This window comes from Geobacillus sp. C56-T2, assembly GCF_007829715.1.
GTDB classification, from domain to species: Bacteria; Bacillota; Bacilli; order Bacillales; family Anoxybacillaceae; genus Geobacillus; species Geobacillus icigianus.
The window spans coordinates 2,421,600-2,477,979 of the sequence record NZ_VJWB01000001.1 but is presented as its reverse complement, the minus strand read 5'-3'; the positions used below and the strand labels follow the sequence as shown (position 1 = coordinate 2,477,979).

General features: G+C 53.7%; 61 protein-coding genes, 1 pseudogene and 1 CRISPR repeat array (2 of these 63 only partly in view). Of the genes and pseudogenes, 54 read left to right on the top strand and 8 right to left on the bottom strand.

Annotation, left to right across the window (positions count from 1 at the left end; translation table 11 throughout):
- Both GC56T2_RS12395 and ytvI read left to right on the top strand, forming a co-directional pair.
- Positions 1–155, top strand: a pseudogene (locus GC56T2_RS12395) (cation:dicarboxylate symporter family transporter) (its annotated part extends 211 nt beyond the left edge of the window); the annotation flags it as partial.
- A gap of 163 nt (positions 156–318) precedes the next feature.
- Complete coding sequence (gene ytvI / locus GC56T2_RS12390; RefSeq protein ID WP_144975576.1) at positions 319–1,344, top strand: sporulation integral membrane protein YtvI; 1,026 nt, start codon at positions 319–321, stop codon at positions 1,342–1,344.
- Between the two features lie 348 nt (positions 1,345–1,692).
- On the opposite strand, the gene motB is transcribed toward ytvI, so the two are convergent.
- The 3 genes from motB to pssA all read right to left on the bottom strand — a co-directional run bounded on the left by motB (position 1,693) and on the right by pssA (position 3,978).
- A complete protein-coding gene (motB, locus tag GC56T2_RS12385; RefSeq protein WP_144975574.1) occupies positions 1,693–2,475 on the bottom strand; it encodes a flagellar motor protein MotB in 783 nt (260 codons plus the stop codon).
- The gene (gene motA / locus GC56T2_RS12380) at positions 2,468–3,268 is read right to left on the bottom strand and encodes a flagellar motor stator protein MotA (protein WP_144975572.1); all 801 of its coding nucleotides are present in this window, start codon (positions 3,266–3,268) and stop codon (positions 2,468–2,470) included. The genes motB and motA overlap by 8 nt, the downstream gene beginning before the upstream one ends.
- Before the next feature lie 170 nt (positions 3,269–3,438).
- Positions 3,439–3,978, bottom strand: coding sequence for a CDP-diacylglycerol--serine O-phosphatidyltransferase (gene pssA / locus GC56T2_RS12375; protein ID WP_144975570.1), 540 nt, complete (start codon positions 3,976–3,978; stop codon positions 3,439–3,441).
- Between the two features lie 124 nt (positions 3,979–4,102).
- On the opposite strand from pssA, the gene GC56T2_RS12370 reads away from it, so the two are divergent.
- Positions 4,103–4,942, top strand: coding sequence for a phosphatidylserine decarboxylase (locus GC56T2_RS12370; RefSeq protein ID WP_144975568.1), 840 nt, complete (start codon positions 4,103–4,105; stop codon positions 4,940–4,942).
- Positions 4,943–5,384: 442 nt separating this feature from the next.
- On the top strand, positions 5,385–5,603 hold the full coding sequence (locus tag GC56T2_RS12365) for a hypothetical protein (protein WP_144975566.1): 219 nt from the start codon (positions 5,385–5,387) through the stop codon (positions 5,601–5,603).
- 86 nt (positions 5,604–5,689) lie between these two features.
- On the opposite strand, the gene sda is transcribed toward GC56T2_RS12365, so the two are convergent.
- Positions 5,690–5,830 (bottom strand): sporulation histidine kinase inhibitor Sda, encoded by a 141-nt coding sequence (gene sda, locus GC56T2_RS12360; RefSeq protein WP_008879941.1) that lies wholly within the window; start codon positions 5,828–5,830, stop codon positions 5,690–5,692.
- A gap of 338 nt (positions 5,831–6,168) precedes the next feature.
- Here sda and GC56T2_RS12355 point away from each other — a divergent pair, with 338 nt between their 5' ends.
- The 18 genes from GC56T2_RS12355 to GC56T2_RS18170 all read left to right on the top strand — a co-directional run bounded on the left by GC56T2_RS12355 (position 6,169) and on the right by GC56T2_RS18170 (position 22,240).
- Entirely contained in the window at positions 6,169–6,684 is a 516-nt protein-coding gene (locus GC56T2_RS12355) for a YqeG family HAD IIIA-type phosphatase (protein WP_144975564.1), read from the top strand.
- A gap of 2 nt (positions 6,685–6,686) precedes the next feature.
- Positions 6,687–7,796 (top strand): ribosome biogenesis GTPase YqeH, encoded by a 1,110-nt coding sequence (gene yqeH / locus GC56T2_RS12350; RefSeq protein WP_144975562.1) that lies wholly within the window; start codon positions 6,687–6,689, stop codon positions 7,794–7,796.
- Between the two features lie 22 nt (positions 7,797–7,818).
- Positions 7,819–8,649, top strand: coding sequence for a shikimate dehydrogenase (aroE, locus tag GC56T2_RS12345; protein WP_144975560.1), 831 nt, complete (start codon positions 7,819–7,821; stop codon positions 8,647–8,649).
- 3 nt (positions 8,650–8,652) lie between these two features.
- Positions 8,653–8,946 carry a ribosome assembly RNA-binding protein YhbY gene (gene yhbY / locus GC56T2_RS12340; protein ID WP_033844199.1) on the top strand — a complete coding sequence of 98 codons (294 nt, stop codon included), beginning with the start codon at positions 8,653–8,655 and terminating at the stop codon, positions 8,944–8,946.
- A gap of 184 nt (positions 8,947–9,130) precedes the next feature.
- Entirely contained in the window at positions 9,131–9,781 is a 651-nt protein-coding gene (locus GC56T2_RS12335; protein ID WP_144975558.1) for a nicotinate-nucleotide adenylyltransferase, read from the top strand.
- On the top strand, positions 9,690–10,259 hold the full coding sequence (gene yqeK / locus GC56T2_RS12330) for a bis(5'-nucleosyl)-tetraphosphatase (symmetrical) YqeK (RefSeq protein ID WP_144975556.1): 570 nt from the start codon (positions 9,690–9,692) through the stop codon (positions 10,257–10,259). The genes GC56T2_RS12335 and yqeK overlap by 92 nt, the downstream gene beginning before the upstream one ends.
- A 5-nt stretch (positions 10,260–10,264) precedes the next feature.
- Entirely contained in the window at positions 10,265–10,621 is a 357-nt protein-coding gene (rsfS, locus tag GC56T2_RS12325) for a ribosome silencing factor (RefSeq protein WP_144975554.1), read from the top strand.
- Positions 10,618–11,361, top strand: coding sequence for a class I SAM-dependent DNA methyltransferase (locus GC56T2_RS12320; RefSeq protein WP_144975552.1), 744 nt, complete (start codon positions 10,618–10,620; stop codon positions 11,359–11,361). The genes rsfS and GC56T2_RS12320 overlap by 4 nt, the downstream gene beginning before the upstream one ends.
- A gap of 1,074 nt (positions 11,362–12,435) precedes the next feature.
- A complete protein-coding gene (locus GC56T2_RS17840; protein ID WP_186440030.1) occupies positions 12,436–12,600 on the top strand; it encodes a hypothetical protein in 165 nt (54 codons plus the stop codon).
- Positions 12,601–12,698: 98 nt separating this feature from the next.
- Positions 12,699–14,135, top strand: coding sequence for a DDE-type integrase/transposase/recombinase (locus GC56T2_RS12315; protein WP_144974183.1), 1,437 nt, complete (start codon positions 12,699–12,701; stop codon positions 14,133–14,135).
- 276 nt (positions 14,136–14,411) lie between these two features.
- Complete coding sequence (gene cas3, locus GC56T2_RS12310; RefSeq protein ID WP_144975550.1) at positions 14,412–16,481, top strand: CRISPR-associated helicase Cas3'; 2,070 nt, start codon at positions 14,412–14,414, stop codon at positions 16,479–16,481.
- Between the two features lie 44 nt (positions 16,482–16,525).
- Positions 16,526–17,218 carry a type I-C CRISPR-associated protein Cas5c gene (cas5c, locus tag GC56T2_RS12305; RefSeq protein ID WP_255516083.1) on the top strand — a complete coding sequence of 231 codons (693 nt, stop codon included), beginning with the start codon at positions 16,526–16,528 and terminating at the stop codon, positions 17,216–17,218.
- Positions 17,199–18,956 (top strand): type I-C CRISPR-associated protein Cas8c/Csd1, encoded by a 1,758-nt coding sequence (gene cas8c / locus GC56T2_RS12300; RefSeq protein ID WP_172706117.1) that lies wholly within the window; start codon positions 17,199–17,201, stop codon positions 18,954–18,956. The genes cas5c and cas8c overlap by 20 nt, the downstream gene beginning before the upstream one ends.
- Positions 18,956–20,068 (top strand): type I-C CRISPR-associated protein Cas7/Csd2, encoded by a 1,113-nt coding sequence (gene cas7c / locus GC56T2_RS12295; protein WP_222427771.1) that lies wholly within the window; start codon positions 18,956–18,958, stop codon positions 20,066–20,068. The genes cas8c and cas7c overlap by 1 nt, the downstream gene beginning before the upstream one ends.
- 24 nt (positions 20,069–20,092) lie before the next feature.
- Positions 20,093–20,707, top strand: coding sequence for a CRISPR-associated protein Cas4 (gene cas4, locus GC56T2_RS12290; protein ID WP_144975542.1), 615 nt, complete (start codon positions 20,093–20,095; stop codon positions 20,705–20,707).
- The gene (gene cas1c / locus GC56T2_RS12285; protein ID WP_222427770.1) at positions 20,700–21,725 is read left to right on the top strand and encodes a type I-C CRISPR-associated endonuclease Cas1c; all 1,026 of its coding nucleotides are present in this window, start codon (positions 20,700–20,702) and stop codon (positions 21,723–21,725) included. The genes cas4 and cas1c overlap by 8 nt, the downstream gene beginning before the upstream one ends.
- 11 nt (positions 21,726–21,736) lie before the next feature.
- A complete protein-coding gene (gene cas2 / locus GC56T2_RS12280; protein WP_144975540.1) occupies positions 21,737–22,027 on the top strand; it encodes a CRISPR-associated endonuclease Cas2 in 291 nt (96 codons plus the stop codon).
- Between the two features lie 84 nt (positions 22,028–22,111).
- Positions 22,112–22,240 (top strand): hypothetical protein, encoded by a 129-nt coding sequence (locus GC56T2_RS18170; RefSeq protein WP_255516082.1) that lies wholly within the window; start codon positions 22,112–22,114, stop codon positions 22,238–22,240.
- Between the two features lie 9 nt (positions 22,241–22,249).
- Positions 22,250–23,212: direct repeats of the CRISPR family, unit length 37 nt; unit sequence GTTGCACCCAGCCAAAAGGCTGGGTGAGGATTGAAAC.
- A gap of 234 nt (positions 23,213–23,446) precedes the next feature.
- Here GC56T2_RS18170 and comER read toward each other — a convergent pair.
- Entirely contained in the window at positions 23,447–24,268 is an 822-nt protein-coding gene (gene comER, locus GC56T2_RS12275; protein ID WP_144975539.1) for a late competence protein ComER, read from the bottom strand.
- A 113-nt stretch (positions 24,269–24,381) separates the two neighbouring features.
- Here comER and GC56T2_RS12270 point away from each other — a divergent pair, with 113 nt between their 5' ends.
- The 3 genes from GC56T2_RS12270 to GC56T2_RS12260 all read left to right on the top strand — a co-directional run bounded on the left by GC56T2_RS12270 (position 24,382) and on the right by GC56T2_RS12260 (position 27,914).
- A complete protein-coding gene (locus tag GC56T2_RS12270; protein ID WP_172706120.1) occupies positions 24,382–24,999 on the top strand; it encodes a helix-hairpin-helix domain-containing protein in 618 nt (205 codons plus the stop codon).
- Between the two features lie 198 nt (positions 25,000–25,197).
- Positions 25,198–25,668: a ComE operon protein 2 gene (locus GC56T2_RS12265; RefSeq protein WP_033018905.1), complete on the top strand. Its 471-nt coding sequence runs from the start codon at positions 25,198–25,200 to the stop codon at positions 25,666–25,668.
- Entirely contained in the window at positions 25,665–27,914 is a 2,250-nt protein-coding gene (locus GC56T2_RS12260) for a DNA internalization-related competence protein ComEC/Rec2 (protein ID WP_144975537.1), read from the top strand. Before GC56T2_RS12265 ends, GC56T2_RS12260 begins: the two co-directional genes overlap by 4 nt.
- A gap of 81 nt (positions 27,915–27,995) precedes the next feature.
- Here GC56T2_RS12260 and GC56T2_RS12255 read toward each other — a convergent pair whose 3' ends face one another.
- Positions 27,996–28,130, bottom strand: a complete 135-nt coding sequence (locus GC56T2_RS12255; RefSeq protein WP_011231993.1) for a YqzM family protein — start codon at positions 28,128–28,130, stop codon at positions 27,996–27,998.
- A gap of 286 nt (positions 28,131–28,416) precedes the next feature.
- Here GC56T2_RS12255 and holA point away from each other — a divergent pair, with 286 nt between their 5' ends.
- Positions 28,417–29,457: a DNA polymerase III subunit delta gene (holA, locus tag GC56T2_RS12250; protein ID WP_144975535.1), complete on the top strand. Its 1,041-nt coding sequence runs from the start codon at positions 28,417–28,419 to the stop codon at positions 29,455–29,457.
- A 51-nt stretch (positions 29,458–29,508) separates the two neighbouring features.
- Here holA and rpsT read toward each other — a convergent pair whose 3' ends face one another.
- Positions 29,509–29,778: a 30S ribosomal protein S20 gene (rpsT, locus tag GC56T2_RS12245; RefSeq protein WP_011231991.1), complete on the bottom strand. Its 270-nt coding sequence runs from the start codon at positions 29,776–29,778 to the stop codon at positions 29,509–29,511.
- Positions 29,779–29,956: 178 nt separating this feature from the next.
- On the opposite strand from rpsT, the gene gpr reads away from it, so the two are divergent.
- The 14 genes from gpr to deoC all read left to right on the top strand — a co-directional run bounded on the left by gpr (position 29,957) and on the right by deoC (position 45,322).
- On the top strand, positions 29,957–31,075 hold the full coding sequence (gpr, locus tag GC56T2_RS12240) for a GPR endopeptidase (RefSeq protein WP_144975533.1): 1,119 nt from the start codon (positions 29,957–29,959) through the stop codon (positions 31,073–31,075).
- Between the two features lie 73 nt (positions 31,076–31,148).
- Positions 31,149–32,348 (top strand): stage II sporulation protein P, encoded by a 1,200-nt coding sequence (spoIIP, locus tag GC56T2_RS12235; RefSeq protein ID WP_144975531.1) that lies wholly within the window; start codon positions 31,149–31,151, stop codon positions 32,346–32,348.
- Positions 32,349–32,360: 12 nt separating this feature from the next.
- The gene (locus GC56T2_RS12230; RefSeq protein WP_144975529.1) at positions 32,361–32,699 is read left to right on the top strand and encodes a DUF3679 domain-containing protein; all 339 of its coding nucleotides are present in this window, start codon (positions 32,361–32,363) and stop codon (positions 32,697–32,699) included.
- A 255-nt stretch (positions 32,700–32,954) separates the two neighbouring features.
- Positions 32,955–34,784: a translation elongation factor 4 gene (gene lepA, locus GC56T2_RS12225; RefSeq protein WP_144975527.1), complete on the top strand. Its 1,830-nt coding sequence runs from the start codon at positions 32,955–32,957 to the stop codon at positions 34,782–34,784.
- Between the two features lie 67 nt (positions 34,785–34,851).
- Positions 34,852–35,991 (top strand): radical SAM family heme chaperone HemW, encoded by a 1,140-nt coding sequence (hemW, locus tag GC56T2_RS12220; protein ID WP_144975525.1) that lies wholly within the window; start codon positions 34,852–34,854, stop codon positions 35,989–35,991.
- An 83-nt stretch (positions 35,992–36,074) separates the two neighbouring features.
- Entirely contained in the window at positions 36,075–37,109 is a 1,035-nt protein-coding gene (hrcA, locus tag GC56T2_RS12215; RefSeq protein WP_144975523.1) for a heat-inducible transcriptional repressor HrcA, read from the top strand.
- A 205-nt stretch (positions 37,110–37,314) separates the two neighbouring features.
- Entirely contained in the window at positions 37,315–37,968 is a 654-nt protein-coding gene (gene grpE / locus GC56T2_RS12210) for a nucleotide exchange factor GrpE (RefSeq protein WP_144975521.1), read from the top strand.
- Between the two features lie 23 nt (positions 37,969–37,991).
- Positions 37,992–39,797, top strand: a complete 1,806-nt coding sequence (gene dnaK / locus GC56T2_RS12205; RefSeq protein ID WP_144975519.1) for a molecular chaperone DnaK — start codon at positions 37,992–37,994, stop codon at positions 39,795–39,797.
- Positions 39,798–39,929: 132 nt separating this feature from the next.
- Positions 39,930–41,075, top strand: coding sequence for a molecular chaperone DnaJ (gene dnaJ, locus GC56T2_RS12200; protein WP_144975517.1), 1,146 nt, complete (start codon positions 39,930–39,932; stop codon positions 41,073–41,075).
- Positions 41,076–41,080: 5 nt separating this feature from the next.
- Positions 41,081–42,019: a 50S ribosomal protein L11 methyltransferase gene (prmA, locus tag GC56T2_RS12195; protein WP_144975515.1), complete on the top strand. Its 939-nt coding sequence runs from the start codon at positions 41,081–41,083 to the stop codon at positions 42,017–42,019.
- 81 nt (positions 42,020–42,100) lie between these two features.
- Positions 42,101–42,853 carry a 16S rRNA (uracil(1498)-N(3))-methyltransferase gene (locus GC56T2_RS12190; RefSeq protein WP_033018920.1) on the top strand — a complete coding sequence of 251 codons (753 nt, stop codon included), beginning with the start codon at positions 42,101–42,103 and terminating at the stop codon, positions 42,851–42,853.
- A 75-nt stretch (positions 42,854–42,928) separates the two neighbouring features.
- Positions 42,929–44,278 carry a tRNA (N(6)-L-threonylcarbamoyladenosine(37)-C(2))-methylthiotransferase MtaB gene (mtaB, locus tag GC56T2_RS12185; RefSeq protein ID WP_144975513.1) on the top strand — a complete coding sequence of 450 codons (1,350 nt, stop codon included), beginning with the start codon at positions 42,929–42,931 and terminating at the stop codon, positions 44,276–44,278.
- Between the two features lie 123 nt (positions 44,279–44,401).
- A complete protein-coding gene (locus tag GC56T2_RS17835; RefSeq protein WP_186440029.1) occupies positions 44,402–44,569 on the top strand; it encodes a hypothetical protein in 168 nt (55 codons plus the stop codon).
- Positions 44,570–44,650: 81 nt separating this feature from the next.
- Entirely contained in the window at positions 44,651–45,322 is a 672-nt protein-coding gene (gene deoC, locus GC56T2_RS12180) for a deoxyribose-phosphate aldolase (protein WP_144975511.1), read from the top strand.
- 63 nt (positions 45,323–45,385) lie between these two features.
- On the opposite strand, the gene GC56T2_RS12175 is transcribed toward deoC, so the two are convergent.
- Positions 45,386–46,321 (bottom strand): Na/Pi symporter, encoded by a 936-nt coding sequence (locus GC56T2_RS12175; RefSeq protein ID WP_144975509.1) that lies wholly within the window; start codon positions 46,319–46,321, stop codon positions 45,386–45,388.
- Positions 46,322–46,489: 168 nt separating this feature from the next.
- Here GC56T2_RS12175 and rpsU point away from each other — a divergent pair, with 168 nt between their 5' ends.
- The 14 genes from rpsU to GC56T2_RS12105 form a co-directional block, all read left to right on the top strand.
- A complete protein-coding gene (gene rpsU / locus GC56T2_RS12170) occupies positions 46,490–46,663 on the top strand; it encodes a 30S ribosomal protein S21 (RefSeq protein ID WP_008879912.1) in 174 nt (57 codons plus the stop codon).
- Positions 46,664–46,692: 29 nt separating this feature from the next.
- Positions 46,693–47,139 carry a GatB/YqeY domain-containing protein gene (locus tag GC56T2_RS12165; protein WP_144975507.1) on the top strand — a complete coding sequence of 149 codons (447 nt, stop codon included), beginning with the start codon at positions 46,693–46,695 and terminating at the stop codon, positions 47,137–47,139.
- A 104-nt stretch (positions 47,140–47,243) separates the two neighbouring features.
- Positions 47,244–47,528: a sporulation protein YqfC gene (gene yqfC, locus GC56T2_RS12160; RefSeq protein ID WP_144975505.1), complete on the top strand. Its 285-nt coding sequence runs from the start codon at positions 47,244–47,246 to the stop codon at positions 47,526–47,528.
- A 15-nt stretch (positions 47,529–47,543) separates the two neighbouring features.
- Positions 47,544–48,731, top strand: a complete 1,188-nt coding sequence (gene yqfD, locus GC56T2_RS12155) for a sporulation protein YqfD (RefSeq protein WP_144975503.1) — start codon at positions 47,544–47,546, stop codon at positions 48,729–48,731.
- Positions 48,732–48,733: 2 nt separating this feature from the next.
- The gene (locus GC56T2_RS12150) at positions 48,734–49,696 is read left to right on the top strand and encodes a PhoH family protein (protein WP_144975501.1); all 963 of its coding nucleotides are present in this window, start codon (positions 48,734–48,736) and stop codon (positions 49,694–49,696) included.
- A 52-nt stretch (positions 49,697–49,748) separates the two neighbouring features.
- Positions 49,749–51,851 (top strand): HD family phosphohydrolase, encoded by a 2,103-nt coding sequence (locus GC56T2_RS12145; protein ID WP_144975499.1) that lies wholly within the window; start codon positions 49,749–49,751, stop codon positions 51,849–51,851.
- The gene (gene ybeY / locus GC56T2_RS12140; RefSeq protein ID WP_033018932.1) at positions 51,848–52,318 is read left to right on the top strand and encodes an rRNA maturation RNase YbeY; all 471 of its coding nucleotides are present in this window, start codon (positions 51,848–51,850) and stop codon (positions 52,316–52,318) included. Before GC56T2_RS12145 ends, ybeY begins: the two co-directional genes overlap by 4 nt.
- Positions 52,319–52,320: 2 nt before the next feature.
- On the top strand, positions 52,321–52,674 hold the full coding sequence (locus GC56T2_RS12135) for a diacylglycerol kinase family protein (RefSeq protein WP_144975496.1): 354 nt from the start codon (positions 52,321–52,323) through the stop codon (positions 52,672–52,674).
- Positions 52,675–52,799: 125 nt separating this feature from the next.
- Entirely contained in the window at positions 52,800–53,198 is a 399-nt protein-coding gene (locus tag GC56T2_RS12130) for a cytidine deaminase (protein WP_144975494.1), read from the top strand.
- Positions 53,191–54,099 carry a GTPase Era gene (era, locus tag GC56T2_RS12125; RefSeq protein WP_033018938.1) on the top strand — a complete coding sequence of 303 codons (909 nt, stop codon included), beginning with the start codon at positions 53,191–53,193 and terminating at the stop codon, positions 54,097–54,099. The genes GC56T2_RS12130 and era overlap by 8 nt, the downstream gene beginning before the upstream one ends.
- A gap of 100 nt (positions 54,100–54,199) precedes the next feature.
- Positions 54,200–54,343, top strand: a complete 144-nt coding sequence (locus GC56T2_RS12120; RefSeq protein ID WP_144975492.1) for a YqzL family protein — start codon at positions 54,200–54,202, stop codon at positions 54,341–54,343.
- A 31-nt stretch (positions 54,344–54,374) separates the two neighbouring features.
- The gene (gene recO, locus GC56T2_RS12115) at positions 54,375–55,163 is read left to right on the top strand and encodes a DNA repair protein RecO (protein WP_033844186.1); all 789 of its coding nucleotides are present in this window, start codon (positions 54,375–54,377) and stop codon (positions 55,161–55,163) included.
- 70 nt (positions 55,164–55,233) lie between these two features.
- Positions 55,234–55,860, top strand: a complete 627-nt coding sequence (gene ccpN, locus GC56T2_RS12110; protein ID WP_255516148.1) for a transcriptional regulator CcpN — start codon at positions 55,234–55,236, stop codon at positions 55,858–55,860.
- An 18-nt stretch (positions 55,861–55,878) separates the two neighbouring features.
- Positions 55,879–56,380, top strand: the 5' portion of a protein-coding gene (locus GC56T2_RS12105) for a pyruvate, water dikinase regulatory protein (RefSeq protein ID WP_144975490.1). It continues 299 nt past the right edge of the window; 502 of the gene's 801 nt are visible here — the first part of the coding sequence; it begins with the start codon at positions 55,879–55,881; its stop codon lies beyond the right edge, outside the window.

Genomic DNA, 56,380 nt, shown 5'->3' with positions numbered 1-56,380 from the left:
TCGCTGGCATCGACCGCATTTTGGACATGGCGCGCACGGCCGTCAATGTCGTAGGCAACTCGCTGGCGGCAGTGGTCATGTCGAAATGGGAAGGGCAGTATGACGAAGAGAAAGGGAAACGATACATGGCGGAGCTACAGAAGCAAAGCGCTTAACCGAAAAGCGGCTAACGAGGCAGCCGCTTTTTCTTTTTGATCGCTAAGGAATGTGTAGTGCAATAAAAAACACACTAGATAGTTGCTCGTCTGTATGCGGTCGGCTATAGTTATACATGAGCCCATCGCGTGGCTCAAATTTGATAAAAAATGAGGGAAGAACGTGAAACGTTGGCTTTTGATCGTGCTGCTGCTCGCTGTGGGGGTATGGCTTGTGCCATACAGCGTACCGCTTCTGTTGGCGCTCGCTACCGCGCTGTTGCTCGAGCCGTCCATCCGCCGCTTGCAACAAACGTATCGGCTGAAGCGCGTTCATGCCGTTACGGCCATTTTTTCGCTGTTTATCGTCATCGTCGGTGTTTTGCTTTATGTTCTCATTGTTATTTTTGTCGAGCAGGTGATGGCGCTCTCGCAAAAGCTGCCTGCCTTCCTCAGCGAAGCGACGAAAGTGTTGGATCGTCTTATTCAAACATGGCAGTCGTATTCGAGCTCGATTCCGCCCGAAATCATCGAATCATTGGAGCGCGGCGTCAATACGGGACAACAAATGTTGCTGTCGTTTGCGAGCAGTTTGACGCAGTCGCTCGTTCATTATATTGCCGCAGTACCCGCGTTTTTGATTCATTTTTTGGTGTATATCGTCGCCTTGTTTCTCATTTGCCTCGATTTGCCGCGGCTGAAGCAAGGGGTGCGCCGCCATTTATCCGAGCGCACGGAACAGCGGCTGGGGATGATCGTCACCCAGCTCAGCAAAGCGGCAGTCGGCTTTATCAAAGCGCAGTTTCTGCTCAGTGTCATCACGTTTTTCATCGCCTTGGCTGGGCTGGTGGTGCTAGGGATTGATTACGCCGCCCTCATGGCGCTCGTCATTGTGATTGTCGATATTTTGCCGATTTTGGGAACCGGGTCAGTATTGGTGCCGTGGGGGATCATCAGCATAGCGAACGGGGATAAAGCGCTCGGCATCGGTCTGATCGTGTTGTTTGTCGTCATTACGTTGGTGCGACGGATCATCGAGCCAAAAGTGTTTTCGACCAATTTGGGCATTTCCCCGCTTGCGGCGTTAGTCAGTGTTTATCTCGGCTTTCAGCTGCTCGGCTTCATCGGGCTATTCGTTGGGCCGGTCGTTGTCATTTTGGTCGAGGCGCTTGCCAAAGCCGGTGTCATTCGATGGACGATCAAACTTTAATGAACGAAAAACGGGGCTGGCAACGGAGCGGGACGGGAACGGCCGCCAAAAAACCGAGGGTGTCCCACTTCTTGGAGGACACCCTCGTTCCTGTGTCAAGCGCTGAAAAGGGATGATTTGCGCCTGCGATCTCGGTTTGCACCATAACGGGCGGTTTGGAGCTGGCCCCGAGGCTGGCGAAAAGGACGATGTCATGAAACGGCCGCCTCTTGCGTGTCGGGAAAAGCAGCATTGGTAAAGGTCGTGAACTACTCCCACTTAGCTTTGCTTGAAGTGGGAGACTTCTTTCGGAATGATGTTAAATGGCAAAAGCGAGATGATGGTCTCGCCGACTACCGGCCTTGCCGGTCAGCGAGCGGATGCCGATGACGGAGAAGTGTCAGAGCGCGGCAAAATCAAAATTTCCACGCGCCGGTTTTTCATCCGCCCGGCGGCCGTCGCGTTGGAAGCGATCGGTTTGTATTCGCCGTACCCTTTCGCGCTGAAGCGGCGCGGGTCCAACTGCTTGTTTTCGAGCAGCACTTTCATGAAGTTCACGGCGCGCATCACGCTCAACTCCCAATTGGAAGCGAATTGGGCGTTATGGATCGGCACGTTGTCCGTGTGACCGCTGATAATGATGTCGCGCGGCGGGTTCATGACGAGCAGCTTGGAGATTTCTGCCGCCAAACGCCGGTCTTCGATGCGCACATCGGCGCTGCCGGAGTCAAACAAAATGTCATCTAAGATCGTAATGGCGAGCCCTTCATCGTTCAGTGACGTCTGCAGCTTTCCGCCGAGTTCGTTTTGGCGAATGTAGGCATCGATTTTTGCTTTGATTTCCGCCAGTTCTTCTTTTTCCTGTTCGCTGACTGGACGCGAAGGGGGGGATGATCGCTCTTGCCCTTTTTCATCTTGGGCGGGCGGTGTGATCGGCTGCACAGGGCTCTGAAAGTCGAGCACACCGGTTCCGCCGGCGAAGGCGGTGTTGAACGAGCGAGCGATTTCCTGAAATTTTTTCTGATCGATTTGGCTGCTGGCGAACAAAACGATGAACAAAGCAAGCAGCAACGTCAACAAATCCGCGTACGGAATGAGCCATGATTCATTGATATGTTCCTCATGGCCGCCCTTTTTTTTCTTGTTAGCCATTGGCGGCTTCCCCTTCTTTTTGTGGTTCGATCGATTGCTGCCGCTCGCTCTCCGGCAAATACGAGGCGAGCTTTTGCTCGATCGTCCGCGGGGCTTGTCCTTCCAAAATGGACAGCACGCCCTCAATCATGATGTAGCGCACCTTCGCCTCTTCTTTCGATTTTCGCCGCAGCTTATTGGCAAACGGATGCCAAAGAACATAACCGGTAAAAATCCCGAGCATTGTCGCCACGAACGCCGCGCTGATGGCCTGGCCGAGTTCGGCGATGTTTTCCATGTTGCCGAGCGCAGCGATCAAGCCAACAACGGCACCAAGCACTCCGAGCGTCGGCGCATACGTGCCCGCTTGGGTGAAAATGGCGGCGTTCGCTTCGTGGCGCTCTTCCATCGCCGCAACTTCTTCCGTCATGACGTCGCGGATGAATTCTTGCGTTTGGCCGTCAATCGCCATGCTGAGCCCGTTGCGCAAAAACGGGTCATCAACATCATCCAATTTGGCCTCAAGCGCCAGCAGCCCTTCGCGGCGGGCGATGTTGGCCCACTCGACAAAAAGCGGGATCAATTGCTCTACCGTCGGCGCAGACGATTCGGTAAAAATAATTTTCAATAGCTTCGGCACTTTTTTAATTTCGCGCGTTGGGAAGGCGATGATAACGGCAGCGGCCGTTCCGACAAGAATGATGAGAATGGCGGCCGGATTGATTAACACAGCCGGCGACACGCCCTTAAAATACATCCCTAACCCAATGCTGATGATCCCAAGAATGAGACCGATGACCGATGTTTTGTCCAACTGGATCCCCCCGTTTTTTCTCCAACGATCTATGCCATGGGCGTTTGATGAAGAAACCATATTTATCATATACTGAATAGAGAAGGTTGAAAAGGGAAAATGGTGTGACTTTGGACATAAAAAAAGCCGCCCAGTCGATAGGCCATCGGCAAGGGGCAGCCATGACGCGATCATATTTTTTTCAACTTAAACGTTCCAACCATTAAGAACGATAAAATGAGCGCCAAAAACATGAATGACTGCGGCGGAACGTACGGGATGGCCAAATAGCCGAGCGTCATCAGCACGCCGGCGGCTGTGATCGGCAGCCCGGAGAAATAGCCGTTGTTTTCCGTGATGTTAAAGCGGGCGAGCCGGAAGGCCCCGCAGGCGACATACAAAATCGTGAACACCGCCCCTGGCGCGCCGAATTCATGGAACAATCCTTGATACATCAACAAGGCCGGCGCTACGCCGAACGAAATGATGTCGCTCATCGAGTCGAGCTGCTTGCCGAGCTCGGATTCGATGTTCAGCCGGCGGGCGACCGCGCCGTCAAAACGGTCGACAAAGGCGGCCAAAAAAATGAGAAGCACGCTCATATGCAGCTGTCCTTTGAGCGTGGCGAGCACGGAAAAGCCGCCAAGCGATAAGTTCGTCAACGTCAAAATATTGGCCACGTTGGCTTTCAACTTTTTCAGCGTATAATCCAAATAATCCGATAAGAACAATTCTCCCCACTCCTTTTCCAGCCAAAAGCGCCAAAAGAAAATTCTACTACCATTATACTCGTTTTGACGGTAATATGGAAGGTAGTAACGACCTAGCAATGCTGCGTAACTGGAGGGAATCTGTTTGCGAAAATGGCTGTATCGTTTGTTCATTGAATTGACCAATCATTGGCTTTCTTCCAAGCTGCTTGCTTCGTTTGCCAAATCGCGCCTAAGCGCGCTGTTGATTCCATCCTATGCAAAAGTTTATCATATTAACCAAGAAGAGATGGAAAAAAGCTTAAAAAATTATAAGACGCTGCAGCAGCTGTTCATCCGCCGGCTGAAGGCGGGAACGAGGCCCATCGACGCCGATGAGCGGGCCGTGGTCAGCCCCGTGGACGCCGTGATTGAAGCGATGGGAATCATCGAAGAACCGTGTGAAATGACCGTGAAAGGAAAACGGTATTCCATCGCGGAAATGCTCGGCGGTGAAGAAGCGGCGCAGCCGTACGTGAACGGGTTCTTTTTTATTCTGTATTTGAGCCCGAGCCATTATCACCGCATTCACAGCCCAATATCTGGCGTGATCGAAAAACAGTGGACGCTTGGCCGCAAGTCGTATCCGGTCAACCGGCTTGGCTTAAAATATGGAAGGCGGCCGCTCGAAAAAAATTACCGTCTTATTACGGAAGTCAAGGCTGATGGCAAGCGCTTGGCGATCGTGAAAATCGGCGCCATGTTTGTCAACAGCATCGAATTGACACATGAGGGCGACCAATTGATCAAAGGCGAAGAAATGGCTTATTTTTCGTTTGGGTCAACGGTCGTTTTGCTGTTTGAGCGCGGCAGCTTTACTCCTGATCCGGGCGTTGCGGCGCCGATGCCGATCAAAGTCGGTGAACGGCTCGGCTACTGGTGCCAACAGCGGGATGGAAAGGGAAACGAAGACGGGCGCGGCCGCCGGAACCTGTCTACCCTTTAGAAACGTTCCAAGGACAGGTGATACACTGATTGGAATTGCGAAAAAGTATGGAAGTTTATCCTTTAGAAACGTTCTAGGGACAGTCCGGTTCCCGGATTTAGAGGTGAAAATGACCGCTTGACGACGGGATTTCCACGGTAAGTTCCGTGGGCGGCGGTCTCCTCTTTACCCGGGGATGAGCATCTGGCGTCAGTTTGGCATTTTTCACGGCAAGTTCTGTGGGCAGCGTGATCGGCCCTCCACCCAGGGATGAACATCCGCGCCAAGTCGGCATGTTTACGGAAGAGGAGGAAAAACAGAGGCTTTCTCGAAAGCATGGGCGGGCGTGTAAAAAGAAGCATCAATAGTCGCAAGGCTTCTCTACATGCGAAATAAGGCCGGAAAGCAGCACGCGTTCGATCGACGTCCCTCTAGGGAGCTGGTAATTTAAGGGGGCAAGCTATTGATCAAGCACGTTTCTCAAATAGAAAAGCCCTGTCGCATCACGATCGCCTTTCAAACGCTCTCCCATTGCTCAAGAGAAACAACTGCTTTTCACCAGCCATCTAGAAGGCTGGTGATTGAAGGAGGCAAGCTGCTTACCAAGCTTGTTTCTCAAATGGGAAAGCCTGTCTCATCAGTATTGTTCAGGAGAAACAACCGTTTTTCACCAGCCATCTAGAGGGAGCGGTGATGGAGTGTAAAATGCTACTGATCCGACCTCACCGGCCTTCTAGGGAAAAACAAAAAAAGCCCGAAGGCCTTCAGTTAGGATGACAACTTGATTTTATGAGTCAACGACCGGCGCTGAATTTCCTTTTCGATGAGCTCGATGAATTCGGGGCTTAAATTGAGTTCTTTCGCCTTGAAGTACGACTCGATGAGCAATTCATCGGACAGATGCTTCATCGGGAAGCCTCCTTTTTTGATGGAATATAACGAGCCATCCATACATATAATGGTAGGTTACTTTCACTGTACCACGATTTGCAAAAGAGAACAACCGTTCTGTTATCCACAGACATCCGTGGATAACGTGTGGAAAAGGTGTTTATAACCTAGCTAGGGCCTTGTCACTAGCATGTGTATAATGTGGGCAACAGTTATCCACAATCGGCGGGAGCGCAAAATTTGTCGAAAATTTTTTCCGCTTTGTCAGTTCAACCGATGACTGGCAAACTTTGTTTTGAAACGGAAGGGAAAATCGGCTATGATGGGAAAAGCAGAGCGAAAGGCAGGTGGACGATATGCTTCATTACTTTTTGCCTAGCCAGTTTGTCAAGCGGGTGATCGACATTGCTCCTGATGAGCTGAAGGAAAAAGGGGTGAAAGGGATCATCACCGACTTGGACAATACGCTCGTTGAATGGGATCGGCCGAGCGCCACCCCGGAGCTGGCCGCTTGGTTTGATGCCATAAAGCAAGCGGGCATTAAGGTCGTCATCGTATCCAATAATAATAAACGACGTGTCCAGTCGTTTGCCGAGCCGCTCGGCATTCCGTTCATTTTCGAAGCGCGCAAACCGTTGACGCGCGCGTTTTTGCGGGCGCTGCACATGATGGGGCTGAACAAGGAGGAGGTCGTCGTCATCGGCGATCAGCTGTTGACCGATGTGCTCGGTGGCAATCGCCTTGGCTTGAACACGATTTTAGTCGTCCCAGTTTCGGAAACGGACGGTTGGTGGACGCGGTTCAATCGAAAAATGGAACGGAGAATTTTAAACGCCATGCGGAAAAAAGGGATGATTTACTGGGAGGAATGATCGTGGAGCCACAACTGCGTTGCATCGGCTGCGGGGCCGCCATTCAGGTGGAAGATCCAAAAAAAGCGGGCTACGCCCCGAAAAGCGTGCTTGAAAAAGAGGCGGAAGAAATCGTTTGCCAACGTTGCTTTCGTCTGAAACATTATAATGAGGTGCAAGACGTGCCGCTTGATGACAGCGACTTTGTTAACATGCTGCACCGCATCGGGGAATCGAAGGCGCTTGTCGTGTACATCGTCGATATTTTTGATTTCAACGGCAGCTGGATTCCGGGATTGCCGCGGTTTGCCGCTGACAATCCGATTTTGCTTGTCGGCAATAAGGCGGATTTATTGCCGCGTTCGGTTAACTATTTGAAACTGGTGCAATGGATGCGGCGGATGGCGGAAGAGCTCGGGCTGCGCCCGGTCGATGTCTGTCTCGTCAGCGCGGCGAAAGGGATCGGCATGGGGAAGGTAATGGAGGCGATGGAGCGCTTTCGCAAGGGCGGCGATGTCTATGTGGTCGGCTGCACGAATGTCGGCAAATCGACGTTCATCAACTGGGTGATCGAAGAAGCGACGGGCAAAGGAAATGTCATTACAACATCGTATTTCCCGGGAACGACGCTGGATATGATTGAGATTCCGCTTGAAGGCGGCTCATCGCTGTATGATACGCCCGGGATCATCAACCATCATCAGATGGCGCATTTCGTGGATGCGCGCGATTTGAAAATCATCACACCAAAGCGGGAAATCCATCCGCGCGTGTATCAGCTCAATGAAGGGCAGACGCTCTTTTTCGGCGGTTTGGCCCGTCTCGATTACGTCAAAGGCGGGCGCCGTTCGTTCGTCTGCTATATGGCCAACGAGCTGACGATCCACCGGACGAAGCGGGAAAAGGCGGATTCCTTGTACGCCAGCCAGCTCGGCCAGTTGCTATCGCCGCCAAACAAGCGATACGCCGCTGACTTTCCGCCGCTTGTGCCCCGGACGCTGTCGGTGAAAGAGCGGAAGACGGATATTGTCTTTTCCGGGCTCGGCTGGGTGACGTGCAACGACCCCGGCGCTCAGCTCGTCGTTTATGCGCCGAAAGGAGTCGACGTGTTGATTCGCCAGTCGCTGATTTGAGAGAAGCGGGAGGGGGAGAACGATGGAAAACGTATACGGGCTGCTCGGTTTTCCGGTCGAGCATTCGCTGTCGCCGCTCATGCACAACGATGCGTTTGCCTGTTTGGGCATTCCGGCGCGCTATCATTTGTTTCCCGTCAAACCGGGGCAAGTCGGCGCGGCCATCGCCGGCGTTCGGGCGCTTGGCATCGCCGGGGTGAACGTGACGATTCCGCATAAAATGGCGGTCATGCCGTTTTTGGATGAAATCGATGACCACGCGCGCCGCATCGGGGCGGTCAACACGATCGTCAACCGGGATGGCCGGCTCGTCGGCTACAATACGGACGGGCCTGGTTATGTCCGCGCCTTGGAAGAGGAACTTGACGTTTCGTTTGCCGGAAAGCGGATTTTAGTGATCGGCGCGGGCGGCGGAGCGCGCGGCATTTATTTTTCGCTGCTTTCGACCGCGGCCGCGCGCATTGATATGGCCAACCGGACGATCGAGAAAGCGGCGCAGCTTGTGGGGGAAGGGAAGGACGACCGCTCCGCTTTTTTCTCGCTCGCCGAGGCTGAAAAACGGCTGGCTGAATATGATATCGTGATCAATACAACGGCGGCCGGCATGCATCCGCAAGAGGAAGAACAGCCGCTTTCGCTCGAGCGGCTGCGGCCGGGAACGATCGTTTCCGACATCATTTACAACCCGTTGGAAACGAAGTGGTTAAAAGAAGCGAAAGCGCGCGGCGCCCGCACGCAAAACGGCATTGGCATGCTCGTCTATCAAGGGGCGCTGGCGTTTGAAAAATGGACCGGCCAATGGCCGGATGTCAAGCGCATGAAACAGCTTGTCATCGAAGCGTTGAGGAGGTAACATATGTTAACTGGGAAACAAAAACGGTTTTTGCGCGCCCAAGCCCATCATTTGAAACCGATTTTTCAAGTCGGCAAAGGCGGGGTGACGGAAGCGATGACCGAACAAATCGCTGCCGCGCTCGAAGCGCGTGAACTGCTGAAAGTCAGCGTCTTGCAAAACTGTGAGGACGACCGCGACACCGTTGCCGAACAGCTAGCGGCGGGAACGGGGGCAGAAATCGTGCAAGTGATCGGCAACACGATCGTCTTGTATAAAGAGTCAAACGAACATAAGCGCATCGTCTTGCCTAAGTAACCGCCGGCATGGTTGAGGCGGGCGCATCAAGCGGTTGCCACGATGGGTTCGCTTGTTTGATGGCAGAGAGCGGGATCGAGGCGGGCGCTTCGTTTCTCGCTAAGCGTTCCGGGCGGGGCGAGCCTGATTGGTCGTCCGCCTTTAGCAAGCAACATCCTAGGACAGAGCGGCGGGAGGAAGGAAGATGAGGAAAATTGGAATTTTGGGCGGCACGTTCGATCCCCCCCATTGCGGGCATTTACTGATGGCCGATGAAGTGCTGGATGCTTTAGAGCTGTCACAAATTTGGTTTTTGCCCAACCGCATTCCTCCCCATAAGCAGCATGAGCAAGTGACAAGGAGTGAAGACCGGCTGCGCATGCTCGAGCTGGCGATCGCCGGACATCCGCGCTTTCGCATTGAGACGATCGAGCTTGAACGCGAAGGGCCGTCGTATACGTACGATACGCTCCGCCAGCTCACCGCGGCGCACCCAGACGATGAATTTTATTTTATCATCGGCGCCGATATGGTCGAATATTTGCCGAATTGGCACCGCATCGATGAGCTCGTCCAATTGGTGACGTTCGTCGGCGTCAAGCGGCCGGGATTTTCGCTGGAAACGCCGTATCCGGTCATCGAAGTGGAAGCCCCGCAGTTTGCCGTCTCGTCCTCGCTCATCCGCGAGCGGGTGCGGCGCGGGAAGACGATTCGCTACCTCGTGCCGGAAGCAGTAAGACTTTATATTGAGGAGAAGGGGTTATATGGAACGGGAACAAGCGTTGCAAATCGTGAAACAGCAGCTGACCGAGACGCGCTACGAGCACACGCTTGGCGTTGTCGCGACCGCCGTTAAGCTCGCTAAACAATACGGCGCTGACGCGAAAAAGGCGGAACTGGCTGCGATTTTCCACGACTATGCGAAATTCCGCCCCGTCGAGGAAATGAAACAAATCATTTTGGCGCAAAATATGCCCAACGATTTGCTTGCGTATAACAGTGAATTATGGCATGCGCCCGTCGGCGCGTATTTGGTGCAGACAGAAGTCGGCCTTGACGACCCGGAAGTGCTCGATGCCATCCGTTACCACACGTCTGGCCGCGCCGGCATGACGCTGCTGGAAAAAATTATTTATTTGGCCGACTACATTGAACCAGGGCGGCGCTTCCCGGGCGTCGATGACGTGCGGCGCTTGGCGGAAGAAGATCTTAACCGGGCGCTTTGGCAGGCGGTGAAAAACACGATCGCCTTTTTGCTTGAGAAGCGCCAGCTCATCTATCCGGACACGATTCACGCATATAATTCGCTCTTGCGCGAGGTGAAGGGGGAATGAAGCCGGTGAATGAACAAGAAGCATTGCAGCTTGTCGTCCGCGCCGCGGATGACAAAAAAGCGGAAAACATCATTGTCTTAAACATGAAAGGCATTTCGCTTGTGGCTGATTATTTTGTCATCTGCCATGGCAATTCGGACAAACAAGTGCAGGCGATCGCCCGCGAAATTCAAGACCAAGCCGAGGAACACGGTCTGGCGGTCAAACGGATCGAAGGGTTTCACGAGGCAAAATGGGTGCTCGTTGATTTGGGGGATATCGTCGCTCACGTGTTTGCGAAAGAGGAGCGTGACTATTACGGCCTTGAGCGGCTTTGGGGGGACGCCCCGACGGAAGACGTCGCGGCCGTGTTGCAGCCATGACGTACGGACGGTTTGCCGATTGGTATGATGTGCTGATGGCTGACGCGCCGTACGGCGAGTGGCAGTCGTTTGTCGAGCGCTCCTTCGCCCGCTACGCCCGACGGCCGGGGCGGCGGGTCATCGATATCGGCTGCGGGACAGGAGAGCTGGCCATCCGTCTTGCGAAGGACGGGTGGCAAGTCGCGGGCGTTGATTTGTCCGAGCAGATGCTCTCCATCGCCCAAGAGAAAGCGGAGGCAGCTGGCGTTCATGTGCCGCTGTTTGAACAAAACATGGCCGAACTCGACGGGTTTTCAGACCTTGACGGCGCGCTGGTGTTTTGCGACGCCCTCAATTACCTCATGAATGAGGAGGACGTCCAAACCACCTTCGCCGCCGTTTCCCGCGCCCTTGGCGCCGGCGGCTTGCTTTTGTTTGACGTCCATTCCGTTTATAAAATGGACGTTTTGTTTCGTGACGCCGTGTTTGCCGACCAAGGAGAGGACATCAGCTACATATGGACGTGCCATCCGCTCGATTGGCCGCACAGCGTCGGGCATGAACTGACGTTTTTCGTCCGCCGCGGCGATCGGTACGAACGTTTCGACGAATGGCATGAGCAGCGCACGTTCGAGCAAGCCGTTTACGAACAGTGGCTCGATGCCGCCGGCTTCGAGGTGCTTGAAGTGACCGCCGATTTCACCGATGCCCCGCCGACCGAGACGGCCGAGCGGCTGTTTTTCGTCGCGCGGAAGCGGTGAGGCACGTGGTCTGCATGTAGAGAAAACGTGCCGCTCGTTGCCCTGTTGTCAGCAAAAAACGGAAGCACAAGTTCCCATTCTCCATTGATACCACGCATTGGCGAGATGTTCGCCATCCCTATGGATGGCTAAGGTCTCGTCATTGTTTTTTAGTCTCAAATTGATTTGGAATTTTGAAATGGACAATACATGAAATGTATGTAGGTTGTGTAAGGAACTTCGTAAAACTTTCTGAAGAAGAGGTGTTTAAAGCTTGTTGAGCGAGTGAGGGAGGAAAAGGATAGAATCTAACTATATAGCTTCAAGCGCGATCGCGCTCCGCCCCACACTTTGTCAGTGCCAGTTCCTTGGGTGGATTTGTGTAATCTTCCCTAATCGGCGGGCGCTTTTTTATGCATATGGATAAATTAAAGAAGAAATACATGGCCGCGTAGCCGATGCCATTGGAACGCCCAGCAATAAAAAATGTTGGTTCATCACCGAAAGATGTACTTGACTTTTAGGAACAAACATGATATTATCCCTCCCGGTTGAACAAAAATAACAAAAAATGGTAATCAATCTTTTTGACGTTCTTATCATGAAAAACGTTTTTTGTCAAGTACATTTTGTGGTGAAGAGCCAAAATGTTAGAAGTTTAGAAGGAAAATGACGATATTGGTCGAAATATACAACCGGATACTTAGAAAATCGATGAAATTAATTAGGGGCTTTTTTATCAATTTTTTCATTTCATAGGAGAGAGACTTCCTGTCGTTTACGGATACAAACACCGGTCTTCTAAAAAGTTGGTGAAAAACCGCTGTTTGCCTTGATCGATGATGGAACGCATGAACATCGGGGCTGCGGCAACAAGTTTTTTTTGCTGGAAAGGAAATCCTATAAATTGGTTGCGTGAGTAAATCACCTGCCTCCTAAATGTTGGTGAAAAACCATGGTGGTCGTGAAGTCAACGAAGCTTGTCAAAACACCGATGTGTTAAGGCTATTCATTTGAGAACGTCTGTTTTGCTCTCGTTTTCCTATGAAATCACTGGCCTTCTAAGCGAAACGATCGGATGGGGGTGAATGGAACATGGAGGATGTGTATGCCCACACGCCGCCGGAAAATGGGGATAAATGGCATCGGCTGGATGATCATTTGTTACGTGTAGCGGAAATGGCCCAATCATTTGCTGCTCCTTTTCAAGGGCAAGGTATTGTCAAAAGTTTATCCTCCACACTCACGGTTTTCCCTTGAGTTTCAACGGTTGGAAGAAAAAAAGCTTGCCACCCCCATTGTTTTCGGCCATCATTGAGGTAACGACACCCAACAGCCAAAACAAAGGAGTGACAAGCTTGTTACCTCAATTATTAGCCTATTTGCTCGAAATCATCAAGACCCAATATCAAATCATTGTGTATTTGATGGGTGTGATATTGGGAAAATCCTTGCATCTCGAGGACTGGGACGAACCCATCCAAAAGCCGTACCGGAAACTTCAGGTCGATGACCTTCCGATCATCGATGTGCCGGAAACCCTTGATTACCGGAAGCTGTTGGCAGACTATGAAGCCCAGCACAGACGTCCTTTACGGCCCATCCAGCGCCGCGCGAAGGCGAAACACCGTGTTCCGGATTCGTTGACCTGCCCTCGCTGCCAGGCTCCCTCTTCTTACCTGTACGCCAATAACGGCGGAAAAGGGCAATACCAATGCAAAGTGTGCCAATGCCGGTTCAACCACCGAAATCGGTTCACCAAGCAAGCGGTCTTTCGTTGTCCGCACTGCAAAAAGACGTTGGAAAAAATCAAGGAACGCAAGGAATACAACGTCTATAAGTGCAAGAACAACGATTGCCCGTTTTACCAGGCCAACCTTCGCCGGATGACGAAGAAAGAGCGCCAACAGTTTCAACAGAATCCTCAAGCCTTCAAGGTGCGGTATTTGTTTCGGGAGTTCTTGTTTGACTTTCTCCCGTTGGCTTCCTCGTCGCTCATCAAGCCGAAGGTCGATTTGTCCCGGCTGGCTGCGTCGCCGCACGTGTTGGGGCTCGTGTTGACGTACTACGTCAACTTTGGGATGTCCTCGAGGGAAACCGCCGCCGCCCTGAAGGACATCCATGGCGTCTCGATCTCTCATCAGACGGTGCTCAACTACGCCAACAGCGTCGCGCTTTGGATCAAGCCCTTTGTCGACCGATTCCCGTATGAGCTGTCCGGTTCGTTCTGTGGGGACGAGACATATATTCGTGTGAAGGGCCGTTGGCATTACCTATTCTTTATGTTCGACGCCGTGAAAAAGATCGTGCTGTCCTATCGCGTCTCGCCCAACCGGGACACGCTCTCGGCCATCAAGGCGATCAATGATGTCCTCAGGAAGCTGCCGTCCCTTCCAGACGACTTGTCGTTCGTCGTGGATGGCAACCCGATTTACCGGTTGGCGCAACACTTCTTTGCCCAGCACGGGATTTCGTTTGACGTCCGCCAGGTGATCGGCCTGACCAACGAAGATCCGGTCTCGGAAGAGTTTCGCCCTCTCAAGCAGATCATCGAGCGATTCAACCGGACCTTTAAAGGCAACTACCGCCCGACCCATGGGTTTGGCGCCGAGGAAGGCTCGGTGTCCTTTGTGACGCTGTTTGTGGCGTATTTCAACTTTCTGCGCCCGCATAGCGCGCTCGAAGGCCGGGTACCGGTCGTCATCCCGGAGCTCGCCGAGCTGCCGCATATGCCAGCCCGGTGGACGAAGCTCATCACCATGGCTCAGGACTTCCTTCAAAACGAGGCAGCCTAACTTTTTTGTCCTCCAGAGCCCGTTGAACAGAACTCCTGCCGGATTCGGCGAAGCGAACCCTTGACCAACCGAACACCGCCAAAGGTAAAATTCGGTAAAAGCAAGGGCGGCTTTCCTATTGCCTTCTTTTTTGTCCCCGTCGCCCTTGACGACTCTTTCCCACCTTTGGCGGGTGTTGGTCAAGGGCGAATCCGGCTCTCTGCATGCCCCACGATGCTCAATGGGATGGTCTGTGTGGAGTTTTCATAGAACTTTTGACGCTACCAAGGGCAAAGAGTGGCATATTTATGCGGTCTTTTGCATGACTTAGGAAAGTTCCACCCTCTTTTTCAAGATTATTTACAAAAGCAGGCGGATGGGGAAAGGAGCCGCAGTGTTCCTCATGCGATTTGGGGGGCGGTGTTCATATACCATTTGTATTGGAGAAAAATGCGCCATCCATATGCTTGGCAGTGGTTTGCGCTGCCGATCGCCGGTCATCATGCCGGCTTGCATTCGTCTGCCTATTTATCGCTTGTCCTTGAAGAGAATTTAGAAAACCAGCGTTTGCATTATTTGGAGATCTTGAAGCAAGCTGAGCGGTTCTTGGAAAAAATGGTGTTTCCGATAATAAAAAATATGGAGGAACTCCCCTCGTTTTCTGCAACAGAGAGGGAAATGTGGATTCGCTTCGTCTTTTCCGCGCTTGTTGACGCTGATTACTTAGATACAGAGCGCCACTTTCAGCCGGAACTTTCTTCGCTTCGAGCGCCTATAGCTTCGATCACGGATTTATGGAATCGCTTTGTCGCCGATCAAGAGCAATTGGCAAGCCATGCGGATGATACAGCAGTGAATCGAATAAGAAGGGAAGTGTATGAGGAATGCGTTCGCGCTGCATCTGGTCCACAGGGAGTCTATCGGTTAACCGTGCCGACCGGAGGTGGGAAGACGAGAAGCAGTTTAGCTTTTGCGCTCAAGCATGCGGTAGAACATGGACTTGACCGTGTAATTGTCGCCATTCCGTATACAAGCATTATCGAGCAGACGGCGGATGTATATCGCGGCGTGTTCGGAAACGATGCGGTGCTGGAGCACCACAGCCAGATTGAAGCGGATGATGAGAAGGAGGAAGCTGGTGAACGGCTGATCCAACACCGCCTTGCCGCGGAAAACTGGGATGCTCCCCTCATTGTCACAACAACGGTGCAACTGTTTGACAGTCTGTTTAGCCATCGTCCAAGCAAAGTTCGCAAACTACATAACTTGTCGCGCAGTGTCGTGATTCTTGATGAGATTCAGGCGCTTCCACCAGAGCTGTTAAAGCCGACATTGGACGCATTAGCCATGTTGGTGCGTCATTGTCAAACAACGGTTGTCTTATCGAGCGCCACCCAGCCATTTTTTGAAGAAAGCCGGTTTTTGGATGTATTTTCTAAAATAGAGGTTAAAGAAATGTTGCCGTTGCTGACTGTGGATCGTCATTTTCAACAGATGCAGCGAGTGGACTATGAGATATGGAAATCACCCGTTTCGTTGCAGCAGCTTGCCCATTTCATTCGTGAACAACCACAAATATTGGTTGTCTTTAACACGAGAAAAGAGGCGAAAGAGTGCATCGAGCTTCTTCAAGAGGATGAGGCGGTGTTCCATCTTTCCACCCTTCTTTGCGGGGCGCATCGCCGGCGAATTTTAGAGGAAGTTCGTGAACGTCTGAAAACAAATCAACCTGTCCGTCTCATCAGCACACAAGTTGTGGAAGCGGGGGTGGATTTGGATTTTCCGATTGTCATGCGGGAAATAGGGCCGCTTGATCGGATTGTGCAGGCCGCGGGGCGCTGCAATCGCGAAGGAAAAAGTGAGAAGGGAAAAGTAATTATTTTTGAAACGGAAGACATGCCGAGTCCAAAAGGACCATATCGAACAGCGCTGGAAACCGCCCGACTTTTATTGGCTCAGCGCCACCCTGATGATTTGCATGATCTGAATATATTCAGGGACTATTTCCGCCGGTTATTCGCCTCGGTGGACGTCGATTCGAAAAAGATCCAAAAAGATCGGGAAACATTGGATTATCCATCCGTTGCCGAAAAATATCGGCTTATTGACCAAGATACAGTGTCTGTGGTTGTTCCGTATGAGAAGGCATCAGAATGTTTGCGAATGTGGGAATCTTCTCCGTCCCGCTATTCGTTTCGCCGATTGCAGCCGTATATGGTCCAGTTGTATCGCTTTGAGGCGGAAAAGAAAGAAAGGGACGGCTGGCTTCGGGAAGTAGCGAACAATGTCTATGAGTGGCTTGGTGATTATGATGAACAGATCGGCATTAAAGAGGAAGTTTACGATCCATTCAGTCTGATTGGCTAGAAAAGGAGAGGGAAAGGAGACGCGGAATGCAGCGACGGGCGAAAGTGCAAGTGAAAGTGTGGGGGGAATATGCGTGTTTTACAAGGCCGGAATTTAAAGTGGAGCGCATCAGTTACCCGGTGATGACGCCGAGCGCAGCACGGGGGATATTAGAAGCGATTTTTTGGAAGCCGGAATTTCGTTATGAGATTCGCCAAATTGGGGTTTTGCGTTTCGGGGGCCAGCAAGCAATCTTGCGCAATGAACTGACAAGCAAGCAAAATAAAAATCCGATCGTGATTGAAAGCGCACGTGTCCAGCGCACAAGCCTGATTTTAAAAAACGTCGCCTATTGGATTATCGCCGAGATCATCTTGACAAAACGCGCGGTTGATCCAGCGGCTAAATACCGGGATCAATTTTATCGCCGAGTGGAACGGGGGCAGTGCCATCATACTCCCTATTTAGGCACAAGGGAATTTGCCGCATACTTTTCATCTATAGAGGCAGATGATGTTGTGCAGCCAGTCAATATGGACATCGGCACGATGCTGTTGGATTTTGCTTTTATCGAAGATGATTCTAGGCAAGAAATGGAGTTTCTCCGCCATGATGAGACAGGGACGCGAACGGCGGCTGGATTCGCGAAGCCTCTCTTTTTCGAGGCAAAAGTAGAAAACGGGTGGCTGCGTGTACCTAAAGAATCCTATCAGCAGCTATATGCACTGGAGGGACAACATGCTTTACAAGCTGATTGAGTTGGCGGCGAAGTTGCAGAAGGAAAAAAGATTGCTACCGATCTCTTACAAACCTAAATCAATCAATTGGATTATTGATTTAGGTGGAGATCAACCGTATTTGAAAGGGCCGTTCCGCAGCGGAGAATACCGTTCAGTGGCAGCGCCGTTTCGATTGCGGCAAGGGAAAGTTACGGAAGGCAACCTAAAACCTTATTTGTTGGCGGATGATGCCCGCTATGTCCTTGGCATTCCCGAAAGTCCAGAAAAAGCGGATGAAGCGGAGTTGATGCACCAAGGGTTTGTTCGATTAATTGAAGAGGCTTATGAGAAAACAAAGATGAAAGAGTTAAAGAACGTCCTTGATTTTTTGCACAGTCCGATGAAGAAGGAGTTCCAGAAACAAATTGATGCCAAGGATATTGTAACGTTTCAAGACGATGAGGAGTTCTTGATTTTTGAAAAGAGGGAAATCCAAACATTTTGGGCTGAATATTTAGCCAATGATTTGCTGTCTGACGATGAATGCGACTGTTCTGTTTGTGGAAAGCGGTCGGCTTATGTAAGATATTTACCCAACCCAGTTCAGCTATTTGGACAATCATGCCAACTGACATCCTTTAATAACCCGTCGTTTGAATCGATGGGCAAAACGCAAACGAATAATGTGCCTGTCTGCTTCAGGTGTGCCACTTTGGTTGTTGATACATTAAATTATCTAATCAGGGAAGATCAACATCATACCTCCTTGTATATAAGCGACCGAAACATTTTGCAATCTCAAATGGCCATATATTGGATCGACGGCCAAATAGAAGGGGAGGAAGGGCTCCAAATTAGTGAAAAACTCTTTGCCTCCCCGATTGAACAATGGCTTTTTGACGATGAGACCAATCAACGGACCCCTCCTCCTGAATTAAAACAGTTAGAGGAGTTGCTTGCTCTTCCGAAAACGGGGCATGAGCAGGCGCTTCATTTAGACAAAACATTCTTTCACATGGCTGTTCTTTCTGCGAATAAAGCGAGGTTAGTCGTTCGCGAATGGATTCATACATCGATTTCTCAATTGTTGATGAATCTGGAGAAGTATGTGGCGGCTGTACGCATCGTTCAACCAACTGGGGAAAAAGGCTATTTATTGCCGCTTTCCGTTTTGATTCGCGCTGTTGATATGTCTCCAGGGTTGGTGCGGCAATGTTTGCGCATGATTTACCAAGGAGCCTTGCCGCCTGTCGAACTGTTGCCGTTGGCACTTCAACGTTTCCGCTCTTCGAAAGTACTGAGTGATCCGAAGGAAACGTGGAGATACCATTCATCAGCGAGTTTGGTAAAACTCGCTCTTACCTATGGAAAGGAGGAAGCACATACGATGCAATCATTAAACACCCATTTCTTACAGCCGTCCTATCTTTGTGGGCGACTATTCGCCGTGTTGGAAGAAATTCAACGGCGCGCTTCAGGATACCGAATTGGAAGCACGATCGTTGATCGATTTTATGGTGCTGCTTCCACGGCTCCGGCATCGACGTTTGGTTCATTGCTCAGGCTTTCGACAACTGCTCATCTTCCGAAAGTGTCTGTTGAGCTTGGCCGCTTGCTTGAAGAAGTGATGAAACAATTGGATGAAGCTGGGGGATTCCCAACGATTCTCAATTTGAGAGAACAGGCCGAATTCGCGCTCGGCTTTTATCATCAACGTGCTGAATTCCGCGGTCGCCAACAAGCCAATCAAACAAACGAAACGGGGGAAAGCCAGTGATGGAGCGCTATATTGATCCGACAAAACGTCATGAATTTGTGTTGCTTTTTGATGTCAAAGATGGAAATCCGAACGGGGACCCAGATGCGGGCAACATGCCACGGGTCGATCCAGAAACGATGCACGGCATTGTGACCGACGTTGCCATCAAGCGGAAAATTCGTGATTATGCCTCAATGGTATTAGGCAAACCGGTTTTTATTCAAAGCCAAACCGCCTTAAACACCATCATTTTTCAAGCATATCAAGAAATCGGAGTGAAATTGGCCACCATCGAGCTGAGTGAAGAAGAAAAGGAAAACGAAGAACTGATGAATTGGCTTTTACAGCTTGAGGAAAAAGGATTGGTGCTAGAAGGCAATCAAGCGATTTATACGGGCGAGGATGTCAATGAGAAGGATATTCGCGAAAAATTAACGGAAGGATTGGAAGAAGCGGGTCTTAAAAAACAGCTAGGAACACCGTTGCGAAATATGGCCAAACGGCTGGCGCAGGCGGCGAAAAATATCAAAATTGATGGCCAAACACGCCAAAAAGCGCAATATGCGTTGTGCCAAAAGTATTACGATGTTCGCATGTTTGGAGCTGTGATGTCAACAGGGCTGAATGCTGGCCAAGTGCGCGGGCCGATGCAGTTGACATTTTCACGCTCCATTGATCCCGTATTTCCGTGGGATTTAACTATCACACGCTCAGCGATCACCAAAGAATCGGACCGCCGCAGAAAACAAACAGAAATGGGAAGAAAGCCGTTGATTCCATACGGCTTGTATCGGTTGCATGGATTTTACAATCCGTTTTTAGGAGAAAAGACAGGGGTTACGGCGGAAGATTTAGCTGATTTTTGGGATGCGCTCGTCCATTTATTTGCATTTGATCGTTCTGCGGCTCGAGGGGAAATGAATGTCGGAGCATTGTACATTTTTAGCCATGAAAATGCCAAAGGATCTGCTCCGGCTCACAAACTGTTTGAATTCGTGAAAGTGGAACGACGCCAGCAGGAGGCACCAAGATTATTCAGTGACTATGTTTTGCTTGGGCCGGCAGAGGAAGGGCAAAGAGATGTACCTCTTGAAGGCGTTCCTGGGGTCACTGTGACGCGCCTCGTATAAAACGTTGGCGAAAGGATGAAACGGATGCGGTGGAATGAAGATGAGTGGATCATGCTGTCCGCTTTGCAGCATTATGTCTATTGCCCGCGCCAGTGTGCGTTGATTCATCTCGAACAGACCTTTGAAGAGAACATTTTTACACTTAGAGGAAACCGGGTGCATGAACGAGTGGATACACCGGAAGGAGAGCAGGTGGGAGACCGAAGAGTAGAGCGCGCGCTGCCAATTTGGTCTGAACGTTTGGGAATGATGGGGAAAGCGGATTGCGTAGAGTTTCTCCCGGATGGAACGCCGTATCCAGTGGAATACAAAGTCGGTAAGCGAAAAACGAAAGAAGCAGATATGGTGCAGTTGGCGGCTCAAGCTCTCTGCTTGGAAGAAATGTTCGATCGGCCGGTAACCAAAGGGGCTTTATACTATTATCAGTCAAGAAGACGATTGGAAGTAGACGTGACAAACCAATTGCGGCAACTTGTTGAAGAAACGTTACAAAAAGTAAGAAACATGTTGAAAAACGATCGGTTGCCGCCACCTGTCAATGATGCGCGCTGTCGTGACTGCTCGTTGCAGGATGCGTGCATGCCCCAAGCCCCGGCCAATATAGCCGTTTGGATGAGCAAGGAGAACGATTATGATTAAAGTTTTGTTGAATACGTTATACGTTCAAACACAACAGTCTTATATACGGCTTGACCATGAAACGATTGTCGTTGAGGTGGAAGGGGTAAAGACGTTGCAAGTTCCCATCCACCATATTGGCGCCATTGTCATGTTTGGACAGGTTTCGATCAGCCCGTATTTGCTTGGCAAATGTGTCAACCAAGGGGTGTCCGTCATTTGGTATGATGCCTATGGCCGTTTTTTGGCCCGGGCCACTGGCCGAACGAATGGAAACGTGTTGCTTCGAAGAGCACAGCATCAACTGTTGGAAGACGAGCGACGAATGCTCCATATCGCTTCGCGTTTTGTATTCGGTAAAATTCGCAACAGCAAAAGCGTGTTGCAACGAGCAATGCGTGATTACCCAGAGCAGCGAGCGAGGTTGGAGCAATCTGTAAAGCAACTAGAGCAAAGTTTACGCAATATTGGAAACCAAGCGACATTGGATGAATTGCGGGGAGTCGAGGGATACGCTTCATCCGTTTACTTTGAAGCATTCGCATCGCTCATCCGCTCGGATGAGGACGGGTTTTTTGCCTTTACTGTACGGTCCCGGAGGCCTCCGCGTGATCCGGTCAATGCTTGTTTATCCTTTGCTTATAGCATTTTAACCCAAGACTGCATCTCCGCATTGGAGGGGGTGGGGCTTGATCCGCAGATCGGATATTTGCATGCGTTGCGGCCTGGGAAGCCATCATTAGGTCTGGATCTTATCGAAGAATTCCGACCTTACCTAGCTGACCGTTTTGTTCTAACATTGATCAACCGGAGGCAACTAGATAAAGGCGATTTTGACATCCGTCCGGGTGGAGCTGTACTTTTGAATGAAAAAGGGAGAAAAACTTTTTTGGCCGCTTACCAGAAGCGAAAACAGGAAGAAATCCAACATCCGGTGATCAATCAAAGAGTGCCGTTAGGTTTATTGCCTCACGTACATGCTCGCTTACTAGCCCGGTATTTACGGGGGATATTGAGGAATATGTGCCATTTATCATGAGGTGAGCGTGAATGGATATTTTAGTGACGTATGATGTAGAGACATTGGAATCAAGTGGTCAAAAACGGTTACGGAAAGTGGCGACCATTTGCCAAAACTTTGGCCAGCGGGTGCAAAAATCCGTATTTGAATGCAGTGTCAGCCAAGCTCAGTTGGAGGAGATGGAGCATCAACTATTGCGTGTCATTGATTTGGAAAAGGATAGCTTGAGGATATACACATTGTACGGTAGCCGGTCAAAGGCGGTTCGTGTTTACGGAAAAGACGATTACGTTGATTATAATGATCCCATCATTTTATGAGAGCAGCTAGCTGCTGAGATGTGCGGCAACATCGAGAATGCCGCGCGAACATAGAGCGATTGCCAAACCCTAAGGAGGATCGCGATGAGAGAAAAATCCCGTTATAAAGAGGAAAATGGCAAATGCCTTGCGGTCCTTTATGGCCTTGATGGCGACAAAATTGACAAGTTCGCGTTTTCCTATGTGGAAATCCGCTCAACACAACGTATCTAAACGCGAGCGGTTGCACCCAGCCAAAAGGCTGGGTGAGGATTGAAACATAATGAAGTTCGCGCTGTTCTGTGAACCGATCGCGGTTGCACCCAGCCAAAAGGCTGGGTGAGGATTGAAACATGAGCGGTAAAAACATTCTGGCGTCTGAACATGTTGCACCCAGCCAAAAGGCTGGGTGAGGATTGAAACCGGATCGACGGGTCGGTCAACTCCAAGAGCAAAGTTGCACCCAGCCAAAAGGCTGGGTGAGGATTGAAACTTTGTATCAACCGTGATTTGAGCAATGCGTTTTTGTTGCACCCAGCCAAAAGGCTGGGTGAGGATTGAAACCGTTGTCGTCATCCATATGAATACAGGCGGCGTCGTTGCACCCAGCCAAAAGGTTGGGTGAGGATTGAAACCGGTTGCAGCGCGGACGGTGAACAGACCAACACGGGTTGCACCCAGCCAAAAGGCTGGGTGAGGATTGAAACATCAACAACCGCGTAATAGATGCGGTCGGGCTCGTGTTGCACCCAGCCAAAAGGCTGGGTGAGGATTGAAACACAATGCCCCGCTCCGTCTTCTGATACATTTTAAGGTTGCACCCAGCCAAAAGGCTGGGTGAGGATTGAAACATATCGTCGGGCGCACTCCTTCCTATATAGCTTCGTTGCACCCAGCCAAAAGGCTGGGTGAGGATTGAAACCACGCTTCCAGCGCGTCAATGTCGACCGGTTCAGTTGCACCCAGCCAAAAGGCTGGGTGAGGATTGAAACAAAGTTACCGTCGTCGTAGAAAGTTTGTCGGTGACGGGTTGCACCCAGCCAAAAGGCTGGGTGAGGATTGAAACAATTGACACAAGAGATGTGAATATTGTTAAATCGTTGCACCCAGCCAAAAGGCTGGGTGAGGATTGAAACACTCCGAGGGCGAATGGAACGACACTGTATATGGTTGCCCCCAGCCAAAAGGCTGGGTGAGGATTGAAACCACCATTACCGCGCGACCATTAGCGGCGCGTAAGTTGGGGGCTGATCCCAAAACGCATTCCCGTTTTGGGTCAGCCCCGAGGATTGAGACTTTGGTAAAAAGGTGCGTGCAACAGGAAACAGTTATGTCGCGAACAAATCAACTGACAAATGGCCGCTAGTCCTAAGTGGGAATGTGAGGGGAGATTTTTTGTCGGATAAAGAAGGAATTGGTTGTTTGATGTCGAATGAGTTTTTATGACGAGAACTGTTGCCTCACCTTCTCCACGTCTTCTCGAAACTTCTCATGCGTTTTGGCCAGCACTTCTTCAAAAACGCCGTCGAGCCGCCGCTCGAGGACGGCGATGCCTTCCCCGGTGATTCCGCCTTTGACGCATACTTTTTCCTGCAAAGTTTGAAGCGTATACAAGTCCCGCCTCAGCAATTCCCCGAGGCCGATGATCATGTCGGTTGCCAGCATCGTCGCTTGCTCGGTCGAGATGGCGGTCTTCGCTGCTGCGGCTTCGATAAAGCGCCGCAGCAAATAGCTAAAAAACGCCGGGCCGCAGCTTGCGATGTCCGATGCGACGCGGGTGATGGCCTCATCGATGGAAACGGGCGAAGCGATGCGCCGAAAAAGAGCGTCGATCGTTTGCCGACAGGCGGCCGAACAGCGAGACCCGAAGGTGACAAGGATGCTGCCGGAGAGCGCGCGATTGGCGATGCTCGGAATGGCGCGCACCACTTGACAAGGGACGGCCGCTTCTAGCTGCTCGACGCTGACCGGACTGGTGATTGACACAAGGCAATGCTCCCTTGTCCAGTGCGGAGCCAGCTGTTGCAGCAGCGGATGGATGTCAAACGGTTTGACGCATAACATGACGATGCCGCATCGTTGGACGATTTCAGCCGGATCAGCAGCCACTGTGATGCCGGGGTGCGCCCGTTGTATCGCGAACGCTTTCGCAAGCGTACGGTTCGTGATGACGAGTTGATCCGCTTGAACGGCGCCGGAGTCGAGGAACGCTTCGATTAAGATGGTGCCCATATTCCCCGTGCCGATGACGCCGATGTTCATGTGTTGTCCCCCCTCCCGGTTGAGTTGACCGGAACTCTCTTTTCGATATGTATGACACCAGCGCTTCGTTTATGACTTTTTCCAAGGAAAGGATGGCGATGATGTGGGAGAACGTGTGGAAGTTTGTGCGGGAGCTTGGGAAAAATCATTGGAAATGGGGAGCTGTTTTGTTGGTAGCCGCGGCTGCGGGGATGTGGGTGGTCCGTCATCCAGCGGATGAGCAGCCAACCGTGTCCTTGCCGGCTGCGGCTGAAACAGATGCCGCTCGTTCCGAAGCCCAAACGGACGAAGCGCGCAAAACCGCTGTGGTCGATGTCAAAGGGGCGGTTGTGAAACCCGGGGTGTACGAGGTGGCGGCGGATGCCCGCGTCCGCGATGTCATCGCCTTAGCCGGCGGACTGACGGATGAGGCGGATGAAACGAAAGTCAATCTGGCGGCCAAAGTGCGCGATGAGATGATGATCTACGTGCCGGCCAAAGGCGAAGCGGCACCAAACTCGGTTGAGGCGGCGCCTGAAGCCGAGGGAAAAAACGGTCCGCAAGTGGCGATCAATACGGCGACCGAAGAGGAGCTGATGCAGCTGCCCGGCATCGGGCTGGCAAAGGCGAAAGCGATCATCGCTTATCGCGAAGAACACGGGCCGTTTCAGCGTCCAGAAGATTTGTTGAATGTGGCTGGAATTGGGGAAAAAACGTTGGAGAAATTGAAACCGTATTTGCTTGTCCCGTAAACGGTGCGGCACGTAGGCTAAGCTCGCGGTTGCCGCCGGCGCCCGGCAAGGGGAAGGCTGCTTCACTTTCCGCGTTGGCGGGGTGAGACGGACACCGCCTGAATGCTTGTCAGCATCGGACGGTTTTACTTTCGGCGTTGACGGGCCCGGGGTTCGGCAAGTAGACTAAAACTATGAATAGGAGCGGAGGGACAATCAATGGAACGGATTACGTGGGATCAATATTTTATGGCGCAAAGCCATCTGCTGGCGCTGCGCAGCACGTGCACGCGGCTGGCGGTGGGGGCGACGATTGTGCGCGACAAGCGCATTATCGCCGGCGGATATAACGGTTCGATCGCCGGCGGCGCGCATTGCATCGATGAAGGGTGCTACGTCATTGACGGCCATTGTGTGCGGACGATTCACGCGGAAATGAATGCGATTTTGCAATGCGCCAAGTTTGGCGTCCCGACCGAGGGGGCGGAGATGTACGTCACCCACTTTCCGTGCCTGCAGTGCTGCAAAGCCATCATTCAAAGCGGCATTCGCGCCGTCTATTACGCCCAAGACTACAAAAACCATCCGTATGCTTTGGAACTGTTTGCCCAGGCTGGCGTCCGGCTCGTGCAAGTGCCGCTGAAGACCGATGTGTTCGCGTTGCTTTCCGGCGGTGAAGGCGAAGCATGAGAGGGCAAACCGTCTATCTCGCCGCGGCGGCGCTCTTGGCCGTGGCGGCGGCCTCACCGTCCCCCACAGCATGGTGTTTCCTCATCGTTTATCTCCTTCTTCTTTTCATCCGCCGGCCGCCTGTTTTTCTTTCCGCTTTTTTGACGGCTCTCTTCTTTTTTGCATATTTCCTGATCGTGGACCATGACAATGAAACGTCTTTGTCCGGCGGGCGCCGCACGTTGAACGTCCGTTTTACTGCGCCGCCCGCTTTTGACGGTGACCGGATGCAAGGATTGGTGGAGATCAACGGCGAGCGCGTGCAGCTTCGTTATGTGATGAGGACGAGGGCGGAAAAGGAAGCGCTGCAGGCCTACTTGACACCCGGCACGGTTTGCCGCATCTTGGGCACGCTTGAGCGGCCGCAGTCGGCGAGCAATCCGTACGCGTTTGACTACCGCCGGTATTTGCGTTTTCAGCGCGTTCATTGGCTGTTTCTTCCTGAGTCTGTCGATCGTTCCGCTTGTGCGCGCGCCCGTCCGACCGTCGCTGAACGGCTTCTTTCCTTGCGCGAGGCGGGCGTCCGCCGCATCGAAGCCCATCTTCCGCCGGAAGCCGCCGGCATTGCGGCCGCCCTCATTTATGGCGAGCGCCGCCAGCTCGATGAAGAGGTGCTTGCTGGTTACCAGCAGCTCGGGCTTATTCATTTGCTGGCCATTTCCGGCGGTCATGTCACCTTGCTCGTCAGCGCGGCGTTCGCCCTTGCCATCCGGTTTATGACGCGCGAGGTGGCCGTGCTTGCGCTATTGGTCTTGCTTCCGGTGTACGCCGTGCTCGCCGGTGCCTCGCCGTCCGTGCTGCGCGCTTGTGCGACGGGGATGATCGTGCTCGCCGTCGCTTGGAAAAAAGGAACGATTCACCCGCTTGATGCGTTAAGCTGGACGGCGCTCGTGCTGTTGGTTTTCGATCCGTACATGGTGTGGGATGTCGGTTTCCAGCTGTCGTTTGCCGTCACGTTCGCCCTTCTTGTTCATTTTCCAGCGCTGTCTGCTGTTCGTTCGCTGGGCGGGCGGCTGCTGCAAACCGCTCTTGTCGCCCAACTGGCGGCGCTGCCGCTCTTGCTTTATCACTTTTACGAAATTTCTGTTTGGAGTGTTGTTCTTAACGTCTTGTTTGTTCCACTGTATTCATGGATCCTCTTGCCGCTGGCTTTGCACGTGGCTGCTGTTCCGTTTGCTCCATTCGTTTGGCTGTTTTGCCGCCTCGTTGCCTTCACCAATGCCATCGTTCGGTTCTTTTCCGCCGATCATGGGCTGACGCTTGTGCTCGGCCGCCCGAATCCATGGTGTTTGGCCTTGTGTGTCGCCGCAGTGGTCGCGGCGTTTCTCCTTTGGGAGCGCGGCCGGCTGCAAAGGGGATTGGCGGCGGTGGCGGCGGCGCTGGCCGTGCAGTTTGCCGCTCCGTATATGAATGCGAACGGGGAAGTAACCGTACTGGACGTCGGGCAGGGAGACTGTACGGTGATTGAACTTCCCGGTCGAAAAGCGGTCTATTTGCTTGACACGGGCGGAACGTTAGACATCGCGCGCGAGCCGTGGCGGAAGCGGGCGCGTCCGTTTTCCGTCGGCCGCGATGTGGTCGTGCCGTTTTTAAAGGCCAAAGGAATTCGAACGATCGACAAGCTGATTCTCACTCATGACGACGCCGACCATATCGGCGCGGCTCCCGATGTGCTGCGGGCCGTGCGGGTCAAAGAAATCGTGACGAGCCCACACGCGTTGCCGACCGTTCGTCAGATGGCGCGTCCGTTTTCGGTGCCGGTTGCGGCTGCCTCACGTGGGCAGCGATGGCAAGAGGGCGGAACGGCCTTTGCGATTTTGCATCCGGAAGCGGGAAACCGTGAAGACAATAACGGTTCGCTTGTTTTGTTCGCCCGCCTTGGCGGCTTGACGTGGCTGTTTGCCGCTGACATTGAGAAGGAAGCGGAGCAAGATCTCGTCCGCGCTTACCCACACTTGCGCGCCGATGTGTTAAAAGTCGCCCATCACGGCAGCGCCACGTCGACGACCGAGCCGTTTTTGCGGACGGTAAAGCCGCGGGTGGCGCTGATTTCGGTCGGTCGTCACAACCGTTACGGCCATCCAGCTCGGGAGGTGCTTGTCCGGCTCAAGCAACAGGGAGCGATCATCTGGAGGACGGACCAAAACGGGGCCATTCGGTATGTATACAGCGAAAAAAGTGGAACCTTTCAACCGATGAAGCCATAAAATGAAGTGCGCAACGGGAAAGCGAACCGCATCCGGCGGTTGCCGATAGAGAAAAAAGGATTGCTGGAGAAAGCAATCCCTTTACCGGCCGAAAAATTCGATCAGCGTCGCGATGATGAACATGGTCGCGAAAAAGCCGAACGATACGATGAATCCAACGGCGGAATCGACAGCATCATTCCGCTGGCTTTGCACTTCCTTTTCAAAGACGTTCATCGCTTTTTCCCTCCTCTTTGCAATCATTATTTAGTATAGACGAAAACGCGGAAAAAATCTACCATCGCCCGCCCCGTTTCCTTCCTTGACAACAGTTGTCACAAATACTTTCCAACGCCCGGGAAAACATAAAAATAACCCGCTGGCCGATAAGGTCCTAGGACTTATCAGCCGGCGTTTATATAAAGGGGAACCGGTTTTTTCCGACCGCCGGTTCCCTTGTAAAATGGCGAAAAACGGTGTATCTTTCTAGCAGGGAATCCTGCGATAGAATGGAGAAGGGAACATGTTGGAACGCGTATGGGGAAACATTGAAAAACGACGGTTTTCTCCCCTTTATTTATTATATGGCAGCGAGCCGTTTTTATTAACAGAAACGTATGAGCGGATCGTAAAGGCGGCGCTTGATGAAGGGGAGCGAGAGTGGAACTTCGCCGTGTATGACTGCGAAGAAACGCCGGTCGAGATGGCGCTCGAGGAGGCGGAAACGGTGCCGTTTTTCGGCGAGCGGCGCGTGGTCGTCGTGAAGCATCCGTATTTTTTTACGTCGGAAAAAGAGAAGGAGATCGAGCATAATTTGGCGAAGCTGGAGGCGTACGTCAACGCGCCGGCTCCGTTTTCGATCGTCATCTTTTTTGCCCCGTACGACAAGCTCGATGAGCGAAAAAAAATCACCAAGCTTGCCAAAGAGCGCTGCGAAGTCGTCGTTGCTTCCTCGCTGGGCGAGGCGGAACTGCGCGCTTGGGTGCGGCGGCGCATCGAGAGCGAAGGCGCGTCGATCAGCGAAGAGGCCATCGATGTCCTTTTGCGGCGAGCGGGGACGCAGCTTTCCGTGCTGGCGAACGAAACGGAAAAGTTGGCGCTGTTCGCCGGACCGGGTGGGGTGGTGGAAGCCGACGCGGTGGAGCGGCTCGTCGCCCGCACGCCGGAGGAGAACGTGTTTGTTCTCGTCGAGCAGGTGGCGAAGCGCGATATTCCCGGCGCCTTGCGGACGCTTGTCGATTTGCTTGGCCATCAAGAGGAGCCGATCAAAATGTTGGCGCTGCTCGCTTCCCATTTCCGCTTGCTGTCGCAAGTGAAATGGCTCGCGCAAACGGGGTATGGGCAGACGCAAATCGCCTCCGCGCTTAACGTTCATCCGTTTCGCGTCAAGCTCGCCCTTGCTCAAGCGGCGCGGTTTTCCGAGCAAGAGCTTGTAGAAGCGATCAATGATCTGGCTGATGTCGATCATCAGGTGAAAAGCGGGGCGATGGATCGCCGGCTGGCGCTCGAGCTTTTGCTGATGCGATGGGGCGCCCGGCCGGAAGAGGGACGCAGCCGGCGATGAGAGCGGGCGAGAGCGTTATAAAAAAACGACCTGGCGCCAGGTCGTTTTTCATTAGGAAGCTTGGATGCTGTTTAATTTTTTCGCTAAGCGCGATTTTTGCCGGCTGGCGGCGTTTTTATGGATAAGGCCTTTGCTTGCGGCTTTGTCTAATTTTTTCGACGCGATAATGAACGCTTCGCGCGCTTTTTCCACGTCTTTCAGTTCGACGAGCGCCTCAAACTTTTTAATGGCGGTGCGCATCGCCGATTTCATCGAAGCGTTGTGTGCGCGGCGTTTTTCGCTCGTTTTTGCCCGTTTGATTGCCGATTTGATGTTAGCCACATCCATTCACCTCCGTTACGATGCGAATTTTTGCTGTGAACAGCAGGAAGAACAAATGTTATTCTATCAAACGCCTGTTGATTATGCAAGAGTGTGCAAGCAAAAATCCTTTACGAAATGTGAATGACGTTGCCTCATTGCGGTGACAATAAAAGAAAACGGCATGAGGAGGAACGCCATGGAACAGCCGCTCGATTTACGTCCGTATTCCGTGCGCACCGATTTGGCCATTGAGGCGCATGAGATTGCTGTGGAGGAGCGCCTGCAGCAAAAAAAGGAAAGCGGCGCCCCGATCGAAGGGGTCATCATCCGCGACCAAGAGATCGATGGCATCAAACTGTCGCATGTGCATGTCACTGAGCAAGGAGCGGCTTCAATCGGAAAAAAGCCGGGCCATTATGTGACGATTGAAGCGCAAGGAATCCGCGAGCAAAACAAAGAGCTGCAGCAAAGCGTGCAGCGCGTATTCTCCGAGCAGCTCAGCGCCTTTTTGAAGCGGCTTCGCATTCCGGATGAGGCCAGCTGCCTGATCGTTGGGCTTGGCAACCAAAACGTCACCCCCGATGCGCTCGGGCCGCTGACGGTGGAAAACGTGCTGGTGACCCGCCATTTGTTCCAGTTGCAGCCGGAAAGCGTCGCCGAAGGGTTCCGGCCGGTCAGCGCCCTCGCCCCGGGAGTGATGGGGACAACGGGGATTGAAACGAGCGACATCATCGACGGGGTCGTCCGAAAAACGAAGCCGGATTTTGTCGTTGTCATTGACGCGTTGGCCGCCCGTTCGATTGAGCGCGTCAACGCAACGATTCAAATTTCCGACACCGGCATTCATCCTGGTTCCGGAGTCGGCAACAAGCGCAAAGAGCTGAGCCGCGAGACGCTCGGCATCCCGGTCATTTCGATCGGCGTCCCGACCGTTGTCGATGCCGTCTCGATCACAAGCGACACGATTGACTTTATTTTGAAACATTTCGGCCGCGAAATGCGCCAAGGTCAGCGGCCTTCAAGCGCTCTCGCCCCGGCCGGCTGGACGTTCGGGCGCAAAAAGAAGCTGACGGAACAAGATATGCCGTCGCCGCAAGAACGGTCGACGTTTCTCGGCATGGTTGGCACGCTCGGCGATGAGGAAAAGCGGCGCTTGATTTATGAAGTGCTCGCCCCGCTCGGCCATAATTTGATGGTGACGCCAAAGGAAGTCGATTCGTTTATCAGCGATATGGCGAACGTATTGGCCGGCGGTTTGAACAGAGCGCTGCATCGGCAAGTGAATCAAGACAACGTCGGTTCTTACACGCAGTAGGAAAAAGCGGTTCTATCTTTCCCTGCTTGGCCATAGGTTAAAGTGAGGAGACAAGCCGGGAAAGGGTGGAAGTATGAAACGATGGCGCCCGCCACATGTGATGATCGCTGTTCCAGGAGCCAGCTTAAAAAAGTTGTTGATGCTCGTCGTTGTAGGATGCATGATGATGGTGATGCTCATCGGGGCGCTCACGTCGCTGCGGCCGGAATATCGTCCGTCATCCTCGTCCATTAACGATATGGCGGCCCATTTTCCACAAGAGGCGTTCGTCCGCTTGTTTGCGTTGGAAAACGGGTATTTTGCCCAACTGCTGCCGAAAGAGCGGCGGCGGACAAACTATTCGTCGCTGCTGTTTCGCCTAGCGACGAGCATCAATCCTGATGATCCGCGCAGTTTGCTAGGCAGCGAGCTGCCGGGCTTTGCTCTGTATGACAGCAAAATTTTAATCGCCGGCGAAGGGACGGATTATACGAACATTCCGTATGAATCGGCGCCTCCGCTTGAGGTGATGCTGGCGGAACGGCAGGCATCGGTCGAAGAGCTTGAGCAAGCCGAGCAGACGGAGAATGAAAAGCCGTTGCCGCCGCCAAGGCAGACGACTGAGGGCAGAAAAGTCGTTTACATTTATCACACTCATACGCGCGAGTCGTATTTGCCAGCTTTAAAAGGGGTGACCGACCCGAATTTGGCGTTTCACCGGAGCGTCAATGTCACGAAAGTTGGAGAGAAACTGATGGAAGAGTTGGAGAAGCGGGGCATCGGCGCGCAAGTGAACAAAACCGACATCGAAGCGGAGCTGCTGAAAAAAGGGATGAAATACAGCCAAGCCTATGACATGTCGCGGCAAACGGTCGTCGCGGCGATGAAACAAAACCGCGATTTGCAATATTTGATCGACATTCACCGCGATGCCCACCGGCGCAACTATACGACGACGACGATCAACGGCGCTACATATGCCCGGGTAGCGTTTATTGTCGGCGGCGAGAACGCCGAATATGAGAAAAATTTGCAGCTGGCTACGGAATTGCACCATTTGATGCAAAAGAAATACCCGGGGCTGAGTCGCGGGGTGATCAAGAAGCAAGGGGCCGGCACCGATGGCAAATTCAATCAAGATTTATCGGGCAACGCGATATTGATTGAAATCGGCGGCGTTGACAATACGTTTGCCGAACTGTTCCGCTCGGCTGCTGCGTTTGCCGATGTGTTTAGCGAGTATTATTGGCAGGCCGAGAAAGTTCAAGCGCCGACCCCGCCCGAGAAAAAGTAAAGGGGCGTTGCTATGGCGAAATGGCTGATTCAATTTGGATTGATGCTGTTTCTGTTGTTTTTTGGCGTGCTGTTTGGCATGCAGCAGGCGCACAACGGAATGGAGCGGATGCGCGGCTACGCGGATCCAGCATTTCCGTCCGTCGTTGAAATGAAGCGAAACGACAGCGGAGAGGTGGAGGCGGCGGTGTTTGGTGAGACCGTCACCGCGGCCGATTGGCAAAAAAAGCAGGAAACGATGCGCGAGTTGACATCGTTCAACGTTTTTTCCGAGCTTGGTCGTCAACTCGCTGACGCCGCCACCGCGCTCATGAACACGCTTCTTTCCCTCATCGGCCGGGTATTGGAGTAACTCGGCCGGTTTGTTGTATCATCCGTCAAGGCATTCGCTCAAGCCTAGCGGATTTTTTGTTGCCGTCATGGCGATGAAGCCTCGTTTCCGGTTGCCGCCGACCGGCGTGATGGCCCAAACGGAGAACGAAGCAAAAAAGCAAGGCTAGGGAGAAAGCATCCCGAGCGGTCCGCGCAGTTCACCATTGAATCTTCTTGACGCTGTTGCTATAATCAAAGCTAGTGCAGTTTTGCGAAGAAGCAGGAGTGAGAGACAATGAACCGGGAAGAACGGTTGAAGCGGCAAGAACGGATTCGCAATTTTTCGATTATCGCCCATATCGACCACGGAAAATCGACGCTGGCGGACCGCATTTTAGAGAAAACCGGCGCGCTGTCAGAGCGCGAGCTGCGCGAGCAGACGCTCGATATGATGGATCTTGAGCGCGAACGCGGCATCACGATTAAATTGAACGCGGTGCAGTTGACATATAAAGCGAAAAATGGCGAAGAGTATATTTTCCATTTGATCGACACGCCGGGCCACGTCGATTTTACGTACGAAGTATCGCGCAGTTTGGCTGCTTGTGAAGGGGCGATTTTGGTCGTCGATGCGGCGCAAGGCATCGAAGCGCAGACGCTCGCCAACGTGTACTTGGCGATTGACAATAATTTGGAGATTTTGCCTGTGATCAATAAAATCGATTTGCCAAGCGCCGAACCGGAGCGAGTGCGCCAAGAAATTGAGGATGTGATCGGCCTTGACGCCTCTGATGCCGTGCTTGCGTCGGCCAAAGTCGGCATCGGCATCGAGGAGATTTTAGAAAAGATCGTCGCGAAAATTCCGGCTCCTTCGGGTGATCCGGATGCGCCGCTGAAGGCGCTCATCTTTGATTCGCTTTATGACCCGTATCGCGGCGTCGTCGCTTACGTCCGCATCGTTGACGGAACGGTGAAGCCAGGCCAGCGCATCAAAATGATGTCGACCGGCAAAGAATTTGAAGTGACGGAAGTCGGCGTGTTCACCCCGAAGCAAAAAGTTGTCAACGAATTGACGGTCGGTGATGTCGGCTATTTGACCGCCTCCATTAAAAACGTGAAAGACACGCGCGTCGGGGATACGATCACCGATGCCGAACGGCCGGCGGCCGAGCCGCTCCCCGGCTACCGGAAGCTCAACCCGATGGTGTTTTGCGGCATGTACCCGATCGATACGGCGCGCTACAACGATTTGCGCGAGGCGCTTGAGAAGCTGCAGCTCAACGATGCGGCGCTCCAGTTTGAGCCGGAGACGTCGCAGGCGCTTGGGTTTGGCTTCCGCTGCGGGTTTCTCGGCTTGCTTCATATGGAAATCATCCAAGAGCGGCTTGAGCGCGAATTTCATATCGATTTGATCACGACCGCGCCGAGCGTCGTTTACAAGGTGCATTTGACCGATGGAACCGAAGTTAACGTCGACAACCCGACGAACATGCCCGATCCGCAAAAAATCGACCGCATTGAAGAGCCGTACGTGAAAGCGACGATCATGGTGCCGAATGACTACGTGGGGCCGGTCATGGAGCTGTGTCAAGGGAAGCGGGGCACGTTTGTCGATATGCAATATTTAGATGAAAAGCGCGTCATGCTCATTTACGATATTCCGCTTTCCGAAATTGTCTACGACTTTTTCGATGCCTTAAAATCGAACACGAAAGGGTACGCGTCGTTCGACTATGAATTGATCGGCTATCGGCTGTCCAACCTCGTCAAGATGGATATTTTGCTAAACGGTGAAAAAATCGATGCGTTGTCGTTTATCGTCCATCGCGATTCCGCCTACGAGCGCGGCAAAGTGATCGTGGAAAAGCTGAAAGATTTGATTCCGCGCCAGCAGTTTGAAGTGCCGGTGCAAGCGGCGATCGGCAACAAAATCATCGCCCGTTCGACGATCAAGGCGCTGCGCAAAAACGTGCTCGCCAAATGTTACGGGGGCGACGTATCGCGGAAGCGGAAGCTGCTTGAGAAACAAAAAGAAGGAAAGAAGCGGATGAAACAAATCGGATCGGTCGAAGTGCCGCAGGAAGCGTTTATGGCCGTTTTGAAAATCGATGACCAGAAAAAATAAGCGGACAAGGCTGTCTCCTTGGGGGATAGCCTTGTTTCGTTCGCGCTGTTGGAAAGGAGGAGCACGATTGGCCATTTCCGCCTATTTTCACATCCCTTTTTGTGCCCATATTTGTCATTATTGCGACTTTAACAAAGTGTTCGCCGCCGGCCAACCGATCGACGATTACTTGCGGGCGATGGACAAGGAAATGGCGTGGACGGCCGCTGAGTTTGGCCGCCGGCTCCAAACGCTGTTTATCGGCGGCGGCACGCCGACGGTGCTTGAACCGGCGCAGCTCGGCCGCCTGTTTGAAAGCATTCACCGCCATTTTCAGTTTGACCGACCAACAGCCGAGTTCACCGTCGAAGCGAATCCGGACGGATTGACGAGCGAAAAGCTCGCCATTTTGCGCGCTGCCGGCGTCAATCGCCTCAGCATCGGAGTGCAGACGTTTGAGCCCGAGCTGCTTCATGCCATCGGCCGGACGCATCGGCGTGAAGATGTCGTTCGGGCGGTGGAGATGGCACGAGAAGCTGGGTTTGTCAATATCAGCGTCGATTTGATGTACGGATTGCCGGGACAAACGTTGGCGCTGTTTTTGGCCGACCTCGAGGCGGCGCTGTCGCTCGAAGTGGCTCATCTCTCCGTCTATTCTTTGATTGTTGAACCGAAAACGATGTTTTACAACGAATGGCGGAAGGGCCGCCTTCGTCTTCCCGGCGAAGAAGCGGAAGCGGAAATGTACGAAGCGGCTATGGATCGCCTGCCGGCCGGCGGCTACCGGCAATACGAAATCAGCAACTATGCTTTGCCGGGATTTGAAAGCCGGCACAACTTGACCTACTGGAACAACGAGGAGTACTATGGCATCGGCGCCGGGGCGCATAGTTATATAAGTGGGGTGCGGCGTGAGAACATCGGTCCCGTTCGGCATTACATCGCCGCCATCGAGCGCGGCGAATGGCCGCATCGCACCGTGCGCCGCCTCACCGTCCGCGAACAGATGGAAGAGGAACTTTTTTTAGGGCTGCGCAAGACGGAAGGGGTATCCAAGGCCCGCTTCCGGCAAAAGTTTGGTTGCGAGATGGACGATGTGTTTGGTGCCGCGATTCACCGCGAGCTCGCATGCGGACGTCTTGAGGAGACGAACGGTCACCTCCGCCTGACCAAGCGCGGCCGCTTGCTCGGCAATGAGGTGTTCGCCGCGTTCCTCGGCGAGATGTAAACATTGACATTTGCCCGCTGATTTGCTACCCTAATAATAGATTTAGCACTCAAATTGTTTGAGTGCTAACAGAGGTGAGAAACTTGTTAACGGACCGCCAACTGTTGATTTTGCAGGTGATTATCGACGATTTCATTCGTTCAGGGCAGCCTGTCGGTTCGCGGACGTTATCGAAAAAGCATCAGATTGCGTTCAGCTCAGCGACGATCCGCAATGAGATGGCGGATTTGGAAGAGCTTGGTTACATCGAAAAAACGCACGTTTCGTCCGGCCGCGTGCCGTCGGAAAAAGGATACCGATACTATGTCGACCATCTGCTGCCGCCGCAGCGGCTGACGCGAGCGGACTTGCAAAAAATCCGCTCCGTGTTCGCTGAGCGCATCTGCGAGCTGGAGAAATTGATGCAAAAGTCGGCACAGATTTTGTCCGATTTGACGAATTATACATCGATCGCTCTTGGCCCGGCGTTTAAAGAAAGCAAGCTGAAGCGGATGCAAATCGTCCCGCTCAATGAACAGACGGCGGTGGCCATCATCGTGACGGACACCGGCCATGTCGAAAACCGGGTCGTGACGATTCCGTCATCCATGGATGCGGGCGATCTCGAAAAAATGATCAACATTTTCAACGAGCGCTTAAACGGCGTCCCGCTCGTCGATTTGAAAGAGAAAATGGAGACGGAAGTGGCCGACGTCCTGCGCCGGCACATCCGCAACTACGACAGCGTGCTGAACACGCTCGTTGAGACGATCGATGTTCCCGAAGACGAAAAAGTGTTTTTCGCCGGCAAGGCGAACATGCTCAACCAGCCGGAGTTCAGCGACATTCAAAAAGTGCGCCCGCTTCTGAACATCATTGAGCAAGAAAAAGACATTTACCGCCTGCTCCGCAAGCAAAACCAAAAAGGGGTGCGGGTGTCGATCGGACATGAAAACGAGCTGCGCGGCATGGAAAACTGCAGCTTGATTACGGCGACGTACTCGGTCGGCGATGAGCCGCTTGGAGCGATTGCGATTTTAGGGCCGACGCGCATGGAATATTCGCGCGTCATCACGGTCTTAAACCGCGTCGCCTCCGATTTGTCGGCCGCGCTGACGAAATGGTATCAAAGCCAATAAGAATGGCCATATTGGATAACGGATGGATCGCGCATCCATCCTTTCCTTGTGGCCATTGATACATAAACAAGGAAGGGCCCGGGGGAGCGACAAACGGTTGATCAAGACGCAAGGATCGACCATCGAGTATCGAAGGGCATAGGGAGAGACGAATTCGCTTTTGCCTAACATCCGGCAAAGGGCCCGGGCAGGGAGGTGAAAATCGATGGAACAAGGAGAAAAACAAGCCATGGAACAAGCTACATACGCTGAACCGGAGCGGGAGCGAGCGGGCAAGGAAGAATCCGCCGCGCCGCTTGGCGGAGAATCGAACGCTGCTTTGCATGAGGAAGAAAGCGAACAAGCCGATCGGGAGGAAGCGGCGGAACCGATGGAAACGGCGCCAACAGCCGAAGAGCTGGCAGCAGCCAAGGCGCAGATCGCTGAATTGGAAGCGAAACTGGCCGAGATGGAAAACCGGTATCTCCGCCTGTACGCCGATTTCGAAAACTTCCGCCGTCGGACGCGCCAAGAGATGGAAGCGGCGGAAAAATACCGCGCGCAAAGTTTGGCCAATGATTTGCTTCCGGTTCTCGACAACTTTGAACGCGCCTTGAACATTGAGGCGGACAGCGAACAGGCGAAGTCGATTTTGCAAGGAATGGAAATGGTGTACCGGTCGCTTGTCGATGCCTTGAAGAAAGAAGGGGTCGAGGCGATCGAAGCGGTCGGCAAGCCGTTCGATCCCCATTGGCATCAAGCGGTCATGCAAGCGGAAGCCGAGGGGTATGAGCCGAACACGGTCGTGGAAGAGCTGCAAAAAGGCTACCGGCTGAAAGACCGCGTGCTGCGCCCCGCCATGGTCAAAGTGAGTCAGTAAACGGAAACGGAGGGTGATAGGCGATGAGCAAAATTATCGGTATCGACTTAGGAACGACGAACTCTTGCGTCGCCGTGTTGGAAGGCGGCGAAGCGAAAGTCATTCCGAACCCGGAAGGAAACCGCACGACCCCATCGGTCGTGGCGTTTAAAAACGGCGAGCGCCTCGTCGGCGAAGTCGCCAAACGGCAAGCGATCACGAACCCGAACACGATCATCTCGATCAAGCGCCATATGGGCACGGATTACAAAGTCGAAATTGAAGGAAAGCAATATACACCGCAAGAAATTTCAGCCATCATTTTGCAATACTTGAAATCGTACGCCGAAGACTATTTAGGTGAGCCGGTGACGCGCGCCGTTATCACCGTACCGGCCTATTTCAACGATGCCCAACGCCAAGCGACGAAAGACGCTGGCCGCATCGCCGGCTTGCAAGTCGAACGCATCATTAACGAGCCGACGGCGGCGGCGCTCGCTTACGGTTTAGATAAAGAAGAAGACCAAACGATTCTCGTCTACGACTTGGGCGGCGGGACGTTTGACGTCTCGATTTTGGAGCTTGGCGACGGCGTGTTTGAAGTGAAGGCGACCGCCGGCGACAACCATTTGGGCGGCGACGACTTTGACCAAGTGATCATCGATTATTTGGTCAATCAGTTCAAGCAAGAGCACGGCATCGATTTGTCCAAAGACAAAATGGCGCTCCAGCGCTTAAAAGATGCGGCGGAAAAAGCGAAAAAAGAGCTGTCCGGCGTGACGCAGACGCAAATTTCGCTGCCGTTTATCAGCGCGAACGAAAACGGCCCGCTCCATCTTGAGACGACGCTCACCCGCGCCAAGTTTGAAGAATTGTCGGCCCACCTCGTCGAGCGGACGATGGGACCGGTCCGCCAAGCGTTGCAAGACGCCGGTTTGACGCCAGCCGACATCGACAAAGTCATTTTGGTCGGCGGTTCGACGCGCATTCCGGCCGTGCAAGAAGCGATTAAGCGCGAGCTTGGCAAAGAGCCGCACAAAGGCGTCAACCCGGATGAAGTTGTGGCCATCGGTGCGGCGATCCAAGGCGGCGTCATCGCCGGCGAGGTCAAAGATGTCGTCCTGCTTGACGTCACCCCGCTGTCGCTCGGCATTGAAACGATGGGCGGCGTGTTTACGAAATTGATCGAGCGGAATACGACGATTCCGACGAGCAAATCGCAAGTGTTTACAACCGCGGCCGACAACCAGACGACCGTTGACATTCACGTCTTGCAAGGGGAGCGCCCGATGGCGGCCGACAATAAAACGCTGGGCCGCTTCCAGCTGACCGGCATCCCGCCGGCGCCGCGCGGCGTGCCGCAAATTGAAGTCACGTTCGATATCGACGCCAACGGCATCGTTCACGTGCGCGCCAAAGATTTAGGAACGAACAAAGAGCAATCGATTACGATCAAATCGTCGTCCGGTTTGTCGGAAGAGGAAATTCAGCGCATGATTAAAGAAGCGGAAGAAAACGCCGAAGCCGACCGGAAGCGGAAAGAAGCGGCCGAGCTGCGCAACGAGGCCGACCAGCTCCTTTTCATGACTGACAAAACGTTAAAAGAAGTCGAAGGAAAAGTGAGCGCCGATGACATCAAGAAAGCCGAAGCGGCGAAGGAAGCATTGAAGGCGGCGCTCGAGAAAAACGATCTCGATGACATTCGCAAGAAAAAAGAAGCGCTGCAAGAAGCGGTGCAGCAGCTGTCGATCAAGCTGTATGAGCAGGCGGCGAAACAGGCGCAAACGGGCGCGGCCAACCAAGACAACGTCGTGGATGCGGAGTTTAAAGAAGTCAATGACGATAAATAAGGGAAGAAGGAAAAGTCAAAGTCAGGCCTGCCTTGGCTTTGACTTTTTTTCTAGCATTCACATATTGCCATAAAGCAAAGGGAAATGATAAAATGACCTTTATGTGAATGAATCGGGAGTGGATGATCAACGATGGCGAAGCGCGACTATTACGAGATTCTCGGCGTCAGCAAAAACGCGACGAAAGACGAGATCAAAAAAGCGTACCGGAAGCTTTCGAAACAGTATCATCCAGACATTAACAAAGCGCCGGACGCCGCCGAGAAGTTCAAGGAGATCAAAGAGGCGTACGAAGTGCTGAGCGATGATGAAAAGCGGGCCCGCTACGACCAATTCGGGCATGTCGATCCGAACGAAACGTTTGGCGGCGGATTCCAAGGCGGCGGCTTTGATTTCGGCGGTTTTAGCGGCTTTGGCGGCTTTGAAGATATTTTTGAGACGTTTTTCGGCGCCGGTCCGCGCCGGCGGGCGAGCGGGCCGCGCAAAGGAGCCGACGTCGAATATATGATGACGCTCACGTTTGAGGAAGCGGCGTTCGGAAAAGAAACGGAAATCGAAGTTCCCCGAGAAGAGGAGTGCGACACGTGCCGCGGCAGCGGGGCAAAACCGGGCACAAGCCCGCAATCGTGCCCGCACTGCCACGGCAGCGGGCAAGTGACAAGCGAACAAGCAACGCCGTTTGGCCGCATCGTCAACCGCCGGACGTGCCCGGTCTGCGCCGGCACGGGCCGCTACATTCCGGAAAAATGCCCAACGTGCGGGGGCACAGGGCGCGTGAAACGGCGGAAAAAAATTCACGTCAAAATTCCGGCTGGTGTCGACGACGGACAGCAGCTGCGCGTCGCCGGTCAAGGGGAGCCGGGGATCAACGGCGGGCCGCCGGGGGATTTGTACATCGTCTTCCGCGTCGAACCGCATGAGTTTTTTAAGCGCGACGGCGACGATATTTATTGCGAGGTGCCGCTGTCGTTCGCCCAAGCGGCGCTTGGCGATGAAATGGAAGTGCCGACGCTTCATGGCCCCGTTAAGCTGAAAATCCCAGCCGGCACGCAAACGGGCACGCGCTTTCGCTTGAAGGGAAAAGGAGTGCCGAACGTGCGCGGCTACGGCCAAGGCGACCAGCACGTCATCGTCCGCGTTGTGACGCCGACGCGGTTGACGGAAAAGCAAAAACAGCTGTTGCGCGAGTTTGATCGGCTCGGTGGAGAGACGATGCATGACGGGCCGCACGCCCGTTTTTTTGAAAAAGTCAAAAAGGCGTTCAAAGGAGAAGCGTAAGCGCGATGAAATGGTCAGAAATCAGCATCCATACGACGCACGAAGCGGTCGAAGCGATTTCGAACATTTTGCATGAAGCCGGCGCCGGCGGCGTGGTCATTGAGGACTCGTACGATCTCGTCAAAGACCGCGACGATTGGTATGGAGAGATCGTTGAGCTCAATCCCGACGATTATCCGGAAGAAGGGGTCATCATTAAGGCATATTTGCCGGTCAACAGCTTTCTTGGCGAAACGGTGGAACAAATTAAGCAGGCGATTAACAATTTATGGATATACGATATTGACCTTGGCAAAAATAAAATTACGTTGAGCGAAGTGAATGAGGAAGAATGGGCGACGGCGTGGAAAAAGCATTACCACCCGGTCAAAGTATCGGAAAAGTTTACGGTCGTGCCAACGTGGGAGACGTATGAACCGGCTTCCGACGACGAGCTGATTATCGAAATGGACCCGGGCATGGCGTTTGGCACCGGCACGCACCCGACGACGGTCATGTGTCTGCAGGCGCTTGAAAAATACGTGCGCCCTGGCGACGAGGTCATTGATGTTGGCACCGGCTCCGGCATTTTAAGCATCGCCGCGGCGATGCTCGGCGCCCGGTCGGTGCGGGCGCTCGATTTGGATCCGGTGGCGGTCGACAGCGCGCGGCTGAACGTGAAGCTCAATAAGGTGCAGCATATCGTAACGGTCTCACAAAACAATTTGCTTGACCATATCGAGGAACCGGCTGACGTGATCGTCGCCAACATTTTAGCGGAAATCATTTTGCGCTTTGCCGGCGACGCCTATCGGCTGTTGAAGCCGGGCGGCCGCTTGATCGTCTCGGGCATCATTCAGGCGAAAAAACAAGAGGTCCAAAACGAATTGCTCGCTTTAGGATTTGCGATCGCCGACACGAAGGTGATGGAAGATTGGGTGGCGTTGGTCGCCGCGAAACCGTAAGCAAACAGGAGGCGGCCTTCGACGAAACCGTTTTGTTGCGATCGTTGTTTCACGAAACCGTAAGCAAAGAAGGGATGTCGGTTGCAGCGCTATTTCGTTTCCGAACAGGCACGGCGCGGGGAAATCGTTGCGATCAGCGGCGATGACGCCCATCATATCGCTCGCGTCATGCGCATGAAACCGGGCGCGGCGATTGCCTGCGTGTTTCCGGACGGGCGCACGGCGGTTTGCCAGATTGAACAAATTGCCAATGAGCAAGTGCAAGCCCGTATTGTACAATGGAAAGAGGAGCGGCGTGAACTGCCGGTGCGCATTTATATCGCGCAAGGGCTGCCGAAAGGGGACAAATGGGAGCTTGTCATCCAAAAAGGGACGGAGCTCGGGGCGGCCGGTTTTTTGCCGTTTGCTGCCGCTCGTTCGCTCGTCAAATGGGAGGACAAAAAAGCGGAGAAAAAGGTGGAGCGGTGGAAAAAAATCGCGAAAGAGGCGGCTGAACAGGCCGAGCGAACCGTGGTGCCGGACGTGCGGGCGCCGCTTTCGTTGGCCGAGCTCGTTGCGTTTGGCGAAACGGTTGACGTTCGGCTGTTCGCTTATGAGGAGGAAGCGCGCCGAGGGCGGCACGCTTCGCTCCCGGCCCTTTTGACCGACCTTGCGCCCGGAGGTTCGCTTTTGGCCGTCTTTGGGCCGGAGGGAGGATTCAGCGCGGAAGAAGCGGAACGACTCGAGCAGCACGGCTTTTTGCCGTGCAGCCTTGGGCCGCGCATTTTGCGGACGGAGACGGCGCCGCTTTATTTGCTTGCCGCTGCTTCCTATGAGTGGGAGCTGCGAAGGTAGCCTGCGGATAAGCGATCCGCGGACGACGGAAATCTCCCCTGCGACCGAGCGGGGGAATAGAGTGAGGTGAATGCGATGCCAACAGTGGCTTTTCATACATTGGGCTGCAAAGTCAATCACTATGAAACGGAAGCGATCTGGCAGCTGTTTAAACAGGCCGGCTACGAACGGAAAGAGTTTGAAAGCCGCGCCGATGTTTATGTGATCAATACGTGCACGGTGACGAACACCGGCGACAAAAAAAGCCGTCAAGTCATCCGCCGCGCGGTGCGCCGCAATCCGGACGCCGTCGTTTGCGTGACCGGCTGCTATGCGCAAACATCGCCGGCTGAGGTCATGGCCATTCCGGGTGTTGATATTGTCATCGGGACGCAAGACCGCCATAAAATGTTAGAGTACATTGAGCAGTTTCAGCGCGAACGGCAGCCGATCAATGCCGTCCATAATATCATGAAAACGCGCGTCTTTGAGGAGATGGATGTGCCGGAATTCACCGACCGGACGCGGGCGTCGCTGAAAATCCAAGAAGGGTGCAACAACTTTTGCACGTTTTGTATCATTCCATGGGCGCGCGGCTTAATGCGCTCACGCGACCCGCAGGAGATCATCCGTCAGGCGCGCCAGCTCGTCGCTGCCGGCTACAAAGAAATCGTGCTGACCGGCATTCACACCGGCGGTTATGGCACCGATCTGAAAGACTATAATTTTGCCGCGCTGTTGCGCGATTTGGACGAGCAAGTGCCGGGGCTGAAGCGGCTCCGCATTTCATCCATCGAGGCGAGCCAGCTGACCGATGAAGTCATCGAAGTTTTGCGGCGGTCGGACAAAATCGTCCGCCACTTGCACATCCCGCTCCAATCGGGGTCGAATACGGTGCTGAAGCGGATGCGCCGCAAATATACGGTGGAATTTTACGCCGAGCGGCTCGCCCGGCTGCGCGACGTGTTTCCGGAACTGGCGGTGACCTCAGATGTCATCGTCGGCTTCCCTGGTGAAACGGAAGAGGAATTTATGGAGACGTACAACTTTATTCGCGAGCAGCGGTTTTCCGAGCTTCACGTTTTCCCGTATTCGAAGCGGACCGGCACGCCGGCGGCGCGCATGCCGGATCAAATTGATGAAGAGACGAAGCACGACCGCGTCCGCCGCTTGATCGCCCTTTCCGACCAGCTGGCGAAAGAATACGCCTCGCAGTTTGAAGGGCAAGTGCTTGAAGTCATCCCGGAAGAGCGTGACAAAGAAGAGCCGCACTTGTACGTCGGCTACACCGATAATTACTTGAAAGTCCGTTTTCCAGCGTCCGACGAGCTGATTGGCGAACTGGTGAAAGTGAAGATCACCAAAGCCGGCTACCCGTATAACGAAGGCGAGTTTGTCCGCGTTGTGCCGGACGAGGCCGTCCGATCGGTAAAATTAAGTTCCTAATCCCAATGGCCGATTTAGGCTAAGCACGTCCGCCTCATACTTCCCAGCCTTTAGGCTGGGTTTTTGTTTTCGGTGAAAATGGCGAACTGACATGGATTTTCATCCTTGGGTGGAGGGCGGATCGTGCTGCTCATGGACCTTTCCGTAAAAATCCCGTGCCCGCAGGCGGTGATGTTCATCTCTGAGCGGAGGGCGGACCGCTGCCCATGGATCTTTTTCCGTCCATTTCTCTCGAGCAGGCTAACAAGCTCGCCGGAAGATGAAATGGGAGACGATACGGATGGCGGCTAGTTTTTATGGCAACGACATGGTATGATGGTAGACGTCAGACCTTTCATTTTTTGCAGTAGCAGGAGAAAGGAGCGATGTTCCATGACAGAGAATATGGCCAAAATGATCGATCATACGCTGCTCAAGCCAGAGGCGACGGAAGAACAAATCATTCAACTATGCCGCGAAGCGAAACAATACGGCTTCGCCTCCGTCTGTGTCAACCCGGCGTGGGTGAAAGCGGCGGCGCGCGAGCTTTCCGGCACCGATGTCCGCGTTTGCACCGTCATCGGTTTTCCGCTGGGGGCGACAACGCCGGAAACAAAAGCGTTTGAAACGAATAACGCCATCGAAAACGGCGCCGGCGAGGTGGATATGGTGATCAACATCGGCGCGTTAAAAAGCGGCGATGTTGAGCTTGTTGAGCGCGACATTCGCGCTGTCGTCGAGGCGGCGGCCGGAAAAGCGCTGGTGAAAGTGATTATCGAAACGGCTTTGCTGACCGATGAAGAAAAAGTGCGCGCCTGCCAATTGGCGGTGAAGGCGGGGGCCGATTACGTGAAAACGTCGACCGGATTCTCCGGCGGCGGCGCGACGGTCGAGGACGTGGCGCTCATGCGGCGGACGGTCGGTGACAAAGCGGGCGTCAAAGCGTCAGGCGGCGTGCGCGATCGAGAAACGGCCGAAGCGATGATCGCAGCCGGGGCGACGCGCATCGGGACGAGCTCCGGGGTGGCGATTGTCCGCGGGCAAACGGGCGGCGCCGGCTACTAAGCTCGACGGCCGCCTGGCGCTTCGTTCGAAGGAAACATCGCCGCCGTCCACCGATGTCGGCCACTAAGCTCGGCGGCTGCCGTGCAAATGGATCATAGCCCGCTCAATGGCGCCGGCAAACGGCAACGCGGCGACGGAACAAATGACGTTAAACATGACGCTGACATGGGCGAGCTGCACGTCCGGGGCCGGGCTGAGCAAAGCGGCGAAGCGGGCGAGCGGCGCGGTGAAAAAGGCAAACACGGCGACGCCGGCGACGTTCAGCCACAGATGGGTGTAGGCGGTCAGCCGCGCCTCCTTGCCGGCTCCGATCGACGCCAACAGGCCGGTGATGCACGTCCCGATATTCGCGCCAAGCAAAATGGCAATGGCAGCTGGCAGCGTCAACAATTGTTCGTTTACAAACCCCATGGCGATGCCGATCGTCGCCGCGCTGGAATGGACGAGCGCGGTCAAGGCGATGCCGACAAGCAAACCGGCGGCCGTCGAGCGGTTCGTCTCCTGAAGCCAGACGTTGACAAACGGATAGGCGGCCAGCGGCCTCGCCAAGCTTGAAAAACCGTCCATGGCAAACAGCAAGACGGCCAGACCGGCGACCGCCATGCCGATGCTGTAAAGGAACCGACGGCGGCCGAGAAAAACGAGCAGCGCGCCCCCCAAAAGAAGCGGAATGGCGCCCTCGCCGAGATCGAGCGTCATCAGCTCCGTCGTGAGCGTCGAACCGATGTTGCTGCCTAAGATGATGCCGATGGACTGCCGGAACGATAAGTAGCCGGTGGCGACAAGGCCGACGGTCATCACCATCACGGCCGAACTGCTTTGCACAAGCGCGGTTGTCGCCAAGCCGGTGAGAAACGATTGCCAAGGTTTGGCCGTAAAGCGCATCAGCCATTCGTTCATTCGGTCGCCGGACAACGTGTAAAGCCCCGCCCGCATCATCAACATGCCGAGAAGAAAAATAGCGGTGTAAACAGCCAACAGTACAAAGAGTGGACCCATCGGCGCTCTCTCCCTTCATCCTATATGTATGGGCCTTGTCCGTCGGCAATGACCGCTTTTTCGGAAGACGAACGCCGCGCGCTTTTTGTATTGACCTTTTCGATCGGCATGTATTATAATTGACAAGTACAATATGCAATGGTTGGTGTTCGGAGGGAGGGAAGCAGGATGTCCAAAACGATCGTGCGCAAAAACGAGTCGATCGATGACGCTCTTCGTCGCTTTAAGCGTGCCGTTTCGAAAACAGGCACTTTGCAAGAAGTGAGAAAGCGTGAATTTTACGAAAAGCCAAGCGTCAGACGGAAGAAAAAATCTGAAGCGGCGAGAAAGCGCAAGCACTAAGAGCACGCATTAAAGAGGGTGTATAGTCGGTGAGTCTTCTCGATCGTTTGAATAACGATATGAAGCAGGCGATGAAAAGCAAGGAGAAAGAAAAGCTGTCCGTTCTCCGCATGCTGAAGGCGGCGCTACAAAACGAAGCGATCAAGCTCGGCAAAAGCGCGCTGTCCGAGGACGAAGAGCTGACGGTTCTTTCCCGTGAACTGAAACAGCGTAAAGACTCCCTCCAAGAATTTGAAAACGCTGGCCGTTCAGATCTAGTCGAAAAGGCAAAAACCGAAATTGAAATCGTTCAGTCGTATATGCCGAAGCCGCTGACGGAAGAGGAGCTCCGCGAACTGATCGCAGAGACGATCAAAGAAGTCGGCGCTTCTTCGAAAGCGGATATGGGAAAAGTGATGAGCGCGATCATGCCGAAGGTGAAAGGGAAAGCGGATGGTTCGCTCGTCAATCAACTCGTGCGACAACAGTTGTCATAATGGGCGATGGGCCTTGCCGGACAGGCGGGCCCATCGTTTTTGAAAAGCGGTGCTAGAACCCCCTTTTGTCTCATACATATGAGATGAAAGGGGGTTCTTTTTTGATGGTGAAAAGGTGGCGCCAGCAGGTGAAGCGGTGGATGGCGGAAACGCTCGAGCTTCCCGCCGACATTATGATGGATTTGCCTCGCATTACGATGATTGGCCAAATCCATATTTACATTGAAAACCACCGCGGGCTGCTCGCCTTCAGCGATAAAGAGCTCCGCTTGTTGCTGCGAAACGGCCAGCTTATTGTCCGCGGCGAACAATTTGTCATTAAAACGATATTGCCGGAGGAAATTTTGCTGGAAGGAAAAATTAACCAAGTAATGTATATCGATGAATAGCGAGGAGGAACGGGGATGAAGAACGAATGGGTCGACACGCTTGCCGGCAGCGTGCGGGTCAAAGTGAGAGGAAAAGGGATCGAACGATTGATCAACGCCTGCGTCCGCCAAGGGATGGCTGTTTGGAACGTGAAAAAGCATAGCGCGGATACCGTGACGTTCTTCATTAGGCTCAGCGATGTAAAACAGCTGCGCCATATCGCCCGGAAAAGCGGATGCAAGCTCTCGTTTGTCGGCCGAACCGGCTTGCCGTTTTTTTGGCGCCGGGTTTGGCGAAACAGCGGGTTTTGGCTTGGCCTGCTCGTTTTTCTAGCGGGGGTGTTTTTGCTGTCGAACGTCGTGTGGAACATCGACATCGAGGGGGCGACGCCGGAGACCGAGCATCAAATCGTCCGCGAGCTGAAGCGGATGGGAGTGGAGCGCGGCGCATTCCAATTTTTGCTCGACGACCCGGAAACGCTACAAAAAAAGTTGACGGAACGAATTCGCGACATTACGTGGGTCGGGGTGGAATGGAAAGGGACATCGCTTCATTTTCAAGTGGTGGAAAAGGAAATTCCCGAACCGAAACAACCGCTTCCGCCGCGCCATTTGGTCGCCAAAAAAGAGGCGGTGGTGGCGGACTTATTCGTTGAAGAAGGACAACCGCTCGTTTCCGTCAACGATTACGTGCAAAAAGGGCAGCTGCTCGTCTCGGGCATCATCGGCGCCGAAGGGCGAACGAAATTTGTGCCGGCTAACGGGAAGGTGTTTGGCGAAACATGGTACAAGTCTACCGTTGTCCTGCCGCTGGAGACGACGTTTCACGTGTTGACGGGAAAAGCGATGGCGCGCCATTATATCGGGATCGGCCGACTGTCCATCCCGGTCTGGGGTTGGGAGAAGCCGCCGTTTTCCCATATGGTTGTTGAAAGAGAAAAGCGGCCGTTTCGCTTTTGGAAATGGGACTTGCCTTTTTATTATGAACGTGTCATCATCCGCGAGGCGGAAGCGGTGAAGCGGAGCTACACGTGGGAAGAAGCGTTCGCGGAAGCAAGGCGCATCGCCCGCCGCGAACTGCGGGCCAAACTGCCCGAGGAGGCGGCCATCCGCGGCGAAAAAGTTTTGCATCAGGAGAAAGAGAATGGTAAAGTAAGGGTAGAATTGCATTATGAAGTCATTGAAAACATTGCTGTACCACAACCCATTGTTCAAGGAGATTGAGAATGTCAGAGCAGTTCGTTACGATCAGCCAACACGTGCGAAATCAACAGGAAGCGGCTGCGCTCTTTGGCGTCCATGATGCCCACTTGAAACGGATGGAAGAAGAGCTTGGCGTCTCCATTGTGACGCGCGGGGAAACGGTCAACGTTTCCGGCCCGCCCCAGCAAGTCCAGCTTGTCGATGAGCTTTTGCGCCATTTGCTCATCGTCATTCGCAAAGGGGTGGCGGTCGGGGAGCGCGATGTGATGTATGCGATCCAGCTGGCGAAAAAGGGGGCGCTTGACGGCCTCGTTCAGCTGTATGACCAAGAGATCGTGAAAAACGCCAAAGGAAAGCCGATCCGCGTCAAAACATTGGGGCAGCGCTATTATGTGGCTGCGATCGAACAGCACGATTTGACGTTTGGCATCGGTCCGGCTGGCACCGGGAAAACGTATTTGGCGGTCGTTATGGCCGTCAAAGCGCTGAAAGCCGGAAGCGTCAAGCGCATCATCCTCACCCGCCCGGCGGTCGAGGCGGGAGAAAGCCTTGGCTTTTTGCCCGGCGATTTGAAAGAGAAAGTCGATCCGTATTTGCGGCCGCTCTATGACGCGTTGCATGATGTGCTCGGCGCCGAGCAGACGCAGCGGCTCATTGAGCGAGGGACGATCGAAATCGCCCCGCTCGCCTACATGCGCGGGAGAACGTTGGACGATGCCTTCGTCATTCTAGATGAGGCGCAAAACACCACGCCGGCGCAAATGAAAATGTTTCTGACCCGGCTTGGGTTCGGATCGAAAATGGTGATTACAGGCGATATTTCCCAAGTCGACTTGCCGCGGGGAGTCGAATCAGGTCTCTCCGTCGCCAAGCGCCTTCTGGCTTCGATCAGCGGCATCGCCTTCGTATTTTTGGAACAGTCGGATGTCGTCCGCCATCCGCTCGTTGCCAAAATCATTGACGCTTATGGCGAGGCCGGCTTATAAAAAAACCGCGCAACGGGCGGCCGCGCCTTTTTGAAAAGCGAGGGGAAAACCGGTGGGAAGGCTTCGTTTTTTTCTTGAGCGGACAAAAACGGTCCGTTTCGTCCGCTTCTGTCTGTTTTTGTTTTTGGCCGTTCTGTTGTTTGCTGTTTTGTACTGGCAAGTCAAGCCGCGCCAATATGAACTGCGCCTGTTTGACGTCGCCAAGGAAACGATTCGCTCCCCGGTGACGGTGGAAGATAAAGAGGCGACCGCCCAGCTGAAGGAAGAGGCGGCGGCGAAAGTAGCGGATGTTTACACGTTAAAAAAAGAATACGCTGAAAACCGGGTCGACCTTCTTTCCTCGCTGTTTGCGGCGATTGAGAGCGTGCAAAAGGAGGCCGAATCGGACCGCGCGGCGGGCGGGATGGCGGCCAAACTCGAGGAACGGTTGCCGCCGGAATGGTTCGCCTATTTGTCGGCAGAGGAATGGCAGCGCCTGCTCAGCGCCGCGCCTTCAGAGCTGAAGACGGCGAAGGAGGCGGCGCTCACCGCCGTTCATGCGGCCATGAGCGAACGCATTTCGCAAAACGATTTGGAGGCCGCCCGCGAACAGGCGGCCAACGAGATTGAATACGCCGCTCTGCCGCCGGCGCTTCGCGAACCGGTTGCCAAGCTTTGCCGGCGAGCGGTGATCCCGAACGTCGTCTACGATCGGACGGCGACCGAGGAGAAACGGCGCCAGGCGATGGATGAAGTGAAGCCGGTGAAAATTTTGCAAGGACAAGTGATCGTGGAAGAAGGGCAATTCATTACAAGCGATATTTATCGGCGGCTTGAGCTCGTCGGCCTGCTTGAAAGCGACCGTCCATCCTTTACGGCCGTCGGGCTGGGAATGTTTGTGCTCCTCTTGCTCGCCCCGCTCATGTACTATTTTCGCCACGAGCCGACGAATGAGAAGCTGTCGCTTTATACCGCCGTTTTGACGGGGATGATGGCGGTGATGGTCTTGATTCGCCTGTTGCCTTCCGGAAGCGCTGTCTCGGTCGGCTATTTGGTGCCGGCGGCGTTCGGCCCGATGTTGGTGCGCCTTTTGCTTGGCGAGCGGCTTTCGGTCATGACGGCCATCATCGGGGCGGTGTGCGGGAGTTTGCTGTTCAACGAAGAAATGGGAGCTGCCGGAACGGTGTCCGTATCGTTGGCCGTGTATTTGCTCGCCGGCGGTTTGGCCGGAACGTTTGGCCTGCCGAAGGAGCTGGCGAAGGCGAACATTTGGCGGACCGGGGTGCTGGTCGCTTTCGTTCAAACGGTTTCGCTTTTATCGCTCCTGCTTTTGAAAAACGGCCGTTATTCGCTGACGGAAATCGGTTTGATGGCGCTGATGGCCGCGGCCTCAAGCGTGTTTTCCGTCATTTTGACGATCGGCCTTCTGCCGGTGCTGGAGGCGGCGTTCGGCATTTTGTCGCCGCTGCGGCTCATCGAGCTGTCGAACCCGAACCATCCGCTTTTGCGCAAATTGCTTACCGAAGCGCCGGGGACGTATCACCATAGCATCATGGTCGCCAATCTGGCCGAAGCGGCGTGCGAGGCGATCGGCGCCAACGGCCTGCTGGCGCGCGTCGCCTGCTACTACCATGACATCGGCAAGACGAAGCGGCCTCGGTATTTCATCGAAAATCAAATGGGCGGCAATCCACATGATCATTTGTCGCCGCAGCTGAGCAAAAATATTATTATCGCCCACGTCGCCGACGGCGTCGCCTTGCTCCGCAGGCACCGACTGCCAAAGGAAATCATCGACATCGCTGAACAGCATCACGGCACAACGCTGCTGAAATACTTTTACCATAAGGCGTGCGAGCAGAGCGAATGGGTTTCGGAAGCAGAGTTTCGTTATCCCGGACCGAAGCCGCAGACGAAAGAGGCGGCGGTCATCAACATCGCCGACAGCGTCGAAGCCGCGGTCCGTTCGCTCGCCAACCCATCGCCAGAAAAAATCGAGAAGGTGGTGCGCTCGATCATTGCTGACCGTCTGCAAGACAATCAGCTGAACGAATGCGACATCACCCTCAAAGAGTTGGAGCTTGTCGCCCGTTCGCTTTGCGAGACGCTAAACGGTGTGTTCCACTCGCGCATTGAATATCCGGAAGTACAGAAGGAAAAGGTGAAACATGCATGACGATTCACATTGATTTTATTGACGAAACGAATGAAATGACCCGCGAGCAGCTTGAGACGATCGAGCGGCTGCTCGCGGAGGCCGCCGCCGTGGAAAACGTGCCGGACGGGGCCGAAGTGTGCGTTTCATTCGTCGACAACGAGCGCATTCGCGTCATGAACCGCGATTACCGGGGAAAAGATGCGCCAACCGACGTGCTCTCGTTCGCCTTGGAAGAGGAAGGGGAAGGGGAGATTGGCATCACCGGCGCCGATTTGCCGCTGGCGCTTGGCGACATCGTTATTTCAGTGCCGAGGGCAAAGGAGCAGGCGGCCGAATACGGCCATTCGCTCATGCGTGAGCTCGGATTTTTGGCTGTCCACGGCTTTTTGCATCTGCTTGGCTATGATCATGAAACAGAAGAAGAGGAGCGCGTCATGTTTGCCAAGCAAGAAGAGATATTGACGCGGCTTGGATTGACGAGATAGCCATGCGCTTGCGGCGGGAACGGGATCGTTTCGCGTGGGCGTGGGCGGGAATGAAGGCGGCGGTCAAAGAGGAGGCCCATCTGCGCTTCCACTTAGCGGCCGCCGTTGCCGCCTGTATTGCCGGTTGGGCCGTCGGATTGTCGCGCTGGGAATGGGTCGTGCTCGTGTTGGCGGCGGGCGCGGTCATCACGTTGGAGCTGGTCAATACGGCCATTGAACGCGTTGTTGATTTGGCGACGGACAAGTTCCATCCGCTCGCCAAAGCAGCGAAAGACATCGCGGCGGCCGCGGTGCTAGTCGCGGCCGGGTTCGCCGTCGTCATCGCGGTGCTCTTGTTTTGGCCGCATCTTCGTTGAGCGAAGGAAAGAGAAAATTCTAATTTTTCTGTTACATTTTGATTTCAAATGATGAAATTCAAACGTGTTTTTTGTAAAATAAAAGAAAGCAGCGTGGATTGCCCGCAGGAAAGGAAGAGTCACCCGTGAACATCGAATCGCTAATTGCTGAAGCGAAACAAGCGCGCGAACTCGCTTATGTCCCTTACTCCAAATTCAAAGTCGGCGCCGCGCTCTTGACCAAAAGCGGCGCCGTCTACCGCGGCTGCAATATTGAAAATGCCGCTTACAGCTTGTGCAACTGCGCCGAGCGAACGGCGCTGTTCAAAGCGTATTCGGAAGGGGAACGGGAATTTGTGGCGTTGGCGGTCATTGCCGACGCGCCCCGCCCAGTGCCGCCGTGCGGCGCCTGTCGCCAAGTGATCGCCGAACTTTGCCCGGGTGGGATGAACGTCATTTTAGCGAACCTAAAAGGCGATGTAAAAATTGTAACGGTCAGCGAATTGCTGCCGGAAGCTTTTGCAGCGGAGGATATGCATGAATAAAGAAGGATACAAATCAGGATTCGTCGCGATCATCGGAAGACCAAACGTAGGCAAATCGACGTTTTTAAACCGCGTCATCGGGCAAAAAATCGCCATTATGAGCGATAAGCCGCAGACGACGCGCAACAAAATCCAAGGCATTTACACGGATGATGACGCGCAAATCATCTTTATCGACACTCCCGGGGTGCACAAGCCGAAGCATAAACTCGGCGATTTTATGATGAAAGTGGCGCTCAACGCGCTGCGCGAGGTCGATGTCATCCTGTTCATGGTCAACGCCGAGGAAGGGTTTGGCCGCGGGGAGGCGTTCATTATCGAGCGCCTAAAGGAAGTCGACACCCCGGTGTTTTTAGTCATCAACAAAATCGACCGCGTCCATCCGGATGAATTGCTGCCGCTCATTGAGCAGTACCGCGGGTTGTACCCGTTTGCAGAAATTGTGCCGATTTCCGCGCTCGAAGGAAACAATGTCGAACGCTTGATTGAACAGATTAAACAGCGGCTGCCGGAAGGTCCGCAATATTATCCGCCCGATCAAATTACCGACCACCCCGAGCAGTTTATCATCGCTGAGCTCATTCGCGAGAAAGCGCTTCACTTGACGCGCGAGGAGGTTCCGCATTCGATCGCCGTCGTCATCGAACGGATCGAGCGGCGCGAGGAGACGGGCGTGGTCTACATTGGCGCCGTCATCATTGTGGAGCGCGATTCGCAAAAGGGCATTATCATCGGCAAACAAGGCCGCATGCTGAAAGAAATCGGGCAGCGGGCGCGCGCAGACATTGAAGCGCTGCTTGGGTCGAGAGTGTTTTTGGAGCTGTGGGTGAAAGTGCAGAAAGACTGGCGCAACCGGCTGGCGCAGCTGCGTGACTTTGGATTTCGCGAAGAGGAGTATTGACGCTAGAAAAATTTACGCGACATAAACCGTTTTGGCCCGAGCCACCCTATAAACACAAGGCCAATACGCCATGCCTGCAGGCGGAAAGAGGTGTCATTCCATGCTTGAGTTTACGTGGAAGCTGTTTAGCCAAACAGGCAATATCGATACGTACCTTTTATTTAAAGAACTAGAGCGGGAGCAAAAGCTGTACGGCGAAGAACAATATGCCGAACAAGAAGAAATCGATCAGCCGATCTCATAGCATCGTCATGGATGGAAGCGGTGGTGATGAGATGTACGAAACGTGCGAAGCGATCGTCATGCGGACGGTCGACTACGGGGAAACGAACAAAATTGTGACCTTGTTTACGCGAGAATGGGGAAAGGTGGCTGCCATGGCAAGGGGCGCAAAAAAGCCAAGCAGCCGCCTTTCTGCTGTTACGCAGCCGCTCTGTTACGGGCGCTACGTCGTGCGCCGCAGCCGCGGGGTCGGCGTTCTCCAGCAAGGGGAGCTGATCGATTCGATGCGGATGTTGCGCGAGGATTTGTTTGCCGCGGCATATGCCGCGTACCTTGTCGAGCTCACCGATAAAGGGACGGAAGAGCAAAAGAGCAACCCGCACTTGTTTGCCTTGCTGCTGCAGACGTTGCGCTATATGAGCGAAGGGCGCGATGCCGAGATTTTAACCTTCATTTATGAGATGAAGATGCTCTCCGTGCTTGGCGTCCCGCCGCTGCTCGACCGCTGCGCCCGCTGCGGGGCGACCGTCGGGCGCTTTTCCTTTTCGATCAAGGAGGCGGGCTTTCTTTGCCATCGCTGTGAAGCGGCGGATCCGCACCGGTTGCCGCTGTCTCCCGCTTCAGTCCGGCTGCTGCGCCTCTTTTCCCGCTTTGACCTCAGCCGACTGGGCGCCGTTTCCGTTAAAGCGAGCACAAGAGCGGAGCTGAAAGCGGTCTTGTCTGCCTATTACGAGGAGTATACGGGCCTCACGCTCAAAACGAAGCGTTTTTTGGCGCAGATCGACGAGCTGCGGGACAAGCTTGGCCCGAGCGGCGGGCAGGGGGAGCCATTTTCCTTGTAAACGGTTCGTGTAGTATAATATAAATGAGAATGATAGCGTGTGGGACCTTTGGGCAAGGTGGTGAGCGACGATCGAACTGAATAAACGCCAAGAGCAAATTTTGCAAATTGTCAAAGATTACGGGCCGATCACCGGCGAGAGCATTGCCGAAAAGCTGAATTTAACCCGGGCGACGCTGCGGCCGGATTTGGCCATTTTAACGATGGCCGGCTACTTGGAAGCCCGTCCGCGCGTCGGCTATTTTTACACAGGAAAAACAGGCACACAGCTGTTTGCCGATAAAATCAAAAAGATGAAGGTCGAAGACTATCAGTCGATTCCGGTCGTCGTCAATGAAAACGTCAGCGTCTACGACGCGATCGTCACGATGTTTCTCGAAGATGTCGGCACATTGTTCGTCGTCGATGACGAGTCGCTTCTTGCCGGGGTGTTGTCGCGAAAAGATTTGTTGCGGGCAAGCCTCGGCAAGCAAGAACTGACGGCCATCCCTGTCAATATTATTATGACGAGGATGCCGAATATCGCCGTCTGTTACAAAGATGACCCGCTCATCGATGTAGCCGAACAGCTGATTGAAAAGCAAATCGATGCCATGCCGGTCGTGCGCAAGACGGAAAAGGGATATGAAGTGATCGGCCGCATTACGAAAACGAACATGACGAAAGCATTTGTCTCATTAGCCAAAGATGATGTGTGACGGAAAAGGAGGGAGACTATGAACCAGCGCCTCGTTTACGTCGTATCCGATTCCGGCGGGGAAACGGCCGAGCTTGTCGTCAAAGCGGCGGCGAGCCAGTTTTACGCCTCTTCCATCCAAGTGAAGCGCGTGCCGTATGTCGAGGATAAAACGACGCTCGCGGAAGTTGTCGCCTTGGCGAAAATGAACCGTGCCATTATTGCGTTCACGCTCGTCGTTCCGGAGATGCGCGAATTTTTGCTCGCCGAAGCGGCGCGCGAAGGGGTCGTCGCCTACGATATCATCGGTCCGCTCATTGAAAAGATGAGCGATTTGTTCGGGTTGACGCCTAGGTACGAGCCGGGCCAAGTGCGCGTGCTTGATGAAGATTACTTCAAAAAAATCGAGGCGATCGAATTTGCGGTCAAATACGATGACGGCCGCGATCCGCGCGGCATTTTGCGCGCCGACATTGTGCTGATCGGCGTGTCGCGCACATCGAAAACGCCGCTGTCGCAATATTTGGCCCACAAGCGGCTGA

Excerpts from the sequence above, each read along its gene's own strand:
- motB (WP_144975574.1), bottom strand. The coding sequence starts at position 2,475 with ATGGCTAACAAGAAAAAAAAGGGCGGCCATGAGGAACATATCAATGAA.
- sda (WP_008879941.1), bottom strand. The coding sequence starts at position 5,830 with ATGAAGCATCTGTCCGATGAATTGCTCATCGAGTCGTACTTCAAGGCG.
- GC56T2_RS12355 (WP_144975564.1), top strand. The coding sequence starts at position 6,169 with ATGCTTCATTACTTTTTGCCTAGCCAGTTTGTCAAGCGGGTGATCGAC.
- aroE (WP_144975560.1), top strand. The coding sequence starts at position 7,819 with ATGGAAAACGTATACGGGCTGCTCGGTTTTCCGGTCGAGCATTCGCTG.
- yhbY (WP_033844199.1), top strand. The coding sequence starts at position 8,653 with ATGTTAACTGGGAAACAAAAACGGTTTTTGCGCGCCCAAGCCCATCAT.
- GC56T2_RS12335 (WP_144975558.1), top strand. The coding sequence starts at position 9,131 with ATGAGGAAAATTGGAATTTTGGGCGGCACGTTCGATCCCCCCCATTGC.
- yqeK (WP_144975556.1), top strand. The coding sequence starts at position 9,690 with ATGGAACGGGAACAAGCGTTGCAAATCGTGAAACAGCAGCTGACCGAG.
- GC56T2_RS12320 (WP_144975552.1), top strand. The coding sequence starts at position 10,618 with ATGACGTACGGACGGTTTGCCGATTGGTATGATGTGCTGATGGCTGAC.
- GC56T2_RS17840 (WP_186440030.1), top strand. The coding sequence starts at position 12,436 with ATGGAGGATGTGTATGCCCACACGCCGCCGGAAAATGGGGATAAATGG.
- cas8c (WP_172706117.1), top strand. The coding sequence starts at position 17,199 with ATGCTTTACAAGCTGATTGAGTTGGCGGCGAAGTTGCAGAAGGAAAAA.
- cas7c (WP_222427771.1), top strand. The coding sequence starts at position 18,956 with ATGGAGCGCTATATTGATCCGACAAAACGTCATGAATTTGTGTTGCTT.
- cas4 (WP_144975542.1), top strand. The coding sequence starts at position 20,093 with ATGCGGTGGAATGAAGATGAGTGGATCATGCTGTCCGCTTTGCAGCAT.
- cas1c (WP_222427770.1), top strand. The coding sequence starts at position 20,700 with ATGATTAAAGTTTTGTTGAATACGTTATACGTTCAAACACAACAGTCT.
- cas2 (WP_144975540.1), top strand. The coding sequence starts at position 21,737 with ATGGATATTTTAGTGACGTATGATGTAGAGACATTGGAATCAAGTGGT.
- GC56T2_RS18170 (WP_255516082.1), top strand. The coding sequence starts at position 22,112 with ATGAGAGAAAAATCCCGTTATAAAGAGGAAAATGGCAAATGCCTTGCG.
- comER (WP_144975539.1), bottom strand. The coding sequence starts at position 24,268 with ATGAACATCGGCGTCATCGGCACGGGGAATATGGGCACCATCTTAATC.
- GC56T2_RS12265 (WP_033018905.1), top strand. The coding sequence starts at position 25,198 with ATGGAACGGATTACGTGGGATCAATATTTTATGGCGCAAAGCCATCTG.
- GC56T2_RS12260 (WP_144975537.1), top strand. The coding sequence starts at position 25,665 with ATGAGAGGGCAAACCGTCTATCTCGCCGCGGCGGCGCTCTTGGCCGTG.
- GC56T2_RS12255 (WP_011231993.1), bottom strand. The coding sequence starts at position 28,130 with ATGAACGTCTTTGAAAAGGAAGTGCAAAGCCAGCGGAATGATGCTGTC.
- holA (WP_144975535.1), top strand. The coding sequence starts at position 28,417 with ATGTTGGAACGCGTATGGGGAAACATTGAAAAACGACGGTTTTCTCCC.
- gpr (WP_144975533.1), top strand. The coding sequence starts at position 29,957 with ATGGAACAGCCGCTCGATTTACGTCCGTATTCCGTGCGCACCGATTTG.
- spoIIP (WP_144975531.1), top strand. The coding sequence starts at position 31,149 with ATGAAACGATGGCGCCCGCCACATGTGATGATCGCTGTTCCAGGAGCC.
- GC56T2_RS12230 (WP_144975529.1), top strand. The coding sequence starts at position 32,361 with ATGGCGAAATGGCTGATTCAATTTGGATTGATGCTGTTTCTGTTGTTT.
- lepA (WP_144975527.1), top strand. The coding sequence starts at position 32,955 with ATGAACCGGGAAGAACGGTTGAAGCGGCAAGAACGGATTCGCAATTTT.
- grpE (WP_144975521.1), top strand. The coding sequence starts at position 37,315 with ATGGAACAAGGAGAAAAACAAGCCATGGAACAAGCTACATACGCTGAA.
- dnaK (WP_144975519.1), top strand. The coding sequence starts at position 37,992 with ATGAGCAAAATTATCGGTATCGACTTAGGAACGACGAACTCTTGCGTC.
- dnaJ (WP_144975517.1), top strand. The coding sequence starts at position 39,930 with ATGGCGAAGCGCGACTATTACGAGATTCTCGGCGTCAGCAAAAACGCG.
- prmA (WP_144975515.1), top strand. The coding sequence starts at position 41,081 with ATGAAATGGTCAGAAATCAGCATCCATACGACGCACGAAGCGGTCGAA.
- mtaB (WP_144975513.1), top strand. The coding sequence starts at position 42,929 with ATGCCAACAGTGGCTTTTCATACATTGGGCTGCAAAGTCAATCACTAT.
- deoC (WP_144975511.1), top strand. The coding sequence starts at position 44,651 with ATGACAGAGAATATGGCCAAAATGATCGATCATACGCTGCTCAAGCCA.
- GC56T2_RS12175 (WP_144975509.1), bottom strand. The coding sequence starts at position 46,321 with ATGGGTCCACTCTTTGTACTGTTGGCTGTTTACACCGCTATTTTTCTT.
- rpsU (WP_008879912.1), top strand. The coding sequence starts at position 46,490 with ATGTCCAAAACGATCGTGCGCAAAAACGAGTCGATCGATGACGCTCTT.
- yqfC (WP_144975505.1), top strand. The coding sequence starts at position 47,244 with ATGGTGAAAAGGTGGCGCCAGCAGGTGAAGCGGTGGATGGCGGAAACG.
- yqfD (WP_144975503.1), top strand. The coding sequence starts at position 47,544 with ATGAAGAACGAATGGGTCGACACGCTTGCCGGCAGCGTGCGGGTCAAA.
- GC56T2_RS12150 (WP_144975501.1), top strand. The coding sequence starts at position 48,734 with ATGTCAGAGCAGTTCGTTACGATCAGCCAACACGTGCGAAATCAACAG.
- ybeY (WP_033018932.1), top strand. The coding sequence starts at position 51,848 with ATGACGATTCACATTGATTTTATTGACGAAACGAATGAAATGACCCGC.
- GC56T2_RS12135 (WP_144975496.1), top strand. The coding sequence starts at position 52,321 with ATGCGCTTGCGGCGGGAACGGGATCGTTTCGCGTGGGCGTGGGCGGGA.
- era (WP_033018938.1), top strand. The coding sequence starts at position 53,191 with ATGAATAAAGAAGGATACAAATCAGGATTCGTCGCGATCATCGGAAGA.
- GC56T2_RS12120 (WP_144975492.1), top strand. The coding sequence starts at position 54,200 with ATGCTTGAGTTTACGTGGAAGCTGTTTAGCCAAACAGGCAATATCGAT.
- recO (WP_033844186.1), top strand. The coding sequence starts at position 54,375 with ATGTACGAAACGTGCGAAGCGATCGTCATGCGGACGGTCGACTACGGG.